This window comes from Clostridioides sp. GD02377, assembly GCF_045899875.1.
GTDB classification, from domain to species: Bacteria; Bacillota; Clostridia; order Peptostreptococcales; family Peptostreptococcaceae; genus Clostridioides; species Clostridioides difficile_A.
On sequence record NZ_JBJODA010000008.1, the window covers coordinates 1 to 57,671 of the forward strand.

The following is a 57,671-nucleotide window of genomic DNA, read 5'->3' on the forward strand; positions in this document are numbered from 1 at the left end:
ATCTTGTCTATCAGTACCACCTATTCTCTCTACAGTTAAACCCTTATTCTTTAGTGTATTAACTACAGAATCAGAGATAGAATTTAGTCCACCTATTAGAGTTATGTTTTTAGCTCCAAGTCTTGAAATCTCGTTAAGAGTAGATTCAGGTATAGAGTCTTTGTCAGTTATAAGTATTGGAGCATCTAAAGCTTTTGACAAAGGTGTAACTGCTAGAGAATCAGCTAGAGCTTTATCTTTTATTAAAACAATATTCTTAGAAGAATTCCAACCATGTTTTGATACACTTATTGCTGTATTAAAATTATTTTGTGCTTGAATAGAGTCCTGGTCAACCTTTCGTGTTGAAAAAGTAGTTCCTTTATTTATCTCAATATCGTTATTTAATTCATCAGCATATGATACACTTGTTAAACCTGAAGAAAAACCTAATAACATGGCACTCATAAGTAAGCCACTGATTACAAAGTTATATTTTTTCTTGATTTTGAGACGCTTTTTCTCCCCAGACCTTGTATATGTAGTGCTTACATGAACTTGCGTATTTTCTGTATTATCAAATCTTTTTTTAAAAGCCATTTTTCTATTCCCCCCATATATTTTAGATTCTTATACTACATAGATAGTTCATCCTAAGCTAATTATAAGTTATAAATTGTATACTTTCCACAATTATCCAAAATTTATCTTTATAATTACATTATACCACCAATCTGTTAGTTGTGTTACTCTTTTCTAACATATCTATGTCAAATAAATATTTCTGCAATAAAAAGTGTCTGAAAATTTCAGACACTTTTATTTGTAATATTAATAATGTAAATAAATAAGTGACATATATCTGAATTTTAATAGCGTTAAAATAACAGCAAGGGCAATAAGCATAAGAATACCAAATGTCAATATTAGACCTCTAATTAACTTTCTAAACTTGCATAAGAAATAATATATATATATATCTTTTGGTATGAATTTAATATCTAATGTCCTTTTGTTAGTTTCAATATCCTTCAAAAAATCAAAATAAGCTTTCCTATAAACATTTATTCCTTGCTTTAAGTCAAATCCACCATCTTCATTATAGATTTTAACTAAAAATTTTTCTTTAGTAATGTTCTCATAATTCCCAATAGTGAATAGCCACTCTCCCTTTTCTTTAATAGCTATTACTTCTTTAACTTCCCCCTTTTTTTCTAAATATCTAAGTTTAAATATATCCAAGTATTTTTCTTTGTCTTTTACATATCTAATTGCATGTTTATTTTGTTTTAGAGCTTCTACACATATCTTTATTGATTGCTTTTTTACATATTCTAAAGCTCTGCCATCTTGCATTACTGCTGCTAAACATATCTCTGGCGTTTGTTCTTTTACATATTCTAAAGCTCTGCCATCTTGTATTACTGCTTCTAAACACATTTCTAGGGTTTGTTCTTTTACATGTTTTAAATCTATCTCCATACAGTTCACCTACTTTTGTATTTAAAAAGTGCCTAAAAAGTTTTAGGCACTTCTATTTCTATCCCTAAGATTATTTTGTAGTATCTAAAATAGATACGTTTGGAACAGTAAATTTCATTTCTTTATCATTCCATATTTTTTTAGATGTATCATCATATAGTATATAACAATCTGATTTATCTACAGTCATTTTTAATTTTGTATGGCCTTTAAGTCCTTTTGTATAAAAATCATTTTTGTTTATAGGAGATTCAATCCCTGGCATATTCATAGCAATCTTGTCAGTATACATGTATGCTTTAGGTAATTCAAATACAGTTGTATACTCTCTTATGATTAATACAGTTGTATCTTCATTGTACCAACCAGCACCAACTTTAACATCACTTGTACCTCTGATAGCATTTATTAAATTAGCAACATTTGCTTCATCCAAAGCTTTACCTTTTGATTTTTCAAAAACATCTAACACAGTATCTTGTGTATTAAGCTTCATTTTGCTTAATATATCTTTCGTAATATCATTAACACTACTAACACCTTTACCATTAACTAGTGTCAATTTACCACTTCTGACTACCAAACGATACTCTTCAGTTGTTTTATTCTTACCAGTTATATCTTTAGTCACTTCTTTACCATTATAATCTTTACCACCTATATTCATGCCTGGTTGAATTTTTAATTTGAATTTCCAACCATCACCAGTCTTTGTTCCAAACTTATTCATATAGCTATCTCTAACTTTATCAGTACTATAGCTGCTATTTCCCCAAGAATTTTTAATAGCAGTATTTCCTATGTCTAAAGCATAAGTTTTAGCTGTTAGAGTTGGTTTATCACCCCAAGGAAGCTTACCTGTTCCACCTAATGTATAAGATAAGTTTACAGCACTTCCCTTATGAATTACTTGAGAACTTCCTACCTTTGTTCCACTTGCCACTTTACTTACTAGAGATTTAGCTTTTTTATCTGTTGCGACACTTGTTCCTACTACTTTTGAATTCATCTTAGCATCTAATCTTAAATAATTATAAGAAAGTGGAGTTATAGTTCTTTGTTTTTCACCAGCTATTATATCTATAGCAGTATTTCCAGACAAATCTGAATGAGCCATAGTTACTTCTGGATACACTTTAAGTCCTGTTGTTTTCTTTGTTTCATAACTATAAGATTCTTGAGCTCCTTTTGATTCCTGTGGAACTTTTGTACTTACATCGCCTGTGTGGTATCTATAATAATCTATAGCTAATTTATATGTAGCTGGTGTATATTTTTGTGTAGCTGTTTCACTTGATGTGTAACATCTGCACACACTATGACCTTCGCTATTAGTTGTGTGTCTATAATTAGCTTTTTTATGAATATAACTTGTGATTGGGTCAAGCATATAGATTTGAATATTACTATTCATAGTTTTCTTGTTTCTATATTTATAATTTGTATCCCCTTTATCACCTGCAGCTATCTCATTTGTATAACCATTGTTTTTCCAGTTAGCAAACTTATAAGTATCAATATCTCTATTTGTTCTAGTTGCTACTAGTGAGCCTCCTACTGCTTGAGAAAATGTTGTACCACCATGAGTTACACTTGTACCATGTGGAGTTCCCTTCCATTTAGCATTTATTTTTAGCCACGGACTCGCTTTTAAATCTACCTCTTTTAAAGATAAGTTTGTCCAACCAGATGGATTTAATGATGAACTTACATGAGAAGTACTATCTGAGCTATGAGATACCTTGTAAATTGCATATGCAAGTTTACTAGATAAGTCATCCCAATATTTTGATAAACGCCACTCTGGTACTTCTTTTGCTTCTTCTCCAGTTCCATCAACAGTTGAAGGTATTTCTTTTGCCTTTAAGTATACAGTCATTTCAGCATCTGCAAAAGCTTTCTCCCCTTTTTCATCTTTCTTATCTTTATATTTATTATCTATAAATATATCTTCAAAATCCCCATTTCCCCCAAAATCATTATCAGCATTTTGTTTTCCACCTAAGTAAGTATTGTACTGGTCAGCTTGATTTGGTTTTAGCAAATCAGTTAACATTTTATTTACAGTATTATCATAGATTAAAGTTTCTTCTCTAGAGACTACAGATGGATTTTTAACTTTTAGATTTTGTTTAAAAAGACCTTCCTTATCTTTCTTATCAATCAAATCGATTTTATTCTTAGCTTCTTTTTCAATTTTATATGTCTTACCATTAACTTCAATTGTTGAATCAACAAGGTCTATTTTATTTATATTTTTACATTCTTCAAACTCTTTCCCTAAGTCCCAGCCTTTAGCAGGTTTAGTTGTATTTCCAACTTTAGCACCCTCTGCATTATACAAATCAATTTTAGTTTGTATAAACAATTTTGGTTTATTGCTTGACTCTTGACCAGCATTCCAATGATGGTATCCCCAACCTCCAAAGATATTCTTTTTGACAGGTCCTCCTGAATTTATGGCCTGGATGGTGTTTACATATCCACCTTGCATTGGTTTCCAACCTGATGATGATATATGACCTAATCTTTTACACCAGCTAGAACATCCACTTTTTGTACAATAACCTGATTTTGGACTACTCGTTGTTCCACCGCGACTATAAAGATATTTGTACTCTCTAAAATATACACTTCTTTGTTGCTCATCATTACCAGTAACTTTTTTACTATCAGCTAAACCTAAAGCCATAGAGATATATGACGTTGGCATATACATTCCATTTGGTTTTCCTTTACTATATAAGTGAAGTCTAGGCATTGTTTGAATTAAAAAGGTTACTTCATTTGATTCATACTTACCTTGGATATAGTCTATATCTTTTTGTGAAACACCTTTTGATTTCATTAAATTTATATAATCATTGAAAAATTGTTGTTTCCAGGCATCATCTTTGCTTCTTATTGTATTTCCTATGCCATCACCATAGTTGACTTTGTATACTCCTTTTGAATCTTTCTCAGCCGAAGCTAAAGCATTTCCCATAGTTGACAGTACTTTATTTGAATTAGACTTCACATCTGATGGAGTCCCTACTACTCTCTTTGTCATTTCGGAACTATTTAAAGAATCTGCATTAGTTTGGCCAAAGATTCTATCTTTACCAGCTATTAAATAATATGTCCCATCTGAATATGTTCCAAGAATACCACTATTTTTAAAATCAGTTTCAGTTGATTTGTTAACTGGCATAAACAAGCAATATTTCATGTATTCTGATGAGAATTTATATGATTTTACTATATCATTTTCGGTAGCATCTTCAGTTAGTAAAGTTACACTTCCATCGACTGCCTGACCATTTTTTACACTTCCTGTGTTTGGTACAAATCCAAACATTACTACTTGATTAACATTTTGACCATTCAAGGTCCAGTAATTTGCATTATATGCATATCCATTAACAATAAGTTGGTCAGATGTAATAGCAGAACCACCTCCACTACCTCCACCTGAGCTACCTCCACTATCGGCATTTGATTTTATTGGTGTACTTAGTAATATGCTACTTATTAGTAAGAGCATGAACATATTATTTTTAAATTTCTTCTTGTCACCTTTTAGTGCAATAAACAAACTTAAAACTGCCACTACACCTGCTATTGATAGTATACCTATTTGTAAAGGTAACATATCTCTTGTATGAGGAGATATAACCTCTGCCTTATTTAAGATTTTTCCTTCTCCTAATATTAGAGTAGTCACTCCTGAAGCTTGTGGTATATCAACAGTAAAAACTTCATTTGTTTCATTATCTTGAATCATGAATGTTTCACCAGGCATGACACAGAAATCAATTGGATTTTTGCCTTTATACTCTTTACTTTTTACTGCCTCAACATTTATAACAGAGAATTTGTAATCTAATCTTTTTCCGTCTAATTCTTTATAAATTTGTAATTTGTTTCGAGGAAACACAGTTAAATTTAAGTTTCCTACTCCATTAGAAACAGTTACATTCTTATTAAAATTGGTAGTTGCATAATTAGCTTCTACACTTACAGAATATTCTCCTATAGGTATATCTTCTAAATATTTATCTTTTGAACTAACTTCAAATTTTGATACAATTCCTGTTTTTTTATTTTTAAGAGAAATAGTTAATTGAGTCCAGTTTTTACTTAAATCAGTATTTCCAACAGATTTAAAGTTAAGATTTATTTTCCCTAATTGTGTATTTGCTGGACCAGAAGTCTCAACATTTCTTATTTTTATTACATTTGACATAAAGCTATCTAAATGTGTTTTACTAGATATTGTTGGATAAGTAATTTCTCCTTGACCACTTCCAGTGTCAAATTCAAACTTTTTATCTACTGAATTTAAAACAATTCTAGGTTCAACTTTGTCTCTTGTAAGCCAAACTAACCCCTGGTCATTTGTTGTAACTCTATATTTTGAATTATTAAGAGTTCTTTCTATATCTATCTTAAAATTTTTCACTGGATTATCTTTCATATCCAATACTTTTATGGCCACTAAATTAGTATCTGTAATTAATTTAACTCTCATAGGAGCATTTTTTGCCCCTTCTGGTAAGCTTCCTTCAGTATTATTTAAAATATTAAATTCTGGACCTATAGTCTTTTCTATTACTTTATCTCTATTTACATACAAAGAGCTGCCGTCATCATTTAACATAAGAATAGATTTAACTACATTATCACTTTTTTCTCTTAAGCAAAACTTAAACTTATCACCTAGCTTATATTTAGTTACATTATTGAATTTAACCAAGTAGCAATTTTCTTTTTTATTGAAGTTTTTTTCATTCACTAATACTTTATCTATGTATTTGCCATTTGCATCTTGTAATTCAATCTCTACAGAAGGTATATATCCAACTTCATTTTGATTTGAATCTAATTCAACTCTTAAATACATACCATCATTTACAATTACATCACCTGGACCTGGAGAATTATCATCTTTTACATCACTACTGTCCATAGGAGGCTTATTGTCATTGTTATCATCTTTTACATCTACATCTGTACTTCCTATTATGTTTCCATCTGAATCGATTATATTTCCTTTCCCATCATCCTTTAAGTCAGTTTGAATACTTCCATCTACTACAACTCCTTTTCCATTTTCTGCATATGAACTTATTAATGACGTACTGCACATCATTAATGCCAATAAAGTTGTTATTACTTTATGCTTAACCAAAATAATCACCTCGCTTCTAAATTTATACTTTATTTATTAGATAAATAGTTTTTATTTTTTTGTTTGTATTTTCTTTTTATTTTTTTATATGTTTTTTCCCAAAACAAAAAAACATGTATGGAAGATACATGTTTTTTTATATTTAAAATATTTAAAAAAAGAAGGAACTATTATAATAACAACTTTTGTAATTTTTCAAGAAACTATTTTTGGCTGTTAATAATATTTATAATTTCTTTCAAAATAAACAAGTTGAATTATTCGATACTTTTAATTTAAAAACATTTGTGTAGTAAGTCCCTTCCGAACTTACCACACAATGTTTTTTGAATTTCTTATTACCTTACTCATAAGAAATTCAATTCCTATAACTTAACGTAGGAAACTTATGAAAAAAAAATATTACATTCATTATATTCCCATTTTGAAATCACGTCAAGCTAATTCAAATTTAAATTTATATTTTTTCAATAAAAAAAGATTATAAATTAATATAATCTTTTTTTGGGAAGTAAGAGCTAAACGACTTATAACCGATTTAAAATTGACTGTGTAGGAAACTATCTAAAATCTAGTTATGAATCATATTATAGTTCTTTTTTATAAAAAAATCAAATCTTTTCATAAAAAAAGAACTGCAGACTACAAATACAGTTCTTTTTTTTATAAACATATGGTAGATTAACTAAGTTTATTATATAATCTTTTTTAGACTTTATCAAGTTTTTCCCAATTCTTTTTCTAAAAGAATAATTTCCACAAATTTATTCAGTTTTTTTACAAAAACAAAATATATTTTTCTATTTTAATGATATTTCCATAGAAAAACCTTTATAAAACTTCACTAAAAAAGAAATAGCATAAATATACCATTTCTTTTTTTCTCTAACTCTATAAAATACAAGGGGATTATATCTTACGAGTTAACATCATTATAATATCTCATTTCATATTTTTCAAGTTTTTTCATTTTCTGTTTTTTATTTAAAAAACTTTAGATAAAAAAAGAAATAATATTTTCATATTACTTCTTTTTTATTCTTACAACCATTGGAGAAACAACTTTATATTGTTTATATGCTCATTATAGTATCTTGTTTTATATTTTTCAAGCCTTTTTATTTTTTTCTTGAAATTCCACAAATAAAAAAGAAATAATATTTTCATATTACTTCTTTTCTATTTAATCATCGCTAAGTTTAATAAGTATTTCTAAAATAGTTTGAATGAATTATAATTGGAAAATGCAATTAACATAATTATAGTATCTTATTTTCTTTTTTTCAAGTTTTTTCACTTTTAAAACATGTTTATTTTTTCTAGTCTCGAAAATTTTATGTATTTTCATTATTTAGTACAAAAAAGAAACAGTATAAATATACTGTTTCTTTTTTAATAACTATTAAATACAAATTGGAGTTATTGTAAATGGACTTAAGTTAAAACCTTATGAATATTATCATTATAATATCTTATTTTCTTTTTTTCAAGCTTTTTCATTTTTTTAAAGTATATATTTATTATTTTTTGAAAATCAACATAAAAAAAGAGATAGTATAAATATACTATCTCTTTTTCATGACAAACAATTGTTTAACGTTTTTAAATAAGTATTCTTAAAAGTTTATTTAAAACTAGTATAGTGATTCTTTTTATATTTTTCAAGTTTTTTATTTTTATTTTAGTAAAAAATCCAATAATATATCTATTTTTTGCAAAAAGAAAGAAGAAATCAAGGAGAAGAACCGAAATTTCTTCAAAAGTATTATATAAAAGCTTTTTAGTGTATCAACCCAAGCTTAAATATAATCCATAAAATTTAGATGTTCTATCATTATAGCCACTTTTCTAAATTAATACAAGATTTTTTAAATAATTTTCTCATTTTTGTAGTTATTTTTTTTGTACTTTACTATTTTTTTATTATTTTTTTGTTTTTTTCCATGCAATATATACTCTAACTTAATAAAAAACAAACTAACACTTAATCCAAAACTAGAAATCACATAAAAAAATACATAGTACTTCATACCTATATGTACTTTTAGCAAAGAATTTACGATTAGCATCATAAAAGTTATAAAAAAACATAATTCCAGTGAAAAAAGTATATTTCTTAAAATTCTTTTTGTTATCATTATTATTTTCTCCCCATTTTTATTTTACTCTAAATATATATACTTTATTTACATGATAAATATTTTTCTTTTTTTATATTTTTTTATAAAAACTCCACTAAAAGATATTTCATAATAAGTTTTAGAATAAAGTTTATAAAAAAACACACCTAATAAATAGATGTGTTTTTAGTGTGAAAATCAATTAAATTTTTTGTATAAATTTCTCAAAATTATTATAATCTTTTCTAATAATAATTCTATTAAAAATAAACATTAATATGTTTTATATATAATATTTACTTTTATTGGAATAAAATGGTTTTTAATCCCATTCCGAACAAACGTTCAAAGCCTTGTGTGCGTTTTTAAAGCCATTGGATTTATATTGATGATATTTTACATCAGTACAAAATAATATATCTTTAAAATCTATCTAATAGCTTTAAAATGCAAAATAGCTATTATAAAGTTATTTATAACCCTGAAATATTAGATTTTAGTATATTCAAACAAGACTCTAGATATAGATTATATTATTTAACTTATTACACAGTTAAGTTTTAGACTTTAATATTATATTCCTATACATTAGAAGCTTTTGTCTTTAATTTTTCTACAATGAAAAAAAATACGGTAAAGATAATAGCTGCTATCATTGAACCAAAAACAACTTTAACGAAATTTTCTATTCCTATAATATATAAAATATACATGAAGACAATGTCTAGAATTACAAAAACTATAAATTCTTTTTTAAGTATATCTTCTTTAAAAGTTTTCTTAAGTTCTTTTATATTAAAATTAAATGCTGTGTCTAATGCAATATATCTTCCAAGAAACATTGCTATAATAAGAGACGTGAATTCATATGGTACATAATAGATTCTACTTAAAAAAATCAGGCTTAAATTAGCAAGACATACGGTTATTGACATTTCTTTATCTGATAACAAATTGTCATTTATGATACTTTCTTTTATAATGAAAGTGTAAATAATTTTCATTACAAAACTTAAGAGTATCAATATTAAAGATTGTACTATTACGGAATTCACCAATTCTAAGTATTGAATAGTAACCATTAAAGCTATTGGTATAAAAGCACAATAATGCAAGAAAATAAATTCTATAAATTTATTAACTGAAAAATTGTTTCTTTTGGATACAGATCGGCAAAGTGATAAAATTGCATCATTAGATGATTTTATATATAATAAAATCATTATAATTAAAACCATAGAAAATGATACGAAAAAATAAGCATTTAAATCTAAGTCTTTCATTAATACCTCCAATTTTAAAATTTTAGTTTTATTCTCTTAATTATACATAAGAATCTAATTAATATTCCAATTTTCTGAATAAAAAGGGAGTCTAATATTTTTTTTATAGAATCGATAAAAAAACGACCTTTTAAATGCTATTTTAAGGTCGTTTAAATTCTATCTTCTAGTACTTTTATATTGAATATATTATTTTATCTTAGAAACTAATTTAAAAAGCTTCATTCCAAAAATACCTTCATTTTAATATTTTTAGTTACAAATATTAATTTTCTTCATAATAATCATGCGTTTTTGCAAAACTTATAGCATCCAATACTTTTTGTTCTATATTATAATATCTAGCTACATTAAGTACTTCATTATAATGTTCTTCCCCATTCTCATTATAGAAAATATAATAGTCTAAAGCTTCCTGGATAAAACTATACTCACTATCATACTTTATCATATCACAAATAGTTCTTGCAGGATTTGTTATCCAAACACCTTTTCTAACTTCTTCTACATAAGATAAATCTAATTTTTTAACAGGATACACTGTAAAATAATCTGTATCAATCTCTTTATCTATAAAAGCAGATTGAGCTATTATATGATTGTCTGGAAAATTAGTTATTCCTAATAAACTTCCTGCATATTCTCCACATAGGACAACATTATCGAAAGAGTTTCTTAATACTCCTGTAAAATCCACCTATCATTCCTCCAAACATAATTTTTATTTGATTTTGATGCTATAAATGTGTGTATTGGAACTATAAAATTACTTACTCTTTTATAAACGGTTGCAAATTCAGGCTTAGATTCAATACCTCTTAATCTATTATATCCATGTTCTAAAGTGTTAAAGTTTTCTAATTGGAACATGTACATTTTTTCTGGTATATTTTTATATTTATCTATATATAATCTTACTAAATCATTGCTATTATAACCTTTTAAGTAACTTAGCGAGTATATATCAAATAAATCTTTTAACCTTCTATTAATTTGTTTACTCTCACAAGCATGTATCTTATCAACTAATATTAGTTCTGGTGTATATCCATTAATTGTAACTAATCCACCTAGTGAATATTTCTCTGAGTCTAAAGTAGACCACTTAAAATTCACATCGATACTGAATCTGGTTATTAATTCAGCAGCTCTATAAACACCTATAGTTACACTTTCATTTTTAGTAGCTTCACTTGTTGTTATTTCTTTTATAACTTTATATATTACGTTAAATCTACTATACTGAGAACAAGCTATTATATCTTTTTTGAAATTAAGCCATTTATTATAATCAGTTCCATGTATATCTATATCTTTTGTTAATCTTCTATTCCCATAATTATATTTTTTAAAAGCACATAATAATGTTATTCCACCTTTAAAAATCATATCATTGAAACTATTGCTATGACTCATACAATAGATAAAATCCTCTATATAATCTAGTGTACTATTATTATCATGAAAATTGTTACTACTACTACTCCATTTATTATTAATCAACGGTATCATTCCTCTCTTTAATGAGATTTTAGTTTTTATAAGAGAAATTAAAACACTTAAATAGTTATGAGTTTTTCACTATTATCTTTATACTTCCTTGCATATTAAATCCTTTTTCTAATTTTCTTAATACACCTATAATTTCAGTAGACCCTCTATTTGATGGATTTAAATATAAGTTAAGTTCTGGGATATATCTATCTTCATTATTTTTTATCTTTTCATAAAACAAATTAACACGACTTTCAAGTATATGCATAAGTTCATCTTTATCTAGTTTTGCAAAATACCTTATAGAATATTCAAGTACATCTCTCCAGCTACTTACATCTTGCTTACTATCTCCAAATTTTATGCCTACTGGAGTCATTCCTCTAAAATAATTATTTATGGAATTAATAGAAACTTCACATTCCTCAGATGAATTAGATAGAGCTGTTGTATGTTCTAAAATTGACTTTATCTTCTTTAATTCATCTTTCAATATTTTAACTTCTTCTGTTTCTTCATCTGATATATTTATATAATCTAAATTTTTCATTTCTTTGCTTAATAATTTCTCATATTTTTGTATAGATGCAAGTAAAGGATATCTTAAACTATACATTTTCTCTATAATTTCTTTATTCATCACTTTTTCCTTTCAAAACACTTAATCTTTCACTTACTTATATCTATTATACAAGGATAATATTTATTTAGCAATGACGCATATTTTTAGACAAGGATAATGTTTATTTAGCAATGATGGGTATTTATAAACAATGATATTTCATTATATTTTTTAATTTTATATAATTCAAGAGGCATAAAAATGGATTCTTCACATATGTCCAATTTCTAAGAGTTTGAATTGTTTTACCTATTTTATTTGCAAATACTCCTATTGAGTGATATTTCATTTGTTTATCACCTCAATAGGAGTATTTCATAATCTATAATTTATTTTTATATTTTTACATATATTTATAGATTTTGTTTAGCAGTTGTTACCCTACTAGAAAATTAGATTGTATTTATAATTTATATAAAATCTTGAATAACATCTATACATGTTTTTATCTCATCATTGTACATATGGCTTTCAAGAATAAAATATTGTATTATTGTTTGGCTATCTTCATCTAGAGATAATATTTTTTTTAATATCTCTTTTATTTTTTCATCCGTGTCTAATGTTTCTACAAATTGGCTAATTAAATCAGTTAACTTATCCTCTATATTTTCACTAGTATTTTCTATGATATTTTTCACCTTCTATTCTTTCTAATAGATTCTCGTAATCCTCTTCAGACATATATTTTTGAAATAATTCATATCCATCTCTTTTTTTATCTGAAATAACAATACTTTTTATTTTATTTATAATATTCATTAATCTATTCAAATCTATCACCTTTGTTATACATATATTAATTTACCCTTTGTTTAACTTTATAGCCTATACTTCATGCCCATTTAACTTCCTTATTTTATATATTAGTTGTATCCTTCAATGGATAAATATCATTATTCTCATCACAATTACAACATTTCCATCTTTCTTTCATTCTATTTTCTTTACTATCATAAAAGTATTTTATAAACTCTTGGTCTTCTATCCCTTCACAATTAATACAAGCTAATTTAGTTTTATCACCTTTAGTATACATTTCCCGATTTCCTCCTATTTAAGTATTTTATTGGTTGCTATAATCTTCTGATACTTCTATACTATCAATTATCTTATTATCCATTTCATCCACATTAGTTGATTCCTCTATATCAACTTTGTTATAATTGCTGGTAAGCAATTTTCCACTTTATGGCAACAAAGCAAATATAAGATTTTTCAAAAATAAAAACAATGAAAACATAGATACAAGAATTACAATTTTAAAGAAAAAAGCTATATTAGTTGTTTTCTCATCAATAATATGAATAAATTCTTTTAAATCCATTATGAACTTATCATTATAATTAGTTGCAGTTGTATATATAACTAATTTATTTTGATTTTGTTCCTTATCATGATAATAATTATTTTTTTTATCTTTATATATTGCTACAGTTGAATTAGTAGATTTGTCAAGCTTGTTTGTACACTCATATTTATATATATTTCTTTCTAAATTTTCATCATAAATTTTTTGCAATTTACTTTGTTTAGTTGGTTCACTCACTCCAATAGTTCCATAAATTTCATCATTAATACCTGTATAGTAAAAAGGAGATTTTATCATTTTATATAACTCCTTTTTGAAATTTCTATATCTTCTATATCTATAACAATAGACCAATATGGTTTATGTCCAAATTCATTTATCCAATTTTCAAATACTTCATTTAATCTATTATCAAGTATTTCTTTATGTTCATCTTTTATATGACTTGACCAACTCTCTCCAAATTCTCCAAATTCATCATCAATTCTATCTTGAACATAATCTAGTATGTTTTCTGCATCTACACAAGGAATAAAAGCTTCTTTTCTTTTGCCAACATAAACTATTTTTTTAAATTCTCCAGTCCTTTTAAGTTCTTTCTTAGCCCCTTGAATAGCCTCTTCTTTACTTTCATACTCGTCACTTGCAAAATATTCACCATTCCAACTATATAGCCAAATTTCTTTTTCCCCTTCCATATTTACACCTTCCTCAAAATATTATTCTTCTAAAACATATCTATTTAAGGTAATTGAAATGTATTATATTAGTATATAAGTTATTTATTTTAATTAGTTTCAGCACTAACTAATTTTTTATAAATTTCAAAAACCTTGAGATTACACTTTCTTTATTTCTATAATCCGAATCTTGTATGGCTTGTCCAGTTTGAAGTCTATCCTTATTCTCTTTGCTTACATCATAAGACTCATCCTCGTTCCCACTTATTACTTTTTCAAATACAAAATCTTGAAAGTCTGTTTTTTTCCCTTTTGTCTTAATATCAGATAGATATATCTCTAAAGTAAGTTTTGCTATAAATGAACTTAGAGGTCTTGCCAAAGCTCCACTTTCACTATTTAAATCTTTATATATTACCAAATTATCATTTTCAAACCTAGAATCATGATATAAATTACCTTGAATATCTTTTACTATATTTAGACTGCAATCATCAAGTTCAGTATAAATAGCCTTTATTGATGTATCTTCATATTGCCTAAAATTAATATTATCAATTTCTATCTTATCTAATTTTTCTTTTTTTAGTGGTTTACTTACTCCCATTGTTGCATAATAATCTCCTTTGAAATCTTTATATATGCATGGGCATTCTACATCTCTACTCATCACTTCACCCCTATTTTCAATAATATTAATAAGATTTTTACTCAAGCGTTCCTATAATTTCACAATTCCCATCAAAAAATCCTATATCTGTTCTTATATATTGATTACCTAACCACTCTATATAAATTCCAACATGATAGCCATTATTCATAGGAGCATACATACCTACCCTTACTATGCCAATATACTCTTCATTAGCGCAACTGGCTTTCACAATATCATTTTCTTTTAATTTTTTCCCATTAATATCTTTACTGATTATAAGTTCACTTCTTAACTTAAATTCTTTAAACCTATACCTTTGAGATACTTCAGGATACTTATTTTTATCAACTTCAGATAAAAACATATCTATTGGTCTTAAGAATAATTTATTATCTAGATACATAGATTTATATAGGACCAGTTCATCTTCACATTCATTTTTTAAATGATAGATTTTGTTACTTATAATAAATATTCTTATATATTCCTCAGTTTCAGTATGTTTTATATATATTGGAGTCAGTTGAATACTAACATCATTTTTTAACTTACGAAGCTCTTTCTCACTAGCTATAGGAGAACTTATTCCTAGTGTTATATAGAACTTACCTTTGAAATGTTCATATATTCCTGGTTTACTTTTCAGTCTATCTTTTCTTTTTAAACCATATAATCTTTTTGCATTTTCTAATTCTTCAATTCCATTTTTACACAAATATTAACACCTCTTTATCTTGTCTGATATTATTAACCCTCTATATAACTTACATTTTTTAATACAATATCTACAGAACCATCTAAATTCTTTTTAACACTATATTTCATTGGGTCTTCAAAATCACTTATATTACCTACTATTCCAAATCCATTATCAAGCTTCATTTTCCTTTTATTTATATTTTTCTCAATCCATCCTTTATCTACATTCAAATTATCATTAACATTTTTTTCATCAAGTTCTTCTTTTAAGGAATCTTTTTGCTCATCATCTATTATTTCACTTATAAATTCATCTACGTCTATATTTTCACTCTGTAGTAATCTATAATTTAAAAGACTTTTTACTTCTTCTGCTTTTTTTACATCCTCTGAATAATGATTGTTTATCCATTTATCAATTGTCTTTTTTAATACCTTAGTTTTATATGTATCATCATCCACTTTTTTAGCATTTATAAATTCTTCTATGAATCTTGACTTAGAATCTTCTTTCTCAGAATCTATATCTAAAACTCTGACATGATACTCATCATTTATACCACTTAACTCAATTAGTGCAGCTTGTTTTATCTTTGGTTGTATTGAAAAAGCTACATTATTTGGAATTACTTGAATATTAAACTTATCATCTTCATATTCTATGCTATGAGTATAAACACTTTTATACTCAAATTTCATTATTGCAATACCTTCTTGTTCCTTATTTGAATACAAACACATAATCACATTGCAAGAGCCTAATTCTTCTTTCATTTTTTCAAACATATAAGAAGCTATTTCTTTTGAGTTATCTACAAAAGAGTCTTTTTCATATATCATTTGTTCGCAACATTTTTTTACTAAATTATCATTATATTCATTAAAAATACCTTTTCTTAAGTTGTCATTCTTAATTATCTTTTTTAAACATTTTTTAAGAAGCCCCTCTGATTCTTGATTAATCTTACCTTCAAAATCACCTAATACTGGTACTGTACTTTCCTTATCAAAAACATGAACTATAAATTTATTTATTATCATATATACCACTCCTTTTATTTATATTATTTTATTAAAATTTATCAATATCATCTTCATATTCAACAGAGCTTTCATCAATACACCAAACACATCCAAATATATCTTTAAAAGTACAATTATCAAGAAATTGACACTCATAATTAACTGAATCTAAAATATTTACAAGTCCTTTTTTATTTAAATACTTATTTTTTTCATATGCATTCATTGTTTATATACTCCATCATCAATTTATTTTTAAACACAACAACCAATTTGAAACTCTTTTTTCTTTCTTTTTTCTTCTAGGTAGTCTAAAACAATATTTTCAAACTCAAGGTAGTCTTCATCTGACTTAAACCCTCTTTTTGTATATATTTGAGATTTTATAAACATTTCTAGCTCATCTCCCCATACCATGCCATCTTTTTCAAGGTCATGAGCTATGATTATTGCTTTTCTTTTTGCAGTCATACTCAACATATTCTTATATTTTCCTTTCATTTTATAATTTTTTATGTATCTATTTATTAACTATGTTTCTAAAAAGGAATATCATCATCATATATAGGTTCAAAGGTTTGTTGATTTTTCTTGTTTGAATTATCTTTTCCCTTTGAATAATTAACATTTTTTATATCTGGTAAAAACTCAAAACTATTTACTAATATTTTATATAACTCCTTATCAACTCCAAATTCAGAAGAAATTTCTCTATGAAGGTTTCCCTTAATAACTAATCGTTTACCTTTTACAAGATAGTTAGAGAGATTTTCTAAATTACTAGATACCTTTTCACATAAAAAATATTCTGTATTATATTCATTCATTTTTACCTTAATTATAAATTCTAGCTTTTGTTTATCTGAATCTAGAATATTTGTAACTACTGAATCTTTATCTATCTCTCCTAATAAAATAACAATATTCATTTAACCACTCCTATTCATATATCCTGTTGCATTTAGTTGTATATATACTTCCTAAGTTTCTGCATTTATTAACCCAATAGCCTAGATTCTTTTTAAGAGCTTTATTCTCAAATTTAATATAGAAACCTATGTGCATTTCCTCATCTTGAAAATATTCTCCAAATTCAACTACTCCGACTATAGGTTCTTTATTATTCCCAGGCACCATAAGCAAGTCATGCATATATATCTCAACACCATAATAGTCATTTTTACCTGTATAAAATAGTATGTAGTTTTTAGGGTTTCCAATAGGTAAATATAGTCCTCCAAAAGTGTTAAAACCTTTGATAAAAAAATTTGTATTAAGCTTTACTTGCTCAAAGTTATACATTTTTTGTTCACTTTCATTCCACACCTTACACTTAATAACCAACTTTTTCATTCCTTTCATTAGTATATTATTTTGATGGAATATAGCTTTGTCTGAAATCTAATGTAAGGTTTCAAAATAGTTATATCCAATGATTTTTATGATGCTGCTTTCAGATGTTATTTTCTCAATTATTTCAATGTCCTTATTGTTTATAAAATTATCTATATTAATAACATAACTTTTACACTCCCAATCCTCTATGAAGCTATTGTAATCATCAAGATAATAACTATTACAATCAGTTTGCTCTAATAGATATAAAGCTTTTTTTAATTTTTCTCTGTCATCATGTACTATTGAAGCTACCAAACTATATTTACCTAAAAACTTTGATACAATTACTTTCATTCCATCCAGCAAAGTATATGCCTTTAATATATATTGACTCTGTTTATGTTCTAACTCTTTAGTAGATTCTTTTATACTATTTATCTTTTTCTTAGTTTTAAGAATAGCTATATAATAACTTAATAGTTCTTCACCCTTTGTTAATGTACAATTCATAACATTCTCCTTTAATTAATTATTTTCATCTAAAAATAGTTTTATTTGTCTTAGTACTTCTATTTTAAATTTTTCAAAATTTTGTGGATTAAAAGTGTCATGTAATGTTTTTAATATATCTATAGCTTCAAATTCTTCTAATAAGTCTTTTTCTGATAAATATATGAAATAGCTTTGGTGGAACATGGTTATTTCTTCTAATGTGTCTTTATAAAATTTAAAACTTTCTTTATCACCTTCTACACATACTTCTATATAGTCATCTTCTTCATTAAGTATAAAACCTCTTGTATATCTTTTTCCTAAAGTAGCTGCTTTTTCTTTGCTGCACTTTAAATATAATAGTTGTTCTTTTTTAGGTGTTTTATAAGTATTCATTTCTCACCTCTAATTACATATTGATTTAAATTCATCTATTGCTTTTGTAATTTTAGTTAAGCTTCTTTTTCTTATTGAACCATTTTCATTATAGAGAACTCCTTCATATAGTGTTACACTCTTACATGTCGTATAAAAGTCATTATGTCCACTTCTATTTCTTGAAAATATCTTAACTTGTATAGCTTCTGATTCTAAAATCTTAGTATTTTCATCTATAACTCTTCCTTTGATAACTTTTATAGCTGTTGTTCCTCTATCAAAACCACTCTTATCTTTAACATCATAGTAGCCACTATTTGTTATAATTAACTTTGTTTTATTACCTATTTTGAATGATATATCTGAATTATACATATTTACCACTCCTATTATCTTTTTATATTATTTTTTGAAAAGTGCTGATTTTATTAGTTTCATTAAAGTTATTTTTTCTTTTTCTAGACCTTGTTCTAATTCAAAATCACTTACTAAAAAAGCTACATTTACAGATTCTGTTTTATTACAATTTGGACATGATATTTCTATGAATTGTTTCCCCTTTAATGGCGTTTCTATTTTTGCAGTTTGTTTGCAATCTATACAGGTTATATTAAACCCATTATTATCTTGTTTATCTACTTCTAATATTTCTTTAGTTTTACAGGTACAACATGATAATGGAATATACTCTGTATTTACATAAAATTCGCCTATTGTAACTTGATTACTATTACATTTTTTACATGTTATTTGAAATGATTTTAGGGTATTTGTATGCCTTTTAAATATTTCCAGTTTTTCTTCTTGAATATTATAGTTTTGCATAATACTTTCAACTTCTTTTTCAGTTAATTTTCTTTTTCCAGCTTTTGCATCCTGTAATTCATAAGATGTAATTCCTATCTTTTTTGACATATCTTCAAAAGATTCATTATTATCTTCCATTAAATCTCTAATAAAAGGTTTTATCTCATAAGCCATAAAATGACTCCCCCTTTACATCTTATTGGATATATTTCTATTGTAGCTTGATTACTATTACATCTTTTACATGTCATTTGAAATGATTCTGGTGTATTTGTAAGTCTTTTAAATGTTTCTAGTTTCTCTCCTTGAATATTATATTTTCGTATAATACTTTCAACTTCTTTTTCAGTTAACTTTCTTTTCCCAGCTCCTACATCCTGTAATTCATAAGATGTAATTCCTACCTTTTTTGACATATCTTCAAAAGATTCATTATTATCTTCCATTAAATCTCTAATAAAAAGTTTTATCTCATAGTCCATAAATAACTTCCCCTTCATGTTTTATTGGATATATCTTTGTTGTATTTGTGAGTCTTTTTCAATAAATTATCTTTTCTATTATTTCTATTTCGGAAGCTTCAAATATCATTTCAATATTTTCATTATAGTATTTTCCACTATTCCATTTTTTCATGAAGTTTTTATAATCATTTATGTATATACCTAAAGTTGTACTCTGTTCTAATAGATATATGGCTTCCCTAATTGTAACTGAATCTTTATCCTGGTAATCTATCATACGGGCTCTTCCCATGAATGTAATTACTTTTATCTCCAAACCATCAATCATATTATAGTATTTAAAAAGAGTATTTATTTCTGATTCTGATAACTCTAACTTCTTATTTTTTTCTATACTTTTTTTAGTTTTTTTTGTTTTTAGCTTTACTATAAATGTTTCCATTTTATCTTTCTTTAAGATATCCCCCATAAGTATTCCTTTCTATTAACTCATATTATTACAGGTTTCACATATGTATCCAAAAGCTCCATCATAAACTTTATCCTTGTCAAATATAAATGAATTACATCTTGTACACCTATAAACTATAGGGAAATTCATTTTTATACTTCCTTCATATAAAAATTCTGCTAATATTGATTCTGTAATGCTTAAAGAAGTTGTTTTTAGAGGTATATTAATTTTTTCTATGTCTTCAGTATCTATAAGATATATAGAATCTTGTACTTCAAGTAATGCAAAATGTATTTTTTCTTTATTAGCATGTTTCATCTTCTTTAATATCAAATCTGAAAGAATCTTAATTATATATATTGGTAATGGTCGCATGCATAATATTTTCCTTTCCATAATTTTTATATTATAAAGCATACATTTTATATATAGAATAAGGTGTCATCTTCTTTACTCTAACTAAAATTTTTATTTGGTTAACTTCTTCAGAAGTCAAATCTCTTCCTATATGACGCTTCATTTTACTTCTCACACTAGTTTCTCTAGCTATATATTGTTTATGTTCTTGATATTTTTTATATAAAGCTGCCTTTTCACCAGCTTTATCTATAAGTTCTTGAGAGCATTTCTTACATATAGTTTTAGGTCTTTTTTTGCCATCGCAAACCCAGCTATTAAAACTTGAAATTGGCTTTTTTAATTTACAATGAGAACAATGATAAACCTTTCCATCTAAAAACTCTCTATAACGTTTATTATTTAAAAATTTGTCATAAATATAATTAAAGTATTTCTTTTTATCTACGTCATAGATTTCAACTCTTATAATTTCCTTTATATAACCTTCAAGCTCTTTCAAATCTAAGTATCCCATTTCTTCAAAACTCTCAGATATAGCAGCTATAATGTATTGACACTCCTTTTTGTCATTTTCAGTCATCAAAGGTATTCCCTCCCCTTTATTTTATATATGTAAATCATTATTTTTATTTATGTCATCTATTGCTTTGAATAGTTTTATTTTTATTAGCTATAAATTTTAATATATTTGCACTATTTCTCAAAAGTTGTAATTCCTTTTTTATTTCTTTTAGTTGTAATATCTCAATAAATATATCTTCTTTATTTTCTTCTATATATTTATCAGCTTCCATATCAGATTTTTTATCTATATCAGATATAGAATCATACATTATACTAAGATTTTCTATATCTTGTGGTCTATATTCTATAGTCAAACTATTTTTATCTATATCAGTTCTTTCTGAGAAATAAACTTCTGCTTCATATCTACTAAACATTAGTTTATTTCTATGACTATTATTATTTAGTATTCTATTCTTTTCTTTTTCTGTGAGATTTAAATTATTCTCATCCAAATTTACTTTTTCTATAATTTTTTGTTTAACTAATTGTGTAAAAATAAAATTATATTCTTCTACCGTAATATACTTATTTAAATCATTTTGTTTATGAGAATCGTCTCTTTTCATATTAGAAATATGTTCAATATTGTTTTTCCAAAATTTTTCTATATTAAACATTCAAATTTCCCTCCAATTTTATGTCTATAAGCTTTCATAATTTGATTTGTAATATAATATTTTCCTTTTATATGAGATTTCTATTATTTCATCTAAGCTTATCTTTAATTCAGAATTATTATTAAAGAAAATCCTTTTATAATTATTTTCAATAATATCTGAATTTAATATATGATGCTCAAAGCTTCTTAATATAGGTTCTTTCACATTCAAAATATACTCTTTATCATTTTTTAATACTCTAATTCTGAATGATTTCTTAGTTTTATCTGAAAATATATTCACTATCTTTTTAAATTCAAGTGCATTTCTATCTTGATTTAACTTTTCTATCTCTTCTTTTAAATGTTTAAGATATACTATGTCATAATAAAGCTCTTTTTTATTCATCTGGATATATTCATTGCACTCAAGATTAACCTCTTTATCAAAATCTAATATTGACCTATAAATTAATTTTGAATCTTTAAATTTTATCATTGTGTAATTAATCTTAAGACTATCTTTATTAATATCAAATCCATTTAAAAAGTTATTTTCTATTTCTTTTCTTCCAGATATTAAGTTCCTTTTTTGTTTTAGATATTCTTTTATATCTTTTTCCTCATCATAAGAAAGTGGTATGTTTTTTTCATCAAAATTTATTTTTTCTCTTATTCTTTTTTTAACTGTATTTTCAAATAGAGCCTTATGTTTATCTAAAGATATAACTCTATCAATGCCTGCAAAATCTAGAACTTTTTTTCCATATGATTCTGCTTCTAAATCTATAAAATAAAAGGTGTTATTTGTTTCGTAATAAAATCCTAATAATAAATTCCCCTTTTTTAACAGGTCCGTTATATAAACATATTTAAAATCATTAGATTTAACTTTATAAATTGTTCTTTCTAAATCAAATTTATCTTTCTTAAATGTTTTTAATACTCCATTTTCTTCTTTATCTAAAAAATATTTTAAATTCATTATATTAATTCCCCCAATTTTTATTTTATCATCCCTGACTTTATTTTCACGTCGGCGTAGTTTTTTAATCATCCATGATAATTACTTTACAACGATACTTATTTTTTGTCAACGATAATTACAAAAATTTCAGAATATAGAGAATTTCTTAATTATATTTATTTTTATTACTAAAAAACAAATTTTCATTGACAGGAACCAATACTTGTATTCTATAATGCCATTTATCCATTACTTTTTTCTTTGACCCAAACCTACAATCTAAATATCTGTCAGATTGTTTTAACATTAGCATTTTATTTTTACATATATCTCTTGAAAAATAATTTGGTCTCCAATTTGTCCAAAAACACAAAACTCCATTTATTTTTATTATTTTTTTATTTTTCATAACTTTCACCTCATTTATATGTAGCCTTCCTTTTTCTTTTTTTCAATTGATGATTCAAATACACTAATAGCATCAGTTATATTTATACATTTTTTTATTTTTACTTTCCCTTTTACTCCATTATTAATTACAAGAATAGCAACATTAAATTCTCTATTTTGATTTTTATGAAGTTCTATTAAACAAATTTTTTTATTATTTACCTTTAATAATTTTCTATGACTCATTATGTTATATCTTTCACCATAAAATGGATTACTTTTTTGCACCCACTTTGGAATTTTTATAGAAAACACATTATTATTCATATTAATTTTTATCCTTTCTTTTTTATTTACAAGTTTTTATTAATGCTATCTTTATCTAAAAACTTTACATTTTGTTTTACAAATTCAAATGAATTCATCTCCATTACAGAATTTATTATTTTATATACATCATTCCATGTATTTTTTTTATTTACTTTACCTATATATATCTTCAAACTATTTTTTATCAAATATTTTTTGTTGAAACTATTTATAGAACTATAAAATTCATTTTTACTTTTTTTTTCAAAATTTATTATATACACACCAGATAATTCACTTTTAAATTTTTCTTTTAGACTTTCTAACATCAATAGTAATTTTTGTTGTTGATTTTTTATTTCTTTATGAGTATTATTAATATCAAAACTTACTTCTTCTTCTAATTCCCAGATAAAATATGCTATTTTAATTTTTATCGCCTCCAAAATTGATTTATATAAAAAGATATCACTTATTAATGACTACCAGTTCTTATATAAATATAAAAAAAATATAGTTTTTTTATTTTCAATCAAAAACTATATTTTCTTTATATTTATATATGGATTTTTAAAATTTATTTTTTTCAACAAAAATTTTTAGATAGGAGAAATTAAAACAATGTATGAATTGAATTTACCAGAATTTATATTAATAGATACATATATACATATGAATAGTATAATCTTCTATGTTAAACCAAAAAAGAAACCTTCCTCATGTATATATTGTGGTGGAATAATTTATAAACATGCTTCCACTAAAAGATGTGCAAAAGATATTAATATTGGAAATAAAAAAGTTACTATCACTATTAATGCAACTCGTTTTAAGTGTCCTGAATGCAAAAGTACATTTACACAACAATTTGATTCTATAGATTATAGAGATAAGGTTACTAAAAGACTTATCGACCATGTAATACTAGAAGCTAGAAAAAAACCTTTAGAACAAATAGTTTTTGAAACTGGTTTATCTATAACTACAGTTAAAAAGTTAGTTAACCATCAGAATCTATTTTAAGCGCATAAAAGCTTCACATTGATTATTTATATTACTTAATCAATGTGAAGCTTTTAAAATGTCATTTATTAGGTCAATTAAACGTACATTCGTTCTCTTTTAGTTAGCTTTAAATAAATTTGTTGAAATTGTATCTGAAGCTTCTTTATCCATTTCCTTAAGAACATGTGAATATACATTTAATGTTGTATTAACATTAGAATGTCCAACTCTTTCAGAAATTACTTTTATAGGAACTTTAGAATTCATTAACAATGTTACATGAGAATGTCTTAAGTCATGAAATCTAATGTGTGGTAATTCATTATTTTTTAAAAAACGTCTAAACTTTTTACTTATTACATCTTCAGCTATGGGGTTGCCAAGTTTATCAAAGAAAATTAAATTATATTTATTCTTTGTATTGCTTTTCAATAATCTTTTCATTTGCTCTTTTTTATACTGCTTTAATAATATCATGACTTCTATTGGAACAAATACACTTCTATTCGAACTTTCTGTCTTTGGCTCTTTCAAAATAACAGCTCCTTTTACTCTGCTTGTTATTTTATTTATTAAAATTGTATTTTCATCAAAATTAACATTATCCCAGGATATACCCAAAATTTCAGATAATCTAAATCCTAGAGCAATTGCTAAATTTATTGCTAATCCTAATTCTCTATTTCCTTTTTTACACATATCCAATAGATTAATCATTTGCTCTTTATCATATATATCATTTCTAAATTTTTTAGCTCTTGGTATATCTATATCGTCTACGATATTTTCTCTAATTAGTTTAAGTTTATATGCCCTTTTAATAACTAATCTTAATATATTTAAATGTATCCTGATGCTTTGAGGATTTAATGTTTTCACCAATGAATCAATATAATTTTGTATATGAATCACTTTTAAATCTTGTAACCTGTATTGGCCAAGTTCTTTCAGTATATATTTTTTACTTATTCTAAGGTATTTATCATATGTGCTCAAAGAAATATTCTCTCTATGTTTTTCAAGAAAATCTAATAAAAATTCTTCTAACGTAATCTCATTTGGGACTAATACATTATCATTGTATATTTTATCTTTAAGTTCAGCTAATCTCCTATTAGCATCTCTTCTTTTTAAATATGCTCCCATATTCTTTTGTTTTCTGTTTCCTAATTCATCCTTATATTCTAAGTAAACAATATAATTCTTTGTTCTTTTCCTAACAAAAGCATTCATTAGCACCTCTCCAATTTTATCACCGAATATTTATATTAATATTATATCATACACATTAATCTTTCACGATATATCTCTTCTTTACCAATTATTATTATTAATATAAAAATATACCTTCTAAGAATTCACTATCTGATTCAAAACTCTCCCAGAAAACTTCTATTTTTTGCATATACTAATCCTTAATCTATAGGAATAGCAGTCTTTTCAATCTTTATGGCTCCATTTGGCATTGCATATCTTGCAACTTCCATAAAGTCACAATAGACTTCCATGTAATCATCACATTTCATTATCAAAGCATCTATAAATTGTTTTTCACCTGTTATTTTTGCTTTTTCAAGTAGCTCTTCTATTTTTTTATTTTTATTTTCTTCCTCTTCAGTTCTTAATTTATCAAGAATTTCTTTAGCTGATTCATGTAATATTATTAAATCAGATTTATTTAATTTATAAAATCGATATGTTATATAATCTACATACTGGTAATGTGTAAAAAAATCATTTAAATCAATTTTTGATTTATGGATGTCATCTAACATAGAATTTATTCCAGAATATATTTCATTGTAACAGACTAAGTACTTATTAGTTCCTTTTAAAAGAAACTCAGTATCATTTGGCATTTCATCAAAAGACATTTTTTTATATTTCTCATGTTCTTCTTCATAAGTTTCATTTTCTTCTATGACTTCTTCCTCTTCTTTTTCTGGTGAATATCTTGAAACCAATTCATTAGTAAAAAACTTTATAAAATTATTTACTGTTTCTGAACTAGTTTCTTGAAAAAGAAACTCTTCATAAGTACAATCATAATAAAGTTTAGCTATAGAAATATCTCCATCATTTTTTAGCAATCTAGCAATTTTAGAGACTCCCAAACCTTTTCCTTTACCAATTCCAAAATCATTATTTTCAATTAGTTCTTCAATGTCAATTAATTCAGGAATCTTATTTATATAAATTCTCTTATCATTTCCTTTTTTCCAAAGTTTATATTCTTCAAGTAAAGCTTCCTCTAGCAAATTTTCCATTTTATAACCTCCATTTTATCAATATAAATATTATTCTTTGCTATAATTAGTGACTATTACTCCTTTTAAGACCTTCTGTTTATATATTTCAAAAGTTGCAAAACTTTATTGTGTATAAATCTTTATTTATATTTTACATTTCTTTTGTTGAATTATAGCCTGTCTAAAATTATAAGTCAAGATACTATTAAATAATAATATTTTATATAAATAACAAAAAAAGAATGCATAATAAGTTATAAAAACTTCATACATTCCTTTTAGAAGAAGGATTAAACATAAAAAAAATGGCATTTCATAGACCAGTTTTTTAGTTTTAAATAATTATAGTTTATATATTTCTAATTTTCAAGTTAAATCACTTTTTTTAAATAAAATACTTTTTAATTTAATCAAAAAATAGAAATGGAATATGTTTGTAAACATATTCCATTTCAAGTAAAGAGTTAAATTATCTAAAATTAATTCTATTTTTATTTTGATTACAACAGGATGTCTTAGAACTTGTTATAAGTATATTTCAAACAACTATAAATTTCAAGTTAAAGCATATTTTTTTTATAAATTCAAGTAATTCCAACTTATATTTTCGTTAAAGGTCATTAAATTATACTCTTTTTGTAATATATCTATTAAATTCTTTGTTATATCTATATACTTCATTACTACTAAATTTATTATTTCTTTTGGTAAAAATTTTAATACAATTAATAAATTAGATAAATACATTGGATTACAATTTACAAATATTTGCAATGTTCCTATTGACGCTAGTTTTGTAACTGTATGCCTTACAGAGAAGCTAGTTATACTATTAAACAAGAATATTATTTCCTTTCCATTTGCATATTCTTTTACTTTTCTAATAATATTTATCCAATCTACATTTAAAAGAGCTATATCATTGAATACATTAGTTGCTATATATTCACTCTTACCTATTTCTTTTACTAAACTTTCTACTTTTACACCTTCTTTATCTAATAATAGAGAATGTTCTCTATCTCTAACTTTAAATACAGCATTTTTAAAATAAAAATCATTTGAAAAATCTACTATCAATAAGCTCTTTGTATTCATTAATGATATTACTTCTGGAATTAAATTGCTTAGACTATTGTCTGTACCTGTGGCAAATATATGTAATTTAGATTTCATTTCTAATAACTCTTTTTTTTCAGAATCAGGAAACTCAACTTTTGAAAAGGAATTATATTTAGCTGCCATTTCTTGATATTTTAAAAAGCTTAGTTGTTTAGGAGTAAACCTTTTTATCTCATATTCTAATTTTTTAGTCAATTCCTCTATTATACTATTTGCTTTCATAGTTTTTTCTTTTGTAGACTCGGCAAGTTCTTCTAATTGTTTTTTTTGATTTTCTATAATTAAAGCTTTATCATCAATTAATTTCTTTATGGTATTATCCATATTTTTTATATTTACTTTTAAATTCTTAATTTCTTCTTTTTTTATTTTTAAATCATTGTTTAAGCGATTTATTTCTTCTATCTTTAGCTTATTGTCTTCTTCTAATTTAGTTATGTCTATTTTTAATTGTCCAGCTTCTTTAATCTTAGTATTAAGCTTTTCATCATATTCCTCTATTAAAGTTTTATTAAGAGCTATAGTTTTTTCTTTTTCATCTATTAAAGCTTCTATTTCTAGATTTTTATCTGTTAATATGATATTTTTATCTTCTATTGTTCGTTCTAGCTCCTTAATATTTATTTTTGAAATATCTACATCTCCACCTATGTCAGTGAAATTCAATCCTTTTTCTATTTCTCCTATATCTACTTCATTTATATCTATTTTTTCATAAATATTTTCATTCTTTTCTTCCAAGTTATTACTTTCTTTTTTTATTTTTGAATCATTTATTAAATTTAGCAATTCTTCATCAGTAGTAAACTCTATTATTTTTAATTCTATATCCTTATTAATATCAATATACTTATTATTTAAATATATCTTTGTATAAATACCATTTTTTCTAGCCATTTTTAATTTTATTTTTAGATATTCAATATTATTTTCTATAGAATATTCTATTAAATCTCCAAATGGCAATTCTTTTTTATTTAATTCCGTTCCTCCTATTAATATCATACTAATAAAACACCACCTTTTTAACTTATATATAATATACTTCTAATACAAAAAAAAGAGAGGTCATAAAAATGACTCTCTTTTTTTCTATTAATATTTATAAATTTTAAAGACCAAATTTGTAAATGTACTCTATTCCTAATAAGTTAGTAAGTCGTGGATTCAAATCATCTAAACTTACATCAGATAACTCTGGATTTAAATCATGGAAATATTTTCTTAAAACATCAGACATAGAAGGACTTATAACCCTCTCTTCTGGAGTACCATTTTTAACTATTGATTCCTTTATTGGTAAAGCTCCACCACCACATACTAAAATACCTTTTATAGACATTAAGCTTATATTTAGACCTTCTAACATTGTAATTATTTTCTTTTGTAACATATCAGAATAATACTCTTTACCTTCATTAATTTCTTCTATAAAGTTTATTTTCTTACCATCACCAATAATGAAGGTTCCAGTTTTTAGTAACTCTTCTTTTTCTCTTTCAGTTAAAACATGTTTATATTCTGATTGTATATCCTTATCTAAAAGTGCTAAAATTGTATTTCCACCTAATTCAAATGTATTTCTACTTCTCTCTACTAACTCTGAATTTAATATTACTAAAGCGTCTGTTGTACCAGAACCTATATCAATTATTATTACATATCCTTTTTCAAATCTCTTATTTTTCTCATTTAAAACTAATTCTCCCTTATTATCTACCTTATACATAACTCCCATGAAAGAAGCAATACCTTCAGCTAATGTGAAGACCTTATTAATTGTAAATTCTTTTTTCAATGCATAAGGAACAGTAGTTTCTATATGTTTTATTTCTTTTATTTTTTCACACATCTCTAAACCATACATCTCTTCCTCAACTGGTGGCAATAATACTCCAACATCAAAGGTAAAATCTATATCTTCAGGTTTCTTTTTATAATAGTCAGCTAAATATATTATTGCTTCTTGGAATGCTAATCTTAAAGTCCAAAATGTTACTTTTTGAGAAGTTTTAGTATTTAGAGCTGTAGGTCTTACTGATCTATTCATAAACTCTCTTTCTACTATAATCCCATTAGCAATTAGTCTCGTTTTTTTATCTTCTTCGTCTTCTTCATTTTCAATAAAAATATCATCAACATAAGCAGCATCTATTTTTAATATTGTTGAATTTTCATTAAGATATCTAGATGGTATAGTATATTTTTTTGATAATTTTGCAAATTCATTTCTTTTAATAATTGTATGACTTATTGCTTTATTTTCATGTATTACCCTAAAACGACTCTCTGAGTTTCCTAAATCTATTACTATCCCTGCATCAACCTTCAATCTTTCCTCTTGTGAACCAGGTGTTTCTATTACTTCTGTTTTTACCTTTAAATCTTTCATCTCCATAATATTCCTCCATTAATCTTTTTTATACATAACATCCTTTAAAAGAAACAACACTTTCAAGTGACGTAAAAACTTTATCAATTTTAAGTTCTTTTTTTAATACATAAGGAGCGATAGTTTCTATATAGCTTATCTCTTTTATTTTTTCACATATATCTAAGCTCGCTGCTTCCTCTACTGGTGACAATAATACCCCAACATCAAAGGTAAAATCTATATGCTCAGGTTTCTTTTTATAATAGTCAGCTAAATATATAATTGCCTCTTTAAATGCTAATCTTAAAATCCAAATGGTTACCTCTTGAGAACTTTTAGTGTGTAGTGATGTAGGTCTTATTGAGGTATCAGCAAACTCTCTTTTCACTATCATACCATTAGCAATTAGTCTAGTCTCTTTACTATCTTTATCAACATATTTTAATATTGTTGAATTTTCATTAAGATATTCATCTGGTATATTATACTTTTGTGGTAATTCTGCAAATTCACTTCTTTTCGAAATTGTATAGCTTATCGTTTTATTTTCATGTATCACTGCAAAACGACTTTCTGCATTTCCAAGCTCTATCTGTAATATTGCTTTTACTTTTAACTTTTCAATTTCTGAATTAGAAGTCTCTATTTTTTCATTTAAGCTTTTCATATCTATGAATTCCTCCCTATATTAATCTTTTTCTACAGTTTAAGTTATTATATTATTTAAATAAATCTACATCTAAAATATTTGAAGCTAATTTTTTGCTCTCTTCAATATCTTCTTCAATAGTTACTAGTATAGATTTATTTTCTTTTAAATACACATCAGGGTCTTTTTTATCATTAAAGACTAAATAACCTCTCATAATTTCATTAATACAATACATATTATTTTCTTCTTCAGATTTATTTTTTTCTTCAGTCTCTTTTTTTTCTGATTTTTCTTTTTTAAAGATTTTTAAAAGCTTTGAAACTACATTTTCAGTATTAATTTTCTTCTTTTTGCTTTTAATTTCCTCTATTTTACCATAAAATAAATCACCTTTATATAAATAGTAATTTTCTATTCCCAGCTCCACATTGCTCATTATTATAAAACTTCCAAGATGTTTTTTTATTTTTTCAATTTCTTCTATTGCTAAATATAATTCTTTAAGTGTAAAATCAGAAAATCCTTTTATTACAACTAAAATATGGTCTTTTTCAGTAAAATAAGGTATTTTTTCTTTTAAATCTAAAATATTTAATAATACTGTAGCAGGATATACTCCATTTTCTATAAAATATTTTATAGAATCTAAATTTCCTTCTGTAACTAAAATTAAATTATCTTTTATTTCCATAAAAATTCTCCTTTTATTTCTAGCTTAAAAATCATCTTTAAAATATCTTTTTTTTTCAAAAATAAATATATTAGAAATAATCTATATTATGGATTTTATAATTTTTACTTTAGTTCAAGTACATAAGTATATTAACATAAAAAGAATATTTATTATACGTCATTAATATGTATAGCAAATTTGTGAAAAATAATCAAATTTTTTTATTTTTAATCATTTTTATATTTAATCTATAATTTTACTTGACTTTCTATGTATTTATTTACAATTTCTAAAGAATCATATCCAAATGTTGTAAGACAATAACTTCTGCTCCAAAAAAATTCGTTCCATAAAAGTTCTCGCAATTTTGGAAACGCATTTTTTATTTTCCTAGAAGAAGCTGACTTATATGCATTTATCATTTTAGATATTTCTGTATTAGGCTTTGCCTTGAATGATAAATATATATAATCTACTTCATAGTGCCAAGAGATTAATGTTACACCATATTTACTAGAAATATCAATAAATAACTTTTTTAAGTTCTCTGATATAGATTCTTCAATAATGTTTCTTCTCCCTTTTATGCAAAGGGTTAAGTTATACTTCAATAAAAACACTGAACGAGTATTTTTATCTAAATCCATTGGAAACACCCCATTTTTTAACTTGTTACTGATTATATTATACCACTTTTTGATAAATTTTACAAATAAATCAAATATACTAAAAATAACTATCACAAATATTAATTTGAGATAGTTATTTTTAGTATATTTGATTAAGGTGTTACTGCGAAATATCTTGTGTAACTAAATAAATCACTTCCTGATTTACCTTTTATCCCAGTTGTATTTTCTCTTACTATATCTAAAAAATTATTTTCTACACTGCCATTTTTACTTCTCATCTCTTTAGATGTAATGCTTGAATATGGAATTATAACATCTGCATAGAAAGTTACTTTTGCTACAACTATAGGTTTACTTTCAAAGGGTTGATTAGTCATTGGATTTAGGTTTTCCTTATCTAAGTCTTTAAGATAATCTGCCTTAGAATTAAAATATCTACCTTCATCTGTTGTTTTTTTTGCACCAAATAAATCAGTAAGTAAAACATCATTTTTACTATCATACATATCTATTACTTTATACTCTATTTTGGGAGTTATACCTTTAAATGTTTTTACTGTTGGATTCCCTTCTGTAGATTCTTTCCCTCTCAGTAATGTAAAAACTCCATTATTGATAGGATTTTCTTCTTCTAAGGTATTCTTTATAGTATCTTTATAATACTCTCCCTTATAAATTCCATTCCCACCTTTTTCAGAGTTGAGATTCCAATTAGATTTATCATATTTAGTTCTCATTAACAAATCCATATTGTTCATAAAGAGTGTTCCTAAAAAATCTTTATTAAGATATGTAATTCCTAAGCTAATCGGGGTTATGTAATATTCATTTATATTATTTTGCTTTTTATGTGTATCAAATCCATATTCTTTATATACATCTTCTTCAACACTTGCATTAACATAAGAATTTTCATATTTAATCCCTTTACTATTTACATTAGATGGTAGCAAATTCGTACCTACCTCTGCTATTTTAGGCATTGTATACCACAATAGGCCTGTTTTACTTGTATTCCAATATTGTATTGGTATTCTCACATTTCCACATTTTTGTGAAAAATCTCTAAACTCTTTATTATCATAAAGTTGTAGAAATATCTCATTTCTATTATCAGGTATCTCTTCTTTTTTATTATAAATAGCATCATATAGAGATAATGTTTTAAAAGTACCATCTTGTGATGGAAAATTCATTTTATATGGCTTTAGGTTTGTGTTTATAGAGGAATTAACAAAAAAATCATCTGTAACCTGGGTTTGTTCTAAAGACATATCTGCTGCTGTTTTAATAAGCATTTGCAATTCTTTAGCATTTTGACCAGCTTTACTTACATCATAAATAGAGGATACTACTATTAAAAGTAAATAGTTTATAACAAGTGCAACTAATACAGTTCGTGGATTAAACATTTTTATAACCCCCCTTTATTTTAAATATCTTAAACAAGGAACTGTATATTTATAATTAAGTTCATATTTGTAATCTTTAATTAGCTCTAAAAGAGCACCATCTTTATGAGATACTACTACACTCGACGGATTCATTGTGATTTTTATTGCAAGTGTCTGTATGTCCCCATACTCCTTTACATGTTCTTCATCTATAGCTTGATATTGTGTTCCTTCTATCATTAATGAATTTTCTACATTAGATTTTATTTCTGTGGCTACATTAGACTGTTCTACTATTGAATTTAATTGACGTTCAAATAATGGTGTAATAGATTTTGGAATACAATTATTCCTAGCTATCTCATTTTGCATAACTATAGATAATGCTTCCACTCTTGAATGCACTACTAATGAATCTACACCTACAGTAACCATATTTACTAAAACCATTAAAATCATAAAGGATGCTAATGTTTTAAACACAAACCAAATCATTCTATTCAAAATAAATCACTTCCTTACTAACTATAATTTTAAGAAGCTTATATAAAATTACTTTGTAGTTAAATCAGCCGTATTTTTTAATACTGTCTCTAATTCTTCGTCTATCTCTTTACCATCTTTAAGAGTATACATAGACCAATTACTTCTTGTAACCGAATCTATAGCTTCCCACATGTGTGATTTCGAATCTATAATTATGAATTTAAATAATATAGTAGCTAAAAGCAATAAGAAAATAGTCTTAGCTACTTCTCTTATCACATCTGTCATATATTCACCTTCTTTTAAAAAGAGCAAGTATAAACTTGCTCTTTTTATTAATTATTCATTTTACCAACCAGCACCAGCATCTTCTAATCCTGTGTTATCTTTTGCTTTATACTCAGGTAAAAAGTTTTTATTCCCACCTGTAACTTTCTTGAATGTTGAATTTATTGTGTCTATAAATGCATTAGACCCTGTTTCTAATCCCCCATTTCTATTAAAGAAATATGTAAACCCAATAACAACACATATTAAAATACATACTCCCCAAAAAACTTTTGTCATTACTTTCATGATAAAAACCTCCTGCCATATTAAACATTAAATATCATTGATACTTTAGCTACAAGAGATAGGAGAAAAACTTCTCCTAATATAACAAAAACTACTATTAACAAGCTTCTTCCTTGTAGCCTTATTTTTTCTCCATTTCTTTCAATTTCTCTTTTCTTTTTTTCTAATAACTCCATTTTAAAAGTTAGTAAACTATCTTTATTATCAACATCATTAAGAGCTTGTTTTACTAAAGTACAAAACCTTGCTATAGTCACTGTATTATAAACTTTTTTCAATTTTTCTGTTGCAGCTATTTCATCTGGATATAGTTCTATATAGTTTCTATAATTCATAGCAAACATTTTTATTTCTTCTCTTCCTTTTGAAATAGACTTTATATAATCATCAAGAGCAGGTGCAATTCTTACATGCCCTCCTTTTAGGAGTCTAGTATATAATTTTAAATACAGATTAGGAAATTCTTTTTCTATTGCCTCATTCTCTTCAGCTATTCGTAAATCTACTATTAGTAAGAATATTTTTTTAGACAAACATAAAACTAAGAAAACTAACCCTGTAATTTTGAATGTTAAAGTTATGCTTAAAATAGATAGAAAGACTCCTATGATATTTATCCCTCTAAATAATCCAATTAACTCTATTGGTTCTATACTTCTTTTTAATAGTTTTAATTCAAAATTTAATCTAGTTATTCTATACTCTATATCATTTAAAGCTTGTTCTGTTGGTAAAAATCCTATATTTTTACTTATCCAACAACAATAGTTTAAAAATTTCTCTAATCGTTTCTTTTTATTTAATTCAATATTATATGTATCCACATCATTTTTAGCTTTTTTTGTTCCTTTTGTTGAACCTATTATGTTGTTTTCACTTAAAAATCCCCAAGCTCCTAAAATTAAAAGCGCATATAATATAAAACTTTTAATTATTATGCTATTTAACAAATGTTATTCACTCTCCTTATAAGGATTTAGCTTTTATCTTAGCTAGACTTGCTACTATAAATACCATCACTATAGCATGAATTAAAACTGCTATTTTTCCTATCTGCATATTTAAGAAAAAATTCATTATAAATCTATCCTGATACATTGCTATCACACAGTAAATACCAATCATTGCTATACATGAAAATATCTCAAATTTTGTTTTATTGAATGCCCTTTTATTAATATCTCTTGTTTCTCTTTTTTTAGAATGTATTTCTATAAGAATAGAAAACTCTTGGTCTGATACTTCATCAGCTTTTTCTTCATAAGAAATTGAATTAGAAGCAAAATCTCTGAAATTCTCTCCTAACTTGTCTTCTAAAACCAACATTGCTTCTTTAAAGCTAAATCCTTTATTATCTATATCATCTAAGAAAGATTTAAAATACTTTCTTATTCTTGGTTTGAATTCATTCTGATAACTTCTAATTGAGTTTTCTACACCTTTCTTTATATCTGGAACTAATAAATCTATAGCAGACATTATGTCATCTTCTCGTTTTTCATATTGAGTTAATGACATAAATCTAAATATAACTAATATTAAATAAAAGAACATTATAAATAATAAAAGTATCATGTTAGCTTCTTCAAAAAAAGCAGCTGTTACTATTGTAAGTATAAAAGAAATACTTGATATAAATATCACCAATCCGATTGGTGTAACTCCATCCTTTTCCATATCTAAGTTTTCTATTATTTCTTTTAAATACTTATATATCTTATATCTAATAGATTTACTATTTAAGCTTTCTATTCTTTCTATATCTTTATTTAATTTTCTTATTTTATTTCCAAATTTCTGTTGGAATTTTTTATTAGCTATAATTTTAGAATTTTGTAATATATCTAAAAATATCTTATTGTACATAATACCTAATCCAAACAGAATAGTTGTCAAACTTGATATACTTAATTTGAATATAACCTCAAACATTTAACCACCTACTCTTTACAAGTGAAAAATTATCTTTATACAATATTCATTCCTCTAAAAGCTAATTGCATTTTAGGTGATAGTTTTCCTATTTTCATAAATCTTCCCTTTAATTTTTTACAACCAGTTCTTTTATCTACTTCTAAACCTTCTAACTTATATCTAAATAGTTCATTTAATTTAATACTCCCATCCCTATTTAAATCACAGACTTCCACAATAGATTTTATTTTATATTCTCCAGTAAAATATTTTTGATGAATTATAATAAATTGTATTGAATTTGCTATAACAGTCATACTTTCTTTATATGATAAGTTTTTATTTGAAGACAACATAAATGCCATATCAGCCAAATATTCTTCTATGTCATTAGAGTTAATTGATGCTATAAAAAAATATCCTTTTTCATGATATTTTATCATTTCATAAATTTCTTCAGGAGTTTTACATGATTTAAGTATCTTATTTGTTTTTTTACACAATGCATTTTTTATCTCAATAAAATCTTTAGCTCTTATCTCTTTGAAGTTGTCCTGATTTATTTCAGCTTCACTTATCATTACAATCCTTTGCCCTTCTGAAACAAGTTTATTTGCTATTATTTTAATTAAATTTTGATTACGACTATTTGAACTTTCTATACATAAAGCATTTGTCTTTGATTTTATAATCAAAGATAATAAATCATATATATTATCATCAAAAAAACCTGTGTTTAAATATTTTTCCATTGTTGATTCCTCCATTTATACAGCTAGTTGATTTTCAGTAGATAATACAAATTTCATTATCTTTTCTTTTGGAATACCACATTCTAAAAATAGCTCTTGTCTTTTCTCTGAAAGAGAACCTGTTTGTATAAATCTTCCCTTCATTTTTTCTTTTCCTGTTTTTTCATCTATTTCAGAACCTTCTGCTTTATATCTAAATAAATCATTTAAAATGAGTTTACCACTCAAATCCATACCACAAACCTCTGTTATTGCCTTTACTTTACGTTCACCAGTGAAATATCTTACTGGTGCTATGATGAAATCTGTTGACCCTGCAACCATTCTAAGACATTCATTATAAGATGCTCCTGAGTTTGAGGCCAATTCCATAGCTGCTCTAGATAAAGCTTCTTCTGCATCAAAAGAGTGGAATGATGCAAATAATGTATGTCCAGTCTTAGCTGCTCTATAAGTTTGAAAAAATTCACCTGGGCTTCTACATTCACCAACGATAATTACGGAGGGATTAGCTCTAAGTGCATTTGCAATAAGATTTTCCATAGTAGCTTTTCTACCACTTTTATCAATTACCTCATCTTCTCTTACTTCCCAATGATTCACAATTCTTTTATTTACTCCAAATTCATCTCTTTCTGTTAAAAATATTTCGGTTGGATTTTGTACCAATATAACTTTTTTATCATATGGGATACCTCTTGCAATAGCTCCAAGCAATGCAGTCTTTCCACATCCTGTTTCGCCTATACAGAAATTTCTTGTTCTTGTTTTTCCCATACAGTAAAATAATTCTCCCATATTTTCACTACATGAGTTATTTTTTATAAAATAATCTATAGTTAATGCTGTCTTCTTAGATTTACGAATTGATACTGTAGTTATTGGAAAATTAAACTCTCCGAAGTCTTTAGTATTTACAGATGGATGTACAGCATTTACACGATGTTTATCTTTATATGTTCTTCCATTTAAAATAGGAATACCTTCTGTAAATTGAGGTGTATTTCCATTCCCATCTTCCATCAGCTTATTTAATGCTGTTTTGATAGCTTCATCTGATGGAAATGAGACACGTCTCCCATATTTATCAACATATGGTACAGTCATACCACCTTTTTCTACAAAGAGCGTTTTTTGGTCAACTAAATCTATTTCATCAATTTCTGGATTTTCCAAGGCTTCTTTAAATACAGCTTCTCCTGTTATTGTGGAACATAAATCTTCTAATAATAGAGAGGTATCAGTCATACCATCTTTACCAAGATATCCTTTTACTTTTACATTTGCATGTTTATTAACATATTCCATCGCTCTTTGTAACATAATTTCTGTTTTCTTTTCATTTGTTGCTTTAGCGTATGAATCTGGATTTTGTTTTGATATAATGGAACGATATTGATTCCAATATTCTTCAAATGTAATCTCATCATTAACTATTGAATCAACTACATCATTATTTACAAGCTTAAACTCAGCTTGAACTTTTATTATACTTTTTGCAGATAACAAAATATCACTTCCAACTCTTACTTAAATTTTTAGAATTTTAAAATCTGTAATTATCTTTTCATTTGATTTCTTAATACTTTCATCTCTATATACATTTTTTAAAACTGTATAGTCTACCTGATAAACATGTCTCTGAGCAAGTGGTATTCCTATATTATTACTTTTAATTATGCTATTATCTTCACTTATTACAGCTATTTGAGCTGTTATAACTGAAGTTTCACTAGTACTTGTGAACTTAGTTATTGATATATTTATGAATTGTAGATTATTAAAACATCTAATTTTATTTTGTAATTTTATTTGTTCTATATAATCCTCAACTTTTTTATCACAATTCACATATTTTAATGAGTTAATATTTCCTTCTAAATAATTTACATAAAGTAATATAAATCTTTTTAGCTCCTCTTCTAAACCTACTTGATTAAAAAGTGGATATTCTTTTTTAATCATAAAAACTGCTTCTTTATTTTCCTCTAATTCAAACCACTCTTTGAACATTATATTTTTTTTCTCCTCTCAATTGAATATAATCTTGTTCTCTATAATTCAATTATTATATCCTCATCATTATTTTCTTCTTGTAAAACTGTTTCTTTTCCATGATTTTTTATAGACTTAAAACTATTTTCTATTTCATTTTCAGTAGGTTTTCTTTCTTCTATTTCAATATCATCTTCAATAAATTTATTATTTAAAGGAGTTCTTTCCAAAAGTTCATCTACTATAGTATCTATTGCAGAGGAAAAGTTTATATATTTTTCTTTTGATGATTCATACCATAATCTTTTTCCTGAAATCCCTGCTTTTAAAATTTCTTCTGAGTTATTTATTTGTGCTATTACTTTTAATCCTGCTTCTTCAAGTACTTTTGTTGTAAATGCTACAACATCTTCAGAAACTTTATTTAAAACAACTTTATTTGATTTTAAAGGTGATATAGCAAGTGTTGCTTGAGTATTTAATGATTTTTTTAAGTTAGTTAAGCATTTTAAACTTTGGTCTCCTACCTGAATTATTTTATTGCATTTTATAGCAGCTCTGGTATTCATAACAGTCAACTCATGTGATAAATCTATTAGTATTACATCAAATGACAACTTACTTGTATCTATAATTTCAGATATAATAGTATCAATATCTTTTGATGAAAACATATCTGATAATCCTCTATTTGAAAACTCTATCAAGTAAACATTGTTATATTGGGTATATAATATTATTTCTGATAGATTTCCAGAGTAGTCCATTATATCTTTTTTCTTATTAGGTACTTTACTATCTTTCATTAGAAGTGAGTGTTGTATAGGATATAATATATTCATATCTAAAACACAAATTTTATATTTAGTTTTTTCAGATAATGCAATTGCAACATTTTGCAATATTGTAGATGTCCCAACACCTGGCACAATACCCTTAAATCCAACAACTTTATTAAATAGAAGTTGTTCTGATACATCATTAATTTCAGAGCCTGACATAGCTGCTAAAATATTACTTAATGAACTCATATAAATTTACTCCTTCTCTTAATTATTGTTATTATCTGAATTATTTCTTGCAAAACCTACTTGAAGATTATTAAGAGCATCTGTTATTAGATTTCCACTTGTTCTAGGCAAAAGAGTCATCATATAATCAGCTCCTTTTCCTTCAATATCCATATAATTGTCAGCTTCTTCTTCTGTTACATTCAATAAAATTTGTACTGGTTTGACACTTTCCTTAAATTCTTCTGTATTAACTATCTCTTGTTGTTTTTGTTTTGGCAAAGCAAGTAATTTATAATATATATCAAATATACTAGCTCCTTCATTATTCAAAATATCTATAACTACTGCATTATTGAATAATTTAACTTTTCTTTTTATTGAAGAATTCCCTTGTATTCCAGCTTCTTTTTGAAGTTTATATGCTTCTTCTGTTGGTAATGTATATACTTGGTCTGTATAAGAAGCTCTAACATTTATTTTATCGCCAGGTACAAGCATTTCTCCAAATTGGTCAGCATTTACATCTAACTTTAATAACTCTCCATCCATCTGATATAGGTAAGATAATTTTCTTGGGGTATCTTTACTTAGTGAATCCCAATAAACAGGTGTACCTTGCCTAATATAATAAGATGCATATGCATTTTTTATTTTATTTCTATCTTCCCAAAGAACTATCGTTCTTTTTTTACTTCCATCAGAGAATTTCATTATCCCTTGTTTCTCATATTCTGCTTTAACCATCTTATCTTTGACTAAGTTACTTTCTAGAACCCTTCCATCTTGCGGGATTGCAGTTTTAAAAGAAACAATATCAACAGTTTGTCTAAATGCCTTAGCTGATATTAGATTACTAGATACTACTAAAATACAAAGAATTATTACATAACGCAGTATTTTTGTGTTTTTAGAAGCATTTTTACCTGTCAGCTCTCTTATTTTATTTCTATCTAATTTCAACTTGTTTTTACCTCCTTACATTTATTGAGTTTGAAATATAAATAAAAAATACTTTTAGAATTTCTTATTTTAAAAATATTTTTATTTTTGAATTTAAGCCTTCTTGTAGATTTGTAGATTCTTGTGAGAAAAAAATAAATTTGTATTTATAAGTAATCTCATTTTTCTTTTTTATATAAAAATTAATTAAATCTACTGGGTTATTTGCTTCTTTTGATTTTATGTATGTCTCAATTTTTCGTCTTTATCTTCATTAACACTTTTTTTACAGTCATTTGAGATTTTGATTGTAATAAAAATTAAAATGATAATTTCAGAGATAACTAATATCTCTTTTTCTATATCTTCAAATCCCAAAATTTTTATTAAGTTGTGTAAAAATAGTAAACATGAGGGTAATATGGTCATAATACTAATAACAAAAATCCTTTTTTTATTTTTTTTCATTAATAATTCTTGTACCATCCCTAATAAGTTTTTTTTCATTTCTTCCTCCTATACAGTTTTATTTATTATTAAAAGACTTTTAAAGAGTCTTATTTACACACTTAAATTTTTATCTTTTATTTCTAAAACATTAAATCCTATAATTATCATTTGTTTTTTATAATATTTTTTTGTTTCACCAGATTTATATTTTTCATAGAATTTTTTTGTTTTTGTTTTCCACTATTATCAAAATAAAATTGTTTTTATTTTTTCAATTAAAATTATTTTTTCATATCTTAATTTAAAATTATTTTTTGAAATTTAATTTTTTATTTTTTTATTGTTTATAAAAAGTTCAAAAAAAAAGAGAATCTAAAAGATTCTCTTTTTTTTGAACAATATTAAATTATTTATAATAATAACCGTCTTCATTTACTAAACCTGCATCAAATAATTTTTTTCTTATATTTTCATCTACAGGTCCTTTTTCTTCATCTACTGACATATAATTTTTTTTATTATGCCAATACTCATTCATTTCCTCTTCATGTTTTTTTTCTAATTCTTTTTCTATAGCATAATCAGCTATAATATTAAAACATGTTGATTTAAAATAGTCATAAGAAGCTGTTTTTATAACATCTATATCATCTTTTTCTAGGGTTATGGCAACAGCTCTATCAAAAGCTTTTAAATTTTCATTTTCATGGAAGTTATAATTTTTAAAGTCTTTTTTGAAAAGTCTTAAAGTTCCTCGTGTAAACACTTCCTCATCAGGTACAAAAAATTCACCCTTTGGACTTTTTCCTTTATTGGATACTTTTTCATCACCTGCTTTTGAAGATTTAATTTTAGATTCTACATTTTCATTAGTCTTTTCAAGGTTAAAACTTTCTTTATTATTGTTATCTTCATTTAAATCTACTCTATCTTGTTGGACAGAACTTTCTAAATCATTATTATTTTCAATTTCAGGTCCTGAATAATTATCATTAGATATTTGTTTTTTATCTTTACTTTCTTCTTCATCAACTTCTCTGAAGCTTATGTCCTCTATTATATTTTTATCAAAATATTTTCTTTTATCCAAATCCTCTACAATAAAATTTATAGAGTCTACTTTTCTTCCTATTTTTAACTCCTCATAGCTTATATTGAAATATTCAGTTTCATTTAGTGCATCTATAGCTGGGATAAGAACTCTTCTTTTAAAATTTCCATATTCTTTGTAACTTTCTTCTATCATCAAATATTCTTTTATTGCTTGTACTTTGTAGTTAATTACTTGTTTTGTCCCACTCCAGATTCTTATTAAGTCATACAATCTTTGAGCATAATAATTTCTAAGACTGAACAATACTGCAAGATTTAGTGGGGTATAACCTGTTTCTAAATACTTAGTTAATAATGTATGAATTGTCTGGGAACACTCTACTTCAAAGGATTGTGTTTTTTCAATAAACAAATATCCTGTTACTATATTATATTTACCTTTATTTTGAGTGTTATCTTCTAATAGCTCTACAAAATCAATTTTTTTATTACTCAATGAATTTAACAATTCTTCTATGTTCTTTTTGGTTCTATCATTAGTTTTTTTTATTATGCCCTTTAAATCTTCGCATTTAAATTGACATTTCATCGAACCATCATCACAACTTTTTTGAAGGTTATATAATATTAATAAAAAAAGTCTATTTTCATTTAGTGTCATACTATACTTTGCATGTATTAATACATTATTTTTCATAAGAACTTTTGGAGCTTTTTTATTAAGTAATTCATTCATTATATATAATTGTTGTCTATAGATAATTTAAAACAACATTTGTCACCTCCATATATTTATTCAAAAACTTATAATTATTTATGTATGCTATACTAAAACACTTTCGATACCTATATTAAATTAATATAAAATCTTGTTTATCACTATCAAAATACATCTTTCTAAATTTTTAAATTCCTTTGTGGAGATACACTTAACCTATAATATCTCTTTTAAAAATTTACTTTTTATAATCAATTGAAGCTAATTGTTTTTAAAAAAATTTTCAAGTTTAACTTTGTGCTCACAATTAGAAACACTTTATTTTCCATTTCACACTCAAAGATACGATAACATATAAATATAAAAAATGTCAATATTATTATTTGACATTTTTATTTTTATCTAATTGACATATTTAAAATAATTAGAGGTGCCTAATAGATATGATGCTAAGTTTAAAATCTGAATTTATCCAATTGACATATTTACATATCTTTGAATTATCAATGGTTATAGCTATATAAATATAAAAAATGTCACTTTTATTATTTGACATATTAAATTATCTAATTGACACATTTAACAGATTGATAATCTAAAAAATATCTTATTCACAACTTATCTACAACATATCCACAGGTTATCCACAACGAATTTACTTTATAGATTTCCGTTATCTAGTTGACATATTAAATTATCCAATTGACATATTTATGCTATCTAATTGACATGTTTAGTTATCCAATTGACATATTAAATTATCCAATTGACATATTAAATTATCCAATTGACATGTTTAGTTATCTAGTTGACATATTTAAGGCACTCAACATTAGTTATTGCAATGTATACAGGCATGTCTAAATACTATAAATACTATTAAATACTATAAATACTTTTTAAATAAAGAGTAAAGACTAGAAAAGATATAAATATCTAATCTTATCTAAACTTTTCTTTTTATTATAAATAACTAAAATCAAAATAAGTAATTTTTTAAATGTAAATTAAATATAATGACTATTTATGTTTCTAAGATATAATAATCATATTATATAATTACAAATAAAAAAACATAAACTTTAATCATTATATTTATTGTATTTGTAAAATAAATATTAAGCTTCAAATCAAAAAAATAAATAACTTATAAAAATATTATTCATTTTGAAAAACTATTTATAAACATCTCTTATTATAAATTTTAAAAATAGAATTAATTTTTAATCTATACTAATAAATTTTTCTTAACATACACATTGTCGTCTTAGGAGACTAATATTATACACTTGTTAGATTATTAATACTCAGTTACCTATCTGACATATTAAAGTAGCCATTTCATGCTAAATAATTTTTATAGTAAATAGAAAACCTATAGATAATAATTTTTATCTTTACTTTATTAGAAAACAAATCGATAAAACAAAATAAATCACTTTAAAAGCTATTTGTTTCGCTTTTAAAGGATTTTTAATGGTTTCCCTTAGAGTTTGTCAGATGTTAATATAATAAAGCTAAAAAAGGCTATAATTTGGTTTAAATTGGTATTTTCATGTATAGTACTAATATTAATAATACAATCTATTCTTTTGCTATGTATTAGTACTAAAAATTTATGGATAAAACATTTATCCAATTGACATGTTTAAATAATCTCTTTTTCAAAAGATAGATTTTTTATTTACTTGATAAATAGAGAAAAAACCAGATAATAAGAGCACTCTATAAAAGTAAGAGTGCTCTTATTGTCTGGTTTTTTAAAACAATAGATTCTATAGGTTTTATTTTAACACAAGATTCAAAGTATAGATACTAAAAATAACATATCTATATCTTTTAATTTTACTTTAAATAAGTATAGCTTTAAAATAAATTACATCTATCTTCACTATATTTTATAGCAATATTTTTATATTCTTTAGTTGTTATATTCAAAAAATCACATAAACATTTTTTGCACAAGTATTCTCTATTATTGTCATTAGATTTCTCATATACACCTGTTAGCTTGAGAAACATGGCTATTTCTGTAGGATTTAATTTTTTACCACAACTACATTTTTTATTAAAATATTTTATAGCAATATCTTCTGAGATATTTTTAAGTTTTGATAATTCTTTAATTCTTGATTGAGTAGCTTTTTTAGATGTTAATTCAAATTCTTTAGAAACTGCTTTTTTCCATCTACCACCATTACACCATTCTGCCAAGCTCCATTTCAACCTTCTATTAATGCCATAAATTTCATAGCCTTTAGTTAATATAGTTACCCATCTGGACCATTGTTTTGGAAAGAATTTTTTTATAAGTAATTCTGTATAATCCTGTTGATTTGGACAAATGAGACAACCAGTTCTATTAAATCCTAAATCATACATTTGATTATATTCAATGTTTCTATTTAGTATATATAACCAAACTTCTGAGTCGGACCAGTTAACTATAGGAAGAAATCTTTTACAGTTTTTAGATACATTTAATTTCTTACCAGCTTTTAATTGAGCTTCATTTAGATCATAATCATAGTGTTTTCTTTTAGTACTTTCTTTATTTCTCATCCCTAGAAATATAATTGATTCTTCATTTTTGCCTATAATTTTTGATAGTTGACCTTCTTTATATGTGCTACAACAGTTACGCATAACAATTGATGGAGTAAAATAGTTTTTATTTTTAACTATCCATTGATAAAACCCTACAGAGGGATTTATTATATCTTCTTTTCTAATTTTGTAATAATTTTTTAGATGTAGATATGTTTGAGCTGAATCATTAGATGTATTAAAATATATAAGTCTATATTTTATATCTATATTTTGTTTAGAAAGCTCTTCAATAGACAAATCAACTATTGCTTTCATTGCAGCTGAGTCTTTTCCCCCACTTATACTTACAACAAATTTATTATATAAATTTTCTAATATATATTTCTTAGTCATTTTTATACTTTCAATAACTTTTTCTTCTAATTCTTCTTTTACAAACAAATATTCTTCTTCAAGTGAAAAATTTTTATTTGTTGGTTCTGCATATTTTTTTAAAATTAGGTTGTTATTCAATAAGTCTACACTAAAAATTAAAAATGGATTTTTATCAAAGTGATTTAGATATATTTTACTACCACATCTCCAGCAATTATCTGGTAGACTTAAGTTTAAATTCTCTTCTAAGAACTTCTTTTCATCTTTAAATATTGGTTTCATACACTTACCTCATTTGAATATATTGCCATCAAATGAGGATAAAGTTATCTTCCTACACACCCTACAATTAATTTCTCATACATTTTATAATTAATGTCAGTGTAGTTAGTTTTCACATGAGTGTACTTTTTACGATTTTAACTCTCACTTTTTTCATAACTAAATAGTGGCTAACCATAATAGTTACTATATCAACCTTGTGTAAAGGATATTAGTACATGAAACCAGATAAATTAATATAATTGTTCGAATTGACCAATATAGTAAGTTTCAAGAATTTTAACATTTGAAATTGCTCTATATTGTTTTTGAGTATTATATTGGCTTATATAATTAATAAATTGCATTATTGCATCATCAGCATCTTTAGATATAGCATATTTGTAGTTTTCTTTTCTGTTACCACGTTTAGTTTTGTATGTATATCTGATTTTATATACATTATGTTTTATCGTGGTTGGTATTAATTTTAAATTCATATCATGAATTAATTCTTTGTTTTTAGCTTCATCTTGATATAAATCTAATATCACATTGTTATTAAGCTTCATTAATTCACCCCTTTCTAAAATTGAAACGTAAGGAATTCTGTTTTGAAATAGTGTATAATACAAAATCATACATTATAAATTTTAATTATACATATCAGAGTATATTTTGTTAAGTCGATTCTATTTTATAAATTAATACCTAATTTTTCTTAAAATATGAAATTAAATACCTGGTAGTTATAATTAGCTTTATTAAATAAAGAAATTTACTTAATTCCATAAACAAAATAAAAATATCTATAAAAAATATAGATATATTATACAAAAAAATATTAATATGTTGTGTTACATAACATGGTATATAGAAAGGAGAATGCCAAAATTAAAAACAACATATAAAACTTGACAAATACATATATAGAAGCTCTCTTAATATAAAACATAATTATTTTTATCAAAATTATAGTAATCTTAATATTTAAATAGAGAATCAAACAAGATTTATAGGTGTTTATAGATTTTTGGCAACAATTTTTAGATATGTTAAATTCTAAAGGTAAGTTTATAGCATTAGGTTTAAGTGCAACATTAGCAGCTGGTACATTATTAACCTGGAATGGTAGTGGGATAATAGAACAAGCTAGAACTAAACTAACTGAGATGAAAAATGGTGTTAATTTGCTTAAAGATGGAGAAAAAGATTTAATAGCAAAAGCAAAAGAGATAAAAGGTCAAATAAGTACTTTAGAATCAGAAATAGCTAAACTCGAAAACAGTGGAAGAACAAACTCTATGGAATATAGAAAATCTACAAGTGAGTTAGCAAAAGCAAAGGAAGAACTAAATAAAGCTAACAGTGATGCAAATAGGATACAAGAAGCTTTATCTAAATATACTCCAATTAAAGAACATATAGCAGGTTATGCTGAAGCTATGAATGATGATTATGTTCTCCCAGTATTTGGAAGTGAAAATTATGCAAGAAAATTAAAAGGAATAGAGGATATAAATGCAGTAAAGGGAAGCTGTTTACTTAAAGATAACAATATGTTGTTGGTATTAAATAAATTTAATAATAGTACAAAAGCTGGCAAGACTATATTTCAAAAGGTGAATCTTAATGGAACGGAGGTTTGGCATAAGGAATTAAGCAATACTAGTGTAAGTAATATAAACTTATGTAAAGCAACAAGGGATGGTGGAGCTTTAATACTTGTTACTTCTCAAGATAAGAGTTTAACAAGCTCACTAGGGAAATTAACAACAAATACGACACATATAATAAGATTGGATGCTCAGGGTGAGATAGAGTTCACAGCACAATTTGATAGTGGCGATACATCAGCTGAGACAATTGAAAATATTATAGAACTTAAAGATGGGAACTATCTATGTGTCGGTAGTATGTCAGCTGGTGGTTATTCAAGAGTTCTATGCATTGATAATACAGGGAATAAGCGATGGGAATCGAAAATAAATGGTAATGGTGGAAATGTTAATATTGGAAATGCAATAGAAATGTCAAACGGAGATATAATTGTAGTAGGTTATGCAAATAAAACTTATGATAATATAACTTCTAGTGCAGCTTTCACTTTTGCTACAAAATATACAGAAAATGGCACGAAATCATGGACAGTTAAGGTAAATGATGACTATACATACTATAATGGAAATAGTTCTAGACCAACCTCTGTAATTGAGGAAAAGAATGGAAAGTGTATAATCTATTCAGTAAAAACAATTAGTACAATAACAACGGATGGGACACTAGAAAGTACAACAACAACTGAAGATTTGATAGGAAATAAATATGACCTTGTATTGGAAAATGGTGATATATTAGTATCTAACTATTTTAGTAGCATAATGTTGATAGCTTCAGATGGTACTTTAAAGAAAACAATAAAAACTCAGGATGATCTAAAAATAACAAATATGTCTTTACTAACTGGGAACAAAATAGCTTTTACTGGAAATACAGGAACTAATGATGATAGTTATGTTGGATACATGGGAATATTTGATTTAGACGATGATAATTTCCCTACATTGACAGATTAAGGAGGAAAATTATTATGAAGAATCTTAAAAAACTAGCTGCTTTAGGCATAGCAACAGTATCTGTTTCTGTAATCGCAATAACTTACACAGGTGGTGATACAGCTAATAATCTTATAAATACATTGCAGGGTCTAGATAATGATGCAAAATTACTATCAGAGGGAGAAACAAAATTAATATCAGAAGTAAATCGATTAAAGGAAGAGAGAACAAGATTAACTGAACGATATAATGAATTAAAAGGAAGTTCTGGTGGTGAAGATGGTTCATCGGATATTACTGTTATAAATGATGAAATAAGTAAGGCTAATGATGATTTAGCAACAGTACAAGAAATATTAGATGGTATAACTATAGGAGCTACACATGCAGAGGGATATAATGATGTAATAAGTGAAGATACAAATACTTCACAATAAAATAGATACTTTTTAAAATAAAAGGAAAGTGGCAAATTTAATGTTTTACCACTTTCCCTTTATTTTAAAATATGAAAACTTAACTGTGTAATTATTTTCTTTCCATTGAATTTATATCTCCTTTTGGTTTAATCTTGACAGATGAGTTGTTTAAAAATACTTAAATTCATCCTCTTCTAGAATAATAAAAATATCTGTTGTGTTTATATTGAAACTGCTAAGGCTAAAAGTATTTTTTTCTTCATCAAAAGAAAAATCATTTAAAATTGGTTTGATTTTTACATGGCCTCTTATGCTATCATACACATATTTAATAGCAGGCATTTTACATAACAAACTTAGAAAAACTTGTAAATCGAAATTATTTAAAACATTATCATCCTCAGAAGATATATGAAAATTTTTATTTGATTTTTTACATTTATCCATTAAAGAATAACTACAAAGAGATTTAAATTCTTTATAAGATAAATTTACTTTGTTTTTTTCTATTAAAGAAAAAATGAAAGAATTTGATTCTGAAAATAAATCACTTGAATCTAATATAAAAGTAGTCTCACTTATTGTATTTATATAGTTGTAGATGTTATTACTTATTTCTATTTCAACGTTTTGACTATCAAGGTCTATATGATAATTTGAGATTAAACTTGAACCAAAAAACTCAGAGAATACATTTTTATCTTTTACAAGAAGCTTTATTCTTTTCTTTGATAAGGAGTTAAGAGAGTCTTGTACATCATATGCCAAATTCCCTGATATTGAAGAATTAAAAACTTCTTTAAAAAAGCTTATATGCATATTTATTTTATGAGAAAATTGGTCTTTTGTAACTGGTAACATTTTATAAAAATGTAAAATAAAAAATAACATTCTTATATCATACAAAGGGGTATTTTGGTAAAAAATGTCCATTTTATCATCTATTGATATATTTACATTGCTAGAATTTTTAAAATCTGATAAACATAATATATAGTCAGCGCTAACATTGTAAAAATTCGCAAAGGCTCTGATAATATTTGCATTCATATTTTGTGTTTCATTTTCATATCTTAAAACACTTCTTTCAGTTAAACCAATTGCTTGGCCAACTAAATTCGATGATAAACCTGCTTCTTTTCTTAATTGTCTTAATCTATTCATAAGTATCTCTTCTATTCTTCTAATTTAAAATGAAAATATATATCTGATATCTCAGTGTTAAATGAATTATCTACAGAAACAGTAATGTCCATTGAAGAATAAAATTTCTCGAAATATTCACAAAATAAATTGCCCATTTCTAGTTCAAATGTATTTTCATATTCATTAAATACATAGCCTGTAAGTATGTTAAAACTAGCATAAGATGTTTTATCTGTATATACTGTAGCCTTATAATTTTCATTAAGTTTTTTTAAAAACTTAAGGATACTAGCAAATAGTTTATCTTTATCATTGACATTAAGTGATTTTTTTAATTCATTAATATCAAGTTGAATTTTATGTATCCTAAAATGGTTCTCTTTTAATCTGTTAAGAATTAATGATAGTAATTTAAATTCATCAAAGCAATTATCTTTATTGTGCAAACCAATTTCTTCATTCTCAATAAAATAAGTTTTAATATTTGTAAGACCTAATATATAATCTACAGTAACATTATAGAAATTTGATAGTCTTTTTAATATACTTGAACTCATTTCTACTTCTTCATTTTCATAGTCCAAAATAGATTCAGGTGAAATACCAAGTATATCACCTACTTCTTCTCTAGATAAATTCATATCATTTCTTAATTTTTTTAATCTATTCATATTCTTACCTCCTCTTTTCTATATACTCTATTATAACATAAAGCAGACATGAAATGTCTGAAAAATAAAATTAACATAAAAAAATAGACGTAATATGTCTGAAAGTGATATATATTCAGAAAAACAGAAAGATTTTCCAGAGTCTAGTGATATGTTTAGAACATTTACATAAAAATATAAAAAATAATTAATTTATGTTAATTATTTTTTAATTCTTCATAAAAAAAGACACTTCAGATTTTAAAGAAGTGTCTTTCTATAAATATGTACTTACATGTCTAAAAGATTTGCCATTCTATCGAATGTATTATATCCAACTACTCCATCTGAAGTTAAAGCATATGCTCTTTGGAAGCTCTTAACAGCATTATATGTGATAGGCCCAAAACTTGAGTCTATGTTAACATCATACCCTATATCATATAACATAATTTGAACACAATGAACATTATTTCCACTTGTAATATGACCATACCCAACTAAGTCTCTAGTGCTTATTGTATAGTTTCTAGAACCTGTTATAGTTATAGTTGCTTTAGCAGCATCATATGTTCCATAATTTTTTGAATATGTACCTATACTCATATCTTCATCATTAAGCATAGATTTTTTATCTGAAACAAATACTTCATCGTCTGGCTTAGGTACTATATTAAACTCTTTGCATAATTGCTCATAATGTTGTTTTGCAAAATCTGGTGCATCTTTATACTTAAATGTATATCCAGAAATTTCAAAATGAATTATCTTCCCTTCTGTAGTATTTTCAGTTTGTTCTGCGAATGCTAAATTAGTACATGTAAGCATTAAACAGCAGAAAATTGCTAAAACTTTTTTTAACATAAAATCCCCCTATAAAATTTATTATATTTCTACTTAAGCTTCATTCGCTATCTGTAGATACTTCTATTTTATCAGATTTTTGGGGAATTTTGCCTAAAAATTTGCAAGATTCTTCATATTTCTTTCTATATTTTTCTGGGGCAGTTTCATATGTGTAGTCGATAGTTTCTGTAAAGGCATGACCATAATTTTTTTGTTCTTTAATGTCTTCGATATTTTCTTTTGAAATAGGTATTTGTGCATTGATTTCTAAAAAAGATGAGCATGAAATTATAAATACAAGTATTCCTACCACAATTCCATTTTTACATTTTCTCTTATATTTTATATTTTCTAGTCTTGTTTCTAGGTTAGACTTATTAAATTCTGTTGTTAACATATCAAATTTATTAATATTAGCAATTTCTATAGCATGTAGTAATGCTAAACCATATCTGCTTCTTTCTTTTGATGAACAATTATTAAGTACACTTTCATCACAATAAAGTTCGCAATCATCAGCAACTTTTTTACTCATTATATGTACAAAAGGATTAAACCAGAATAAACTTTTTGCAAATAATACTAGAAATTTTATTAATATATCTTTATTTTTGAAATGAGTTAATTCATGTTTTAAAATCCAATATATGTCATCCTCACTGTATTTTAAATTAGGCAAGAAAATATATGACTTTGATAGGCCTAGGCAAGTAGGACTTTCTAATTCATCTGTATATCTCATATCTATGTCCTTTTTTATATTCAAATCAATTAATAAATTTTTATAAATTCTTTTAATATTTTCATTTTCTACTTTTGAAGAAGTATCAATGATTAAATTTTTGAATTTAAAGTATTTAGATAATGTGTAGAATAAATATATTATTGTAACAGTTATCCAAACACATATTATAAAAAAGGATGCATTTATTTTATGATTAAAGCTATTAAAATCATTAATAATAGTGTATTTTTGAATCATTTCTGTATATAAATCTATAGAATAATTAAATGCAAAAAATAACATTCTAAAAACAATAATTAACCAAATATAATAATTAAATTTTTTACTAAATTTTGTGAAATAAAGTCTTTTTAAAAAGATTAAAATGCAAATATAAAAACTACTTACAATAGTAGTTTTTAATAGTGAACTAATCAAATTGTCAAATATATAATTATTCATCATCTTCTTCTTGGCTAAATAGTTTTTTGAATGATTCAACTTTTTCTTCAGATAACATATCTCCATCGCATAATGCAGCTACCATACTTTCAGCCATGCTCTTAGGAGAATCATCATGAACTTTTTTAAGAAAATTTTTTGTTTCATCAATTTTATAGCTTTCATTTTCAAGTATAGCTGTATAGTGTGTATATCTATCTATTTTCTCTGCACTTATAAAACCTTTTTTTACTAATCTTGCTAGAAGTGTTAAAGTAGTTGTCTGTTTCCAATACCATTGCTTTTCCATCGCTGATATTACTTCTTTAGATGAAACTGTTTTATTCATTTTCCAAATAAATTTCATAACCTTTAATTCTGCATCAGCTATATTTTTATTCATAATACTTTCCCCCTTTTTATTACTATTTTACGTTTATAGTTTAATACTACAAAAAGATATAACAAGAGTCAAATAAAATTTATATAAACAAAAAAATAGTGTCTAAGCTACATAAACACTATTTCATAACATATTTATTTTTTTAATTAATTGGTACTTCTATTAAATCAGAGTCTTTTGGAGTTTTGCCTAAAGATCTGCATGTTTCTTCATATTTTTTTCGATATTTTTCAGGAGCAGTTGCGTAAGTATAGTCTACAGTTTCAGAAAATGAATGCCCTATATTCTCTGTTTCTTCTTCTGTTTGCTGAATAGGAATATTTTCTAATATAGGAATCTGAGCATTAATTTCTAAAAAAGATGTACATAAAGTTATAAATACTAATAGAAATATTAGTATTCCATTTTTACCTTTCCTTTTTGTTATGTTTTCAAGTCTTACTTCTAAATTAGATTTATTAAATTCTGTTGTTAATAGTCCAGCTTTATTTAGACTAGAAAGTTCAATCGCATGTAATAAAGCCAAACCATATTTTCTCTTCTCTTGTAATGAACAATTATTAAGAACACTTTCATCACAACAAAGTTCGCAATCTTCACTTATTCTTTTACTCATTATATGTACAAAAGGATTAAACCAAAATAAACTTTTTGCAAATAATACTAGAAATTTTATTAATATATCTTTATTTTTAAAATGAGTTAATTCATGTTTTAAAATCCAATAAATTTTATCTTCCTGATATGGAAAATCTAATAGCAATATATAAGGTTTTAATAAACCCATGCATGCTGGACTATCTAGTTCATCAGTGCATTTTAAAGGTATATTCTTTTTTATATTTAGCTCAAGTAATAAGTTTTTGTATATATTATTTATATGTATATCTTCTATGTCGAAAGAGGTATCAATAATTAAATTTTTGAACTTTAAATATTTATGTAAAGAATAAGATAATGACACTATAGCTCCAATTATCCAAGTCAATAATATCCAAAACGAGGCATCTAGTGTTGGATTAATTTTATTATTTAGGTTAGTAAAACTCTCAATTAAAGCATAATTCTTTGATACATCTTTAGTAAACTCTATAGAATAACTTAAAAAGAAAAATAGCATTCTAAGTATGACAATTAACCAAATATAATAGTTAAATTTTTTGCTGAACCTTTTAAATAAGTTTCTTTTTAGTAATAGTAATAAGCAGATAGAAATACTGCTTACAATTGTTGTTTTTAATAGACAGTCAAATAAATAATACATATAATTACAATATCCTCCTAAAAACGATTTCTTTTGTCTTATTTTATAATTTTATATACTTTAAAATCAATATGCAATAAATGGAAGAAATTACCTGTATCTATTTTGAAAAAATGGCTCTATTATTTAATATAATATGTTAAGGAGCATAGGTGGATGGGACTCAGAAAGATAGAAGAAAAATGTAAAAAAGTGTTAATCACAATAAAACAAATAGTGAAAAACTATAATGATGAATTTATACATTCAGTTTCTACACTACATAAAGATAAACACTTAACTGAAGAAAAACTTAAGGAATTGGAAAACTGGGTTAAAAATTGGGAAGATGAAGATTAATATGTAAAATCATCTTAAAAAGAGTTATATGTTTAAATAACTCTTTTTTATTTATTATCTTTACTTAAGTTCTTTTTTAAGACAGATACAACTTCTGAGATAGTTTTTAATCCATCTAAATCTAAATTTTCTAAACCATCTGTTATCTCATTCTTTATATCAGTTTTGTAATGAGGTTCTGCATATTTAACATAATTTCTAAGAATTATATCAGAAGTTGTGTCTAATTCATTTACGATTTTAATAAATGTTTCGAGGCTAGGTATTTTACGACCTCTCTCAATGTTACTTAAATGATTATATCCTATTCCAACTTTCTCTGCTAATTCTTCTATTGTAATTCCTAGCTCTTTTCTACGCTCTCTAATTCTTTCACCTAAATAATTTATATTCAAAATTTATATCTCCTATTTTTTATATAATTCTTATTAATTAGTATATATTTTTAAATGAATACTTTTAACAATCCATTGGGTATAAAGCTATCTAATAGGATATGTTTATAAAAATATTCTATACTCATCAAATGAATTCATGTAAAATATTAAGCGATATGTTAACAAAGCTTTTATATGATGTAGATGTAAAAGAAGAAAATTTAATTGCTTACAATGAAAGAAGAAAGACAAAGAATAATAAGTAATACATTGTATATATATTGCTTGAGTATTGCATTAATAATATTCAAGCAATATTTTTATATTGTAATAATATTATAATTGCATTATGTTTCTTTTGAACAACAAAAAAACAGTACATCCGCTTGACTGCACTGTTTCCGTTTCCGTATAGTTAATCTAAAATAATTGGATATTATATCATTTCGATATAAATTAAATTGACATTTAAATCCCTTATAGTTAATCTTAAAAGTGATACTATAATACATTAATAATAACACTCTTTTACTTAATTTTCAACTATTTCTTGTAATTCTTTTTTGCGATTTTCAATGCTTTCATTTAATTCCTCTAAAAAATCTGACAAACTATCTTCCATATTTCTTTCAACTAATTCGTCAAAATTATCTTTATTAAATTTTTTATAATTATCCCAGCTTAAATTTTCTTCTTCATCATCGCACCATTTTTCAAATTCTTTATAATCTTTCAAATAGCAAAGCTCTCCAAGTGCATCTGCAAGAACATTTTTTTCTTGATTAAATTCATAAACGATAATTTCTCTTTCATTAAAAATATCACTTAATACTTCTGCGTAACCTAGGACTATTGTAGTTTTTACAATTTGTTCAAGATTGACAGATATTTTCATGGCATTAGTTATCTCTCCTGCATATCTTTCTTTGTAAGCTTGTATAGCTTCTTCTTCTATTTTATCTATGTTCTTGTCTATTATTTTCAAGAATCTTTTAGCATTTTTTTTATCCATTTTTGCACCCCTTATTTTTCTTCAAAAGGCTATATAACTATAGCCTTTTGAAGTTTACTTTTTATATTTGGTATGTGTATAACTACATTTCATAATCTATCTCAATTAATTTCTTATTTTTCTTTAAATAATCTTCGATACCTTCTTCTATTTTATCTCTGACTTTAGATAATTCGTCATTAAATTCATCGTTTTCGCCAGGTTCTTTTATGTTAAATTCTTCTATGTAATCTTTTGTAAAAATTTCATGGCTATATGGAATCTCTACAGTACATTCTATATCACCTAAATGTGCAAAATTTTCACTCATTTTCATGCTAACTTTTAAGTTGTTTACTATTATTGTAGTATTTTCTATATCAGCTATTTCAAAGCCTATATCTGCCATGTAAGGCCATTCCTCGATAAAATATTCCTCCATTAAAATTACCCCCTATTTTTTAATCTTGCACAAAATGGACATTGCTCTATATAATATCCACCTGCATTACCTGGTTTACTTTTGACATCAATCCCTGCTCGTCTTAATTGTGACATATATTCTTTGACTTGCCTCTCTGAGATATTTAATTCATTTGCTATTTCTCTAGCTTTCAATATTTTATTGTCTTTTAAAACCATTATAATTTTCAAAGCGTTATCTATTTTACCCATGCTAAAACC

Annotated in this window: 69 protein-coding genes; 4 read left to right on the plus strand and 65 right to left on the minus strand. The window is 25.2% G+C overall.

The annotated features are described in order from the left end of the window. From Q3304_RS08220 to Q3304_RS08380, 33 genes are all read right to left on the minus strand, one after another. The coding region (locus Q3304_RS08220; protein WP_407813551.1) for a cell wall-binding repeat-containing protein at positions 1 to 579 on the minus strand (579 nt) is incomplete at its 3' end. Between the two features lie 231 nt (positions 580 to 810). Beyond that, positions 811 to 1,461, minus strand: coding sequence for a DUF4116 domain-containing protein (locus Q3304_RS08225; protein ID WP_407813550.1), 651 nt, complete (start codon positions 1,459 to 1,461; stop codon positions 811 to 813). Positions 1,462 to 1,531: 70 nt separating this feature from the next. Continuing rightward, complete coding sequence (locus tag Q3304_RS08230) at positions 1,532 to 6,634, minus strand: hypothetical protein (RefSeq protein WP_407813549.1); 5,103 nt, start codon at positions 6,632 to 6,634, stop codon at positions 1,532 to 1,534. 1,868 nt (positions 6,635 to 8,502) lie between these two features. Continuing rightward, on the minus strand, positions 8,503 to 8,772 hold the full coding sequence (locus tag Q3304_RS08235; RefSeq protein WP_407815420.1) for a hypothetical protein: 270 nt from the start codon (positions 8,770 to 8,772) through the stop codon (positions 8,503 to 8,505). 563 nt (positions 8,773 to 9,335) lie between these two features. Next, on the minus strand, positions 9,336 to 10,037 hold the full coding sequence (locus Q3304_RS08240; protein ID WP_407813548.1) for a hypothetical protein: 702 nt from the start codon (positions 10,035 to 10,037) through the stop codon (positions 9,336 to 9,338). Between the two features lie 265 nt (positions 10,038 to 10,302). Next, complete coding sequence (locus Q3304_RS08245) at positions 10,303 to 10,734, minus strand: hypothetical protein (protein ID WP_407813547.1); 432 nt, start codon at positions 10,732 to 10,734, stop codon at positions 10,303 to 10,305. Next, positions 10,713 to 11,540, minus strand: a complete 828-nt coding sequence (locus tag Q3304_RS08250; protein WP_407813546.1) for a nucleotidyl transferase AbiEii/AbiGii toxin family protein — start codon at positions 11,538 to 11,540, stop codon at positions 10,713 to 10,715. The genes Q3304_RS08245 and Q3304_RS08250 overlap by 22 nt, the downstream gene beginning before the upstream one ends. Positions 11,541 to 11,604: 64 nt before the next feature. Then, positions 11,605 to 12,171 (minus strand): hypothetical protein, encoded by a 567-nt coding sequence (locus Q3304_RS08255; RefSeq protein ID WP_407813545.1) that lies wholly within the window; start codon positions 12,169 to 12,171, stop codon positions 11,605 to 11,607. 392 nt (positions 12,172 to 12,563) lie between these two features. After that, on the minus strand, positions 12,564 to 12,794 hold the full coding sequence (locus tag Q3304_RS08260) for a hypothetical protein (RefSeq protein WP_021382398.1): 231 nt from the start codon (positions 12,792 to 12,794) through the stop codon (positions 12,564 to 12,566). Beyond that, a complete protein-coding gene (locus Q3304_RS08265) occupies positions 12,769 to 12,927 on the minus strand; it encodes a hypothetical protein (protein ID WP_021382399.1) in 159 nt (52 codons plus the stop codon). The genes Q3304_RS08260 and Q3304_RS08265 overlap by 26 nt, the downstream gene beginning before the upstream one ends. An 85-nt stretch (positions 12,928 to 13,012) precedes the next feature. Then, entirely contained in the window at positions 13,013 to 13,192 is a 180-nt protein-coding gene (locus tag Q3304_RS08270) for a hypothetical protein (RefSeq protein WP_021382400.1), read from the minus strand. 150 nt (positions 13,193 to 13,342) lie between these two features. Continuing rightward, entirely contained in the window at positions 13,343 to 13,762 is a 420-nt protein-coding gene (locus tag Q3304_RS08275; protein ID WP_407813544.1) for a hypothetical protein, read from the minus strand. Beyond that, positions 13,759 to 14,163 (minus strand): hypothetical protein, encoded by a 405-nt coding sequence (locus Q3304_RS08280; protein ID WP_407813543.1) that lies wholly within the window; start codon positions 14,161 to 14,163, stop codon positions 13,759 to 13,761. Before Q3304_RS08280 ends, Q3304_RS08275 begins: the two co-directional genes overlap by 4 nt. 109 nt (positions 14,164 to 14,272) lie before the next feature. Further along, positions 14,273 to 14,815 carry a hypothetical protein gene (locus tag Q3304_RS08285; RefSeq protein ID WP_407813542.1) on the minus strand — a complete coding sequence of 181 codons (543 nt, stop codon included), beginning with the start codon at positions 14,813 to 14,815 and terminating at the stop codon, positions 14,273 to 14,275. Positions 14,816 to 14,852: 37 nt separating this feature from the next. Then, positions 14,853 to 15,515, minus strand: a complete 663-nt coding sequence (locus tag Q3304_RS08290; protein WP_407813541.1) for a DUF1653 domain-containing protein — start codon at positions 15,513 to 15,515, stop codon at positions 14,853 to 14,855. Positions 15,516 to 15,547: 32 nt separating this feature from the next. Next, a complete protein-coding gene (locus Q3304_RS08295; protein ID WP_407813540.1) occupies positions 15,548 to 16,540 on the minus strand; it encodes a nucleoid-associated protein in 993 nt (330 codons plus the stop codon). Positions 16,541 to 16,571: 31 nt separating this feature from the next. Further along, complete coding sequence (locus Q3304_RS08300; RefSeq protein ID WP_407813539.1) at positions 16,572 to 16,748, minus strand: hypothetical protein; 177 nt, start codon at positions 16,746 to 16,748, stop codon at positions 16,572 to 16,574. A 29-nt stretch (positions 16,749 to 16,777) separates the two neighbouring features. Continuing rightward, positions 16,778 to 17,023, minus strand: a complete 246-nt coding sequence (locus tag Q3304_RS08305; protein WP_407813538.1) for a hypothetical protein — start codon at positions 17,021 to 17,023, stop codon at positions 16,778 to 16,780. Between the two features lie 38 nt (positions 17,024 to 17,061). Beyond that, positions 17,062 to 17,451: a single-stranded DNA-binding protein gene (locus tag Q3304_RS08310; protein ID WP_407813537.1), complete on the minus strand. Its 390-nt coding sequence runs from the start codon at positions 17,449 to 17,451 to the stop codon at positions 17,062 to 17,064. A 10-nt stretch (positions 17,452 to 17,461) separates the two neighbouring features. Next, positions 17,462 to 17,884, minus strand: a complete 423-nt coding sequence (locus Q3304_RS08315) for a hypothetical protein (RefSeq protein ID WP_407813536.1) — start codon at positions 17,882 to 17,884, stop codon at positions 17,462 to 17,464. A 39-nt stretch (positions 17,885 to 17,923) separates the two neighbouring features. After that, positions 17,924 to 18,370 (minus strand): hypothetical protein, encoded by a 447-nt coding sequence (locus Q3304_RS08320; protein ID WP_407813535.1) that lies wholly within the window; start codon positions 18,368 to 18,370, stop codon positions 17,924 to 17,926. A 15-nt stretch (positions 18,371 to 18,385) separates the two neighbouring features. Next, positions 18,386 to 18,748: a hypothetical protein gene (locus tag Q3304_RS08325; protein WP_407813534.1), complete on the minus strand. Its 363-nt coding sequence runs from the start codon at positions 18,746 to 18,748 to the stop codon at positions 18,386 to 18,388. Between the two features lie 9 nt (positions 18,749 to 18,757). Then, positions 18,758 to 19,105 (minus strand): hypothetical protein, encoded by a 348-nt coding sequence (locus Q3304_RS08330; RefSeq protein ID WP_407813533.1) that lies wholly within the window; start codon positions 19,103 to 19,105, stop codon positions 18,758 to 18,760. A gap of 27 nt (positions 19,106 to 19,132) precedes the next feature. Continuing rightward, positions 19,133 to 19,711 carry a hypothetical protein gene (locus tag Q3304_RS08335; RefSeq protein ID WP_407813532.1) on the minus strand — a complete coding sequence of 193 codons (579 nt, stop codon included), beginning with the start codon at positions 19,709 to 19,711 and terminating at the stop codon, positions 19,133 to 19,135. Further along, complete coding sequence (locus Q3304_RS08340; RefSeq protein ID WP_407813531.1) at positions 19,696 to 20,019, minus strand: hypothetical protein; 324 nt, start codon at positions 20,017 to 20,019, stop codon at positions 19,696 to 19,698. The genes Q3304_RS08335 and Q3304_RS08340 overlap by 16 nt, the downstream gene beginning before the upstream one ends. Positions 20,020 to 20,077: 58 nt before the next feature. Then, entirely contained in the window at positions 20,078 to 20,443 is a 366-nt protein-coding gene (locus Q3304_RS08345; protein ID WP_044211896.1) for a hypothetical protein, read from the minus strand. A 42-nt stretch (positions 20,444 to 20,485) separates the two neighbouring features. Next, a complete protein-coding gene (locus Q3304_RS08350; RefSeq protein WP_407813530.1) occupies positions 20,486 to 20,851 on the minus strand; it encodes a hypothetical protein in 366 nt (121 codons plus the stop codon). Between the two features lie 10 nt (positions 20,852 to 20,861). Further along, positions 20,862 to 21,395 carry a hypothetical protein gene (locus Q3304_RS08355; RefSeq protein WP_407813529.1) on the minus strand — a complete coding sequence of 178 codons (534 nt, stop codon included), beginning with the start codon at positions 21,393 to 21,395 and terminating at the stop codon, positions 20,862 to 20,864. Positions 21,396 to 21,450: 55 nt separating this feature from the next. Continuing rightward, positions 21,451 to 21,999: a hypothetical protein gene (locus tag Q3304_RS08360; protein WP_021382419.1), complete on the minus strand. Its 549-nt coding sequence runs from the start codon at positions 21,997 to 21,999 to the stop codon at positions 21,451 to 21,453. A 24-nt stretch (positions 22,000 to 22,023) separates the two neighbouring features. After that, positions 22,024 to 22,965: a hypothetical protein gene (locus Q3304_RS08365; RefSeq protein ID WP_407813528.1), complete on the minus strand. Its 942-nt coding sequence runs from the start codon at positions 22,963 to 22,965 to the stop codon at positions 22,024 to 22,026. A 148-nt stretch (positions 22,966 to 23,113) separates the two neighbouring features. Continuing rightward, positions 23,114 to 23,356: a hypothetical protein gene (locus Q3304_RS08370; protein WP_021382421.1), complete on the minus strand. Its 243-nt coding sequence runs from the start codon at positions 23,354 to 23,356 to the stop codon at positions 23,114 to 23,116. A gap of 14 nt (positions 23,357 to 23,370) precedes the next feature. After that, positions 23,371 to 23,664, minus strand: a complete 294-nt coding sequence (locus Q3304_RS08375) for a hypothetical protein (protein WP_021382422.1) — start codon at positions 23,662 to 23,664, stop codon at positions 23,371 to 23,373. 26 nt (positions 23,665 to 23,690) lie between these two features. Then, a complete protein-coding gene (locus Q3304_RS08380) occupies positions 23,691 to 24,092 on the minus strand; it encodes a hypothetical protein (protein WP_407813527.1) in 402 nt (133 codons plus the stop codon). Positions 24,093 to 24,267: 175 nt separating this feature from the next. Between Q3304_RS08380 and Q3304_RS08385 the strand changes: the two genes are divergently transcribed. Continuing rightward, positions 24,268 to 24,669: a transposase family protein gene (locus Q3304_RS08385; RefSeq protein ID WP_021382424.1), complete on the plus strand. Its 402-nt coding sequence runs from the start codon at positions 24,268 to 24,270 to the stop codon at positions 24,667 to 24,669. 99 nt (positions 24,670 to 24,768) lie between these two features. On the opposite strand, the gene Q3304_RS08390 is transcribed toward Q3304_RS08385, so the two are convergent. The 22 genes from Q3304_RS08390 to Q3304_RS08495 all read right to left on the minus strand — a co-directional run bounded on the left by Q3304_RS08390 (position 24,769) and on the right by Q3304_RS08495 (position 47,401). Next, on the minus strand, positions 24,769 to 25,884 hold the full coding sequence (locus tag Q3304_RS08390; protein WP_407813526.1) for a tyrosine-type recombinase/integrase: 1,116 nt from the start codon (positions 25,882 to 25,884) through the stop codon (positions 24,769 to 24,771). A 182-nt stretch (positions 25,885 to 26,066) separates the two neighbouring features. Then, positions 26,067 to 26,918 (minus strand): hypothetical protein, encoded by an 852-nt coding sequence (locus tag Q3304_RS08395; protein WP_407813525.1) that lies wholly within the window; start codon positions 26,916 to 26,918, stop codon positions 26,067 to 26,069. A 558-nt stretch (positions 26,919 to 27,476) separates the two neighbouring features. After that, entirely contained in the window at positions 27,477 to 29,027 is a 1,551-nt protein-coding gene (locus Q3304_RS08400; RefSeq protein ID WP_407813524.1) for a hypothetical protein, read from the minus strand. A gap of 106 nt (positions 29,028 to 29,133) precedes the next feature. Beyond that, positions 29,134 to 30,420, minus strand: a complete 1,287-nt coding sequence (locus Q3304_RS08405) for a hypothetical protein (protein WP_407813523.1) — start codon at positions 30,418 to 30,420, stop codon at positions 29,134 to 29,136. Positions 30,421 to 30,442: 22 nt separating this feature from the next. After that, a complete protein-coding gene (locus tag Q3304_RS08410; protein ID WP_407813522.1) occupies positions 30,443 to 31,063 on the minus strand; it encodes a hypothetical protein in 621 nt (206 codons plus the stop codon). 52 nt (positions 31,064 to 31,115) lie between these two features. Then, positions 31,116 to 31,739 (minus strand): hypothetical protein, encoded by a 624-nt coding sequence (locus Q3304_RS08415; RefSeq protein ID WP_407813521.1) that lies wholly within the window; start codon positions 31,737 to 31,739, stop codon positions 31,116 to 31,118. Positions 31,740 to 31,969: 230 nt separating this feature from the next. Continuing rightward, entirely contained in the window at positions 31,970 to 32,368 is a 399-nt protein-coding gene (tnpA, locus tag Q3304_RS08420) for an IS200/IS605 family transposase (RefSeq protein ID WP_407813520.1), read from the minus strand. Between the two features lie 134 nt (positions 32,369 to 32,502). After that, entirely contained in the window at positions 32,503 to 33,765 is a 1,263-nt protein-coding gene (locus Q3304_RS08425; RefSeq protein ID WP_407813519.1) for a hypothetical protein, read from the minus strand. Between the two features lie 15 nt (positions 33,766 to 33,780). Further along, entirely contained in the window at positions 33,781 to 34,251 is a 471-nt protein-coding gene (locus Q3304_RS08430) for a hypothetical protein (protein WP_021382432.1), read from the minus strand. A 48-nt stretch (positions 34,252 to 34,299) separates the two neighbouring features. Further along, positions 34,300 to 34,521 carry a hypothetical protein gene (locus Q3304_RS08435; RefSeq protein WP_407813518.1) on the minus strand — a complete coding sequence of 74 codons (222 nt, stop codon included), beginning with the start codon at positions 34,519 to 34,521 and terminating at the stop codon, positions 34,300 to 34,302. 60 nt (positions 34,522 to 34,581) lie between these two features. Further along, positions 34,582 to 34,809 (minus strand): hypothetical protein, encoded by a 228-nt coding sequence (locus Q3304_RS08440; RefSeq protein WP_407813517.1) that lies wholly within the window; start codon positions 34,807 to 34,809, stop codon positions 34,582 to 34,584. A 20-nt stretch (positions 34,810 to 34,829) separates the two neighbouring features. After that, positions 34,830 to 35,759 (minus strand): hypothetical protein, encoded by a 930-nt coding sequence (locus Q3304_RS08445; RefSeq protein WP_407813516.1) that lies wholly within the window; start codon positions 35,757 to 35,759, stop codon positions 34,830 to 34,832. Positions 35,760 to 35,775: 16 nt separating this feature from the next. Then, positions 35,776 to 36,741: a hypothetical protein gene (locus Q3304_RS08450; protein ID WP_407813515.1), complete on the minus strand. Its 966-nt coding sequence runs from the start codon at positions 36,739 to 36,741 to the stop codon at positions 35,776 to 35,778. A 35-nt stretch (positions 36,742 to 36,776) separates the two neighbouring features. After that, entirely contained in the window at positions 36,777 to 37,475 is a 699-nt protein-coding gene (locus Q3304_RS08455; RefSeq protein ID WP_407813514.1) for a hypothetical protein, read from the minus strand. A 15-nt stretch (positions 37,476 to 37,490) separates the two neighbouring features. After that, positions 37,491 to 38,984 (minus strand): ATPase, T2SS/T4P/T4SS family, encoded by a 1,494-nt coding sequence (locus Q3304_RS08460; protein ID WP_021382438.1) that lies wholly within the window; start codon positions 38,982 to 38,984, stop codon positions 37,491 to 37,493. A gap of 21 nt (positions 38,985 to 39,005) precedes the next feature. After that, positions 39,006 to 39,488 (minus strand): hypothetical protein, encoded by a 483-nt coding sequence (locus tag Q3304_RS08465; protein WP_407813513.1) that lies wholly within the window; start codon positions 39,486 to 39,488, stop codon positions 39,006 to 39,008. Between the two features lie 41 nt (positions 39,489 to 39,529). After that, the gene (locus Q3304_RS08470; protein ID WP_407813512.1) at positions 39,530 to 40,501 is read right to left on the minus strand and encodes an AAA family ATPase; all 972 of its coding nucleotides are present in this window, start codon (positions 40,499 to 40,501) and stop codon (positions 39,530 to 39,532) included. 18 nt (positions 40,502 to 40,519) lie between these two features. Continuing rightward, positions 40,520 to 41,443, minus strand: a complete 924-nt coding sequence (locus Q3304_RS08475; protein ID WP_407813511.1) for a hypothetical protein — start codon at positions 41,441 to 41,443, stop codon at positions 40,520 to 40,522. A gap of 219 nt (positions 41,444 to 41,662) precedes the next feature. After that, positions 41,663 to 41,929 carry a hypothetical protein gene (locus Q3304_RS08480; RefSeq protein ID WP_407813510.1) on the minus strand — a complete coding sequence of 89 codons (267 nt, stop codon included), beginning with the start codon at positions 41,927 to 41,929 and terminating at the stop codon, positions 41,663 to 41,665. 349 nt (positions 41,930 to 42,278) lie between these two features. Continuing rightward, positions 42,279 to 43,661 (minus strand): replication initiation protein, encoded by a 1,383-nt coding sequence (locus Q3304_RS08485; protein WP_407813509.1) that lies wholly within the window; start codon positions 43,659 to 43,661, stop codon positions 42,279 to 42,281. A gap of 1,848 nt (positions 43,662 to 45,509) precedes the next feature. Further along, positions 45,510 to 46,850 carry a phosphoadenosine phosphosulfate reductase family protein gene (locus Q3304_RS08490; RefSeq protein ID WP_407813508.1) on the minus strand — a complete coding sequence of 447 codons (1,341 nt, stop codon included), beginning with the start codon at positions 46,848 to 46,850 and terminating at the stop codon, positions 45,510 to 45,512. Between the two features lie 233 nt (positions 46,851 to 47,083). Beyond that, positions 47,084 to 47,401 carry a hypothetical protein gene (locus Q3304_RS08495; RefSeq protein WP_407813507.1) on the minus strand — a complete coding sequence of 106 codons (318 nt, stop codon included), beginning with the start codon at positions 47,399 to 47,401 and terminating at the stop codon, positions 47,084 to 47,086. A 480-nt stretch (positions 47,402 to 47,881) separates the two neighbouring features. On the opposite strand from Q3304_RS08495, the gene Q3304_RS08500 reads away from it, so the two are divergent. Both Q3304_RS08500 and Q3304_RS08505 read left to right on the plus strand, forming a co-directional pair. Further along, positions 47,882 to 49,405 carry a hypothetical protein gene (locus tag Q3304_RS08500; protein WP_407813506.1) on the plus strand — a complete coding sequence of 508 codons (1,524 nt, stop codon included), beginning with the start codon at positions 47,882 to 47,884 and terminating at the stop codon, positions 49,403 to 49,405. Between the two features lie 14 nt (positions 49,406 to 49,419). After that, positions 49,420 to 49,824, plus strand: a complete 405-nt coding sequence (locus Q3304_RS08505) for a hypothetical protein (protein ID WP_407813505.1) — start codon at positions 49,420 to 49,422, stop codon at positions 49,822 to 49,824. 150 nt (positions 49,825 to 49,974) lie between these two features. Here Q3304_RS08505 and Q3304_RS08510 read toward each other — a convergent pair whose 3' ends face one another. The 6 genes from Q3304_RS08510 to Q3304_RS08535 form a co-directional block, all read right to left on the minus strand. Further along, positions 49,975 to 50,970 (minus strand): helix-turn-helix domain-containing protein, encoded by a 996-nt coding sequence (locus Q3304_RS08510; RefSeq protein ID WP_407813504.1) that lies wholly within the window; start codon positions 50,968 to 50,970, stop codon positions 49,975 to 49,977. A gap of 11 nt (positions 50,971 to 50,981) precedes the next feature. Further along, positions 50,982 to 51,623, minus strand: a complete 642-nt coding sequence (locus Q3304_RS08515) for a helix-turn-helix domain-containing protein (protein ID WP_407813503.1) — start codon at positions 51,621 to 51,623, stop codon at positions 50,982 to 50,984. A 270-nt stretch (positions 51,624 to 51,893) separates the two neighbouring features. Further along, positions 51,894 to 52,466, minus strand: a complete 573-nt coding sequence (locus Q3304_RS08520; protein ID WP_407813502.1) for a peptidoglycan-binding domain-containing protein — start codon at positions 52,464 to 52,466, stop codon at positions 51,894 to 51,896. A gap of 40 nt (positions 52,467 to 52,506) precedes the next feature. Then, complete coding sequence (locus Q3304_RS08525) at positions 52,507 to 53,700, minus strand: M56 family metallopeptidase (RefSeq protein ID WP_407815421.1); 1,194 nt, start codon at positions 53,698 to 53,700, stop codon at positions 52,507 to 52,509. Continuing rightward, the gene (locus tag Q3304_RS08530) at positions 53,627 to 54,016 is read right to left on the minus strand and encodes a BlaI/MecI/CopY family transcriptional regulator (RefSeq protein ID WP_407813500.1); all 390 of its coding nucleotides are present in this window, start codon (positions 54,014 to 54,016) and stop codon (positions 53,627 to 53,629) included. The genes Q3304_RS08525 and Q3304_RS08530 overlap by 74 nt, the downstream gene beginning before the upstream one ends. Positions 54,017 to 54,158: 142 nt before the next feature. Beyond that, positions 54,159 to 55,280: a M56 family metallopeptidase gene (locus Q3304_RS08535; protein WP_407813499.1), complete on the minus strand. Its 1,122-nt coding sequence runs from the start codon at positions 55,278 to 55,280 to the stop codon at positions 54,159 to 54,161. A gap of 156 nt (positions 55,281 to 55,436) precedes the next feature. On the opposite strand from Q3304_RS08535, the gene Q3304_RS08540 reads away from it, so the two are divergent. Beyond that, the gene (locus Q3304_RS08540) at positions 55,437 to 55,619 is read left to right on the plus strand and encodes a hypothetical protein (RefSeq protein WP_407813498.1); all 183 of its coding nucleotides are present in this window, start codon (positions 55,437 to 55,439) and stop codon (positions 55,617 to 55,619) included. A gap of 47 nt (positions 55,620 to 55,666) precedes the next feature. Here Q3304_RS08540 and Q3304_RS08545 read toward each other — a convergent pair whose 3' ends face one another. From Q3304_RS08545 to Q3304_RS08560, 4 genes are all read right to left on the minus strand, one after another. Beyond that, positions 55,667 to 56,014, minus strand: a complete 348-nt coding sequence (locus Q3304_RS08545; protein WP_407813497.1) for a helix-turn-helix domain-containing protein — start codon at positions 56,012 to 56,014, stop codon at positions 55,667 to 55,669. Positions 56,015 to 56,528: 514 nt separating this feature from the next. Further along, the gene (locus tag Q3304_RS08550) at positions 56,529 to 57,008 is read right to left on the minus strand and encodes a hypothetical protein (protein ID WP_407813496.1); all 480 of its coding nucleotides are present in this window, start codon (positions 57,006 to 57,008) and stop codon (positions 56,529 to 56,531) included. A gap of 82 nt (positions 57,009 to 57,090) precedes the next feature. Beyond that, a complete protein-coding gene (locus tag Q3304_RS08555) occupies positions 57,091 to 57,429 on the minus strand; it encodes a hypothetical protein (protein WP_407813495.1) in 339 nt (112 codons plus the stop codon). Between the two features lie 5 nt (positions 57,430 to 57,434). Beyond that, a complete protein-coding gene (locus Q3304_RS08560) occupies positions 57,435 to 57,662 on the minus strand; it encodes a helix-turn-helix transcriptional regulator (protein WP_407813494.1) in 228 nt (75 codons plus the stop codon). Positions 57,663 to 57,671: the final 9 nt, after the last annotated feature.

What these genes read in the sequence shown, in the direction of transcription:
- Q3304_RS08225 (WP_407813550.1), bottom strand. Translation starts at nt 1,461, where the DNA reads ATGGAGATAGATTTAAAACATGTAAAAGAACAAACCCTAGAAATGTGT.
- Q3304_RS08235 (WP_407815420.1), bottom strand. Translation starts at nt 8,772, where the DNA reads ATGATAACAAAAAGAATTTTAAGAAATATACTTTTTTCACTGGAATTA.
- Q3304_RS08240 (WP_407813548.1), bottom strand. Translation starts at nt 10,037, where the DNA reads ATGAAAGACTTAGATTTAAATGCTTATTTTTTCGTATCATTTTCTATG.
- Q3304_RS08255 (WP_407813545.1), bottom strand. Translation starts at nt 12,171, where the DNA reads ATGAATAAAGAAATTATAGAGAAAATGTATAGTTTAAGATATCCTTTA.
- Q3304_RS08270 (WP_021382400.1), bottom strand. Translation starts at nt 13,192, where the DNA reads ATGTATACTAAAGGTGATAAAACTAAATTAGCTTGTATTAATTGTGAA.
- Q3304_RS08275 (WP_407813544.1), bottom strand. Translation starts at nt 13,762, where the DNA reads ATGATAAAATCTCCTTTTTACTATACAGGTATTAATGATGAAATTTAT.
- Q3304_RS08280 (WP_407813543.1), bottom strand. Translation starts at nt 14,163, where the DNA reads ATGGAAGGGGAAAAAGAAATTTGGCTATATAGTTGGAATGGTGAATAT.
- Q3304_RS08285 (WP_407813542.1), bottom strand. Translation starts at nt 14,815, where the DNA reads ATGAGTAGAGATGTAGAATGCCCATGCATATATAAAGATTTCAAAGGA.
- Q3304_RS08295 (WP_407813540.1), bottom strand. Translation starts at nt 16,540, where the DNA reads ATGATAATAAATAAATTTATAGTTCATGTTTTTGATAAGGAAAGTACA.
- Q3304_RS08300 (WP_407813539.1), bottom strand. Translation starts at nt 16,748, where the DNA reads ATGAATGCATATGAAAAAAATAAGTATTTAAATAAAAAAGGACTTGTA.
- Q3304_RS08305 (WP_407813538.1), bottom strand. Translation starts at nt 17,023, where the DNA reads ATGAAAGGAAAATATAAGAATATGTTGAGTATGACTGCAAAAAGAAAA.
- Q3304_RS08310 (WP_407813537.1), bottom strand. Translation starts at nt 17,451, where the DNA reads ATGAATATTGTTATTTTATTAGGAGAGATAGATAAAGATTCAGTAGTT.
- Q3304_RS08315 (WP_407813536.1), bottom strand. Translation starts at nt 17,884, where the DNA reads ATGAAAGGAATGAAAAAGTTGGTTATTAAGTGTAAGGTGTGGAATGAA.
- Q3304_RS08320 (WP_407813535.1), bottom strand. Translation starts at nt 18,370, where the DNA reads ATGAATTGTACATTAACAAAGGGTGAAGAACTATTAAGTTATTATATA.
- Q3304_RS08325 (WP_407813534.1), bottom strand. Translation starts at nt 18,748, where the DNA reads ATGAATACTTATAAAACACCTAAAAAAGAACAACTATTATATTTAAAG.
- Q3304_RS08330 (WP_407813533.1), bottom strand. Translation starts at nt 19,105, where the DNA reads ATGTATAATTCAGATATATCATTCAAAATAGGTAATAAAACAAAGTTA.
- Q3304_RS08335 (WP_407813532.1), bottom strand. Translation starts at nt 19,711, where the DNA reads ATGGCTTATGAGATAAAACCTTTTATTAGAGATTTAATGGAAGATAAT.
- Q3304_RS08340 (WP_407813531.1), bottom strand. Translation starts at nt 20,019, where the DNA reads ATGGACTATGAGATAAAACTTTTTATTAGAGATTTAATGGAAGATAAT.
- Q3304_RS08345 (WP_044211896.1), bottom strand. Translation starts at nt 20,443, where the DNA reads ATGGAAACATTTATAGTAAAGCTAAAAACAAAAAAAACTAAAAAAAGT.
- Q3304_RS08350 (WP_407813530.1), bottom strand. Translation starts at nt 20,851, where the DNA reads ATGGAAAGGAAAATATTATGCATGCGACCATTACCAATATATATAATT.
- Q3304_RS08355 (WP_407813529.1), bottom strand. Translation starts at nt 21,395, where the DNA reads ATGACTGAAAATGACAAAAAGGAGTGTCAATACATTATAGCTGCTATA.
- Q3304_RS08360 (WP_021382419.1), bottom strand. Translation starts at nt 21,999, where the DNA reads ATGTTTAATATAGAAAAATTTTGGAAAAACAATATTGAACATATTTCT.
- Q3304_RS08365 (WP_407813528.1), bottom strand. Translation starts at nt 22,965, where the DNA reads ATGAATTTAAAATATTTTTTAGATAAAGAAGAAAATGGAGTATTAAAA.
- Q3304_RS08370 (WP_021382421.1), bottom strand. Translation starts at nt 23,356, where the DNA reads ATGAAAAATAAAAAAATAATAAAAATAAATGGAGTTTTGTGTTTTTGG.
- Q3304_RS08375 (WP_021382422.1), bottom strand. Translation starts at nt 23,664, where the DNA reads ATGAATAATAATGTGTTTTCTATAAAAATTCCAAAGTGGGTGCAAAAA.
- Q3304_RS08385 (WP_021382424.1), top strand. Translation starts at nt 24,268, where the DNA reads ATGTATGAATTGAATTTACCAGAATTTATATTAATAGATACATATATA.
- Q3304_RS08390 (WP_407813526.1), bottom strand. Translation starts at nt 25,884, where the DNA reads ATGAATGCTTTTGTTAGGAAAAGAACAAAGAATTATATTGTTTACTTA.
- Q3304_RS08395 (WP_407813525.1), bottom strand. Translation starts at nt 26,918, where the DNA reads ATGGAAAATTTGCTAGAGGAAGCTTTACTTGAAGAATATAAACTTTGG.
- Q3304_RS08400 (WP_407813524.1), bottom strand. Translation starts at nt 29,027, where the DNA reads ATGATATTAATAGGAGGAACGGAATTAAATAAAAAAGAATTGCCATTT.
- Q3304_RS08405 (WP_407813523.1), bottom strand. Translation starts at nt 30,420, where the DNA reads ATGGAGATGAAAGATTTAAAGGTAAAAACAGAAGTAATAGAAACACCT.
- Q3304_RS08410 (WP_407813522.1), bottom strand. Translation starts at nt 31,063, where the DNA reads ATGAAAAGCTTAAATGAAAAAATAGAGACTTCTAATTCAGAAATTGAA.
- Q3304_RS08415 (WP_407813521.1), bottom strand. Translation starts at nt 31,739, where the DNA reads ATGGAAATAAAAGATAATTTAATTTTAGTTACAGAAGGAAATTTAGAT.
- tnpA (WP_407813520.1), bottom strand. Translation starts at nt 32,368, where the DNA reads ATGGATTTAGATAAAAATACTCGTTCAGTGTTTTTATTGAAGTATAAC.
- Q3304_RS08425 (WP_407813519.1), bottom strand. Translation starts at nt 33,765, where the DNA reads ATGTTTAATCCACGAACTGTATTAGTTGCACTTGTTATAAACTATTTA.
- Q3304_RS08435 (WP_407813518.1), bottom strand. Translation starts at nt 34,521, where the DNA reads ATGACAGATGTGATAAGAGAAGTAGCTAAGACTATTTTCTTATTGCTT.
- Q3304_RS08440 (WP_407813517.1), bottom strand. Translation starts at nt 34,809, where the DNA reads ATGAAAGTAATGACAAAAGTTTTTTGGGGAGTATGTATTTTAATATGT.
- Q3304_RS08450 (WP_407813515.1), bottom strand. Translation starts at nt 36,741, where the DNA reads ATGTTTGAGGTTATATTCAAATTAAGTATATCAAGTTTGACAACTATT.
- Q3304_RS08455 (WP_407813514.1), bottom strand. Translation starts at nt 37,475, where the DNA reads ATGGAAAAATATTTAAACACAGGTTTTTTTGATGATAATATATATGAT.
- Q3304_RS08465 (WP_407813513.1), bottom strand. Translation starts at nt 39,488, where the DNA reads ATGTTCAAAGAGTGGTTTGAATTAGAGGAAAATAAAGAAGCAGTTTTT.
- Q3304_RS08470 (WP_407813512.1), bottom strand. Translation starts at nt 40,501, where the DNA reads ATGAGTTCATTAAGTAATATTTTAGCAGCTATGTCAGGCTCTGAAATT.
- Q3304_RS08480 (WP_407813510.1), bottom strand. Translation starts at nt 41,929, where the DNA reads ATGAAAAAAAACTTATTAGGGATGGTACAAGAATTATTAATGAAAAAA.
- Q3304_RS08485 (WP_407813509.1), bottom strand. Translation starts at nt 43,661, where the DNA reads ATGAATGAATTACTTAATAAAAAAGCTCCAAAAGTTCTTATGAAAAAT.
- Q3304_RS08490 (WP_407813508.1), bottom strand. Translation starts at nt 46,850, where the DNA reads ATGAAACCAATATTTAAAGATGAAAAGAAGTTCTTAGAAGAGAATTTA.
- Q3304_RS08495 (WP_407813507.1), bottom strand. Translation starts at nt 47,401, where the DNA reads ATGAAGCTTAATAACAATGTGATATTAGATTTATATCAAGATGAAGCT.
- Q3304_RS08500 (WP_407813506.1), top strand. Translation starts at nt 47,882, where the DNA reads ATGTTAAATTCTAAAGGTAAGTTTATAGCATTAGGTTTAAGTGCAACA.
- Q3304_RS08505 (WP_407813505.1), top strand. Translation starts at nt 49,420, where the DNA reads ATGAAGAATCTTAAAAAACTAGCTGCTTTAGGCATAGCAACAGTATCT.
- Q3304_RS08510 (WP_407813504.1), bottom strand. Translation starts at nt 50,970, where the DNA reads ATGAATAGATTAAGACAATTAAGAAAAGAAGCAGGTTTATCATCGAAT.
- Q3304_RS08515 (WP_407813503.1), bottom strand. Translation starts at nt 51,623, where the DNA reads ATGAATAGATTAAAAAAATTAAGAAATGATATGAATTTATCTAGAGAA.
- Q3304_RS08520 (WP_407813502.1), bottom strand. Translation starts at nt 52,466, where the DNA reads ATGTTAAAAAAAGTTTTAGCAATTTTCTGCTGTTTAATGCTTACATGT.
- Q3304_RS08525 (WP_407815421.1), bottom strand. Translation starts at nt 53,700, where the DNA reads ATGGAGATATGTTATCTGAAGAAAAAGTTGAATCATTCAAAAAACTAT.
- Q3304_RS08530 (WP_407813500.1), bottom strand. Translation starts at nt 54,016, where the DNA reads ATGAATAAAAATATAGCTGATGCAGAATTAAAGGTTATGAAATTTATT.
- Q3304_RS08535 (WP_407813499.1), bottom strand. Translation starts at nt 55,280, where the DNA reads ATGTATTATTTATTTGACTGTCTATTAAAAACAACAATTGTAAGCAGT.
- Q3304_RS08540 (WP_407813498.1), top strand. Translation starts at nt 55,437, where the DNA reads ATGGGACTCAGAAAGATAGAAGAAAAATGTAAAAAAGTGTTAATCACA.
- Q3304_RS08550 (WP_407813496.1), bottom strand. Translation starts at nt 57,008, where the DNA reads ATGGATAAAAAAAATGCTAAAAGATTCTTGAAAATAATAGACAAGAAC.
- Q3304_RS08555 (WP_407813495.1), bottom strand. Translation starts at nt 57,429, where the DNA reads ATGGAGGAATATTTTATCGAGGAATGGCCTTACATGGCAGATATAGGC.
- Q3304_RS08560 (WP_407813494.1), bottom strand. Translation starts at nt 57,662, where the DNA reads ATGGGTAAAATAGATAACGCTTTGAAAATTATAATGGTTTTAAAAGAC.